This is a genomic window from Flavobacterium cryophilum (genome assembly GCF_048286555.1).
Classification (GTDB): Bacteria; Bacteroidota; Bacteroidia; order Flavobacteriales; family Flavobacteriaceae; genus Flavobacterium.
This window is the reverse complement of record NZ_JBLVPZ010000005.1, coordinates 173,015-230,685: the sequence shown is the minus strand read 5'-3', so window position 1 is coordinate 230,685 and position 57,671 is coordinate 173,015. Positions and strand designations below refer to the sequence as shown.

Sequence of the window (57,671 nt, the reverse complement as noted above, 5' to 3'; positions counted from 1 at the left end):
TTGCTTAACTAATACTGCGGGTTTTATTTGCATATCCAGTACTGCAATTTGTCATTACTAATATTGTTACAAAACATTCTGATATTCCTCAATCTTAACTACTATCACCTACCCTCCTCATTTATTGATTAGAAGTAAAAGGGTAAATTTTATTAAAATAAAAACATTTCGGATAATATAATTTAATACTGCACACTACCATAAAAGTGTGTTCGTTTAAAACAACAGGGGTAACTTTTTTATTAAAGTTAGACCCTTTTTTATTATTATTTTTTTAGGATCTGTAGGAAAGTTTTTTCATCACAATATTCCTGCTATAATGTTTTTTTTAATAACCTTTTTTTATTTATTCCTAACTTTCTGAATAAAAAAATTAGATAGCCTAACACGTCCTAAATTCGCATTACGAATTAACTTACTGATTATCAACCACAAACACAAGACCGCAAATTTAAAACAAGTGAATTTTGCAACATACATTTTTAATTATGTAACAGAAATCGGCGATAACAAAACCATCTTTGTTGAACAAAATATTTAAACCCCCTAAAATCAAAAAAATGAGAACTAAAAATCTACTATTAACCTTTGCAATACTATTTATTGCATTAATTTCTGGTTGCGCCGAAGATGATTTCGTAGAAACAGATGGCGTATGTCCTATGGTTGTAACTACCTTTCCAGTAAATGGAGCTACAAACGTTCCTCTTGATCAATTAATTAGCGTTACTTTTAATGAAGAAATGAATGCTGCGACAATAAATCAGTCTTCATTTACATTAAAAAATGGTACGTCAGAAATAACAGGTGCAGTTTCATACTCCGGTACAACAGCAATCTTTACGCCATCGGCTTTGCTAAAACCTAACACAACTTACAGTGCTAGAATAACACGAACAGTAACAGATCTTACAGGTAATGCATTGCAAACAGAAACTAATTGGACTTTTAGTACTGGTTTGACAATTACTCCTATGGTTACATCTACGGATCCAGCCAATGACGCCACTAATGTGTTTTTAAACAAAGTCGTAAGTGCAAACTTCAATATGGCAATGAAGTCTTCAACTATCACTACAAATTCGTATACAGTGAAACAAGGAACTACAGCTATTGCAGGAACTGTAACTTATAGCGGAACTACAGCTATTTTTACTTCTACACAACCTTTAACTCCAAATACGGTTTACACAGCAACAATTGCAAAATCAGTAACAAATTTAGACAACACCACATTAGTAAGTGATTATGTATGGAAATTTACAACAGGTGCTTTAGTAGCCCCAACTGTAACTTCTACAGATCCTATAAACAATTCAACAGGAATTAGCCTTACTAAAACGATTACTGCCAACTTTAGTATGGTCATGGATCGTACAACCATTATACCAAACTTTACCTTGAAACAAGGTACAACAATCATTGCTGGAGCAGTAACATATTCAGGGTCTACTGCCTCGTTCAAGCCTACTAATGCTTTATTAGAAGGTAAAATTTATACTGCTACCATTACAACTGGTGCAAAAAATGCTATCGGAACACCTTTAGCGAATGACTACGTATGGAACTTTACCACATTGGTTTTAAATACTCCCGCTCCAACCACAGGTTTATTCTTCGGAGTATTTGGTGGAAATGCAGGAATTACAAATCAAGGACTTAACACTAGGATTAATAATGGAGGAATAGGAACAACAGCTGCGTCCACATTAGTAACAGGGTTCACTGATAAATTGGCTACGCCTAACGATCCTTACACCGTTACAACACTTAATGAAGGACTAGTATTTGGTGGAATTTATACTGCTGCACCAATGCCAGGAAATGCTTTAAAAGCGCAAAAAGCACTTGAAGGATTAAATGAAGCAAGAGCGTTATGGAACAGTATTTCTCCAGCTGCAAAACCAGGTGGAAGTGATCAGGGATCCGGTGAGCTAGGTGGACTAACTTTAGCAGCAGGCGTTTATAAATCAGCCAGTGGTACATATAAAATCACAAACGGAGATTTGACTTTATCTGGAAGTGCAACTGATGTTTGGATTTTCCAAGCAGAATCTTCATTAACAGTAGGTTCACCAGCAGCTACCAGAAATGTTAAATTAACAGGTGGTGCCTTGGCTAAAAATGTATATTGGTACGTAGGTAGCCAAGCAGTTATTAACTACGCCGGTGGTGGTGTTATGACAGGAAATATACTCGCAGAAGAAGGTGTTACGTTATCTTCTCCAGGTAGTAGCACAACTTTACCAGGACAGGAAACAGTATTAAACGGAAGAGCAATTTCATTAATCTCTTCAGTAACTATGGTAAATACCATTATTAATATTCCTGCAAACTAAGCAATTAATATAAAATTTAAATATCCCGTCTTTGGGCGGGATTCATTTAAATAACATTCTAATAATAAATTATACCAAAATGATATCAAAAAATATTTATAAAGAGACATTGTTTATTTCATTGTCTCCTGCTAAACTAACCGTCAAAGGAGCTGCAATCATTGCTTTATCATGGTTAAGTTTACAAACAACGGTTCAAGCGCAAGAAGCTCAAGTAACAAAATATGCAAAACCTTCTTGGTACTTTGGACTTGGTGGTGGAGCTAATTTTAATTTTTACCGTGGTTCAACCAATCAGTTGAATGCTGGTTTTACACCACCTGCTACTTTTCACGATGGAGATGGTGTTGGGCTTTTTATTGCGCCACTTTTAGAATACCGTCCTGCTGATTCCAGATGGGGTGTAATGCTACAAGCGGGATATGATAGCCGTAAAGGTTCTTTTGATCAAGTGCTTACTGATTGTGACTGCCCTGCAGATTTATCTACTGATCTTAGTTATATCACTGTGGAACCAAGCGTACGTTTTGCTCCATTCAAATCTAATTTTTACTTGTATGGTGGTCCACGTTTGGCTTTCAACTTGGATAAATCATTTAACTATCAATTAGGCGTTAATCCGGCATTTCCTGATCAAAGCCCTTCTCCTGAAGTAACAGGTGAATTTAGTGAAATTGAAAAAACTATTTTGTCAATGCAAATTGGTGCTGGTTATGATATTCCGCTTTCTTCAGATAGTAACAAAACACAATTTGTATTGTCTCCTTTTGTTTCTTTCCAACCTTATTTTGGTCAAAATCCACGTGCAACAGAAACTTGGAATATAACTACTATAAGAGCAGGAGTTGCACTTAAATTTGGACAAGGAAAAAACATCCAACAGGCTACTGATATGGTTAATGACCGTGAGGTTGATTTCTCTGTAAATTCTCCTAGTAATGTTCCCGGAGAAAGTAGAATGACTGAAGTGTTCCCTCTTAGAAACTATGTTTTCTTTAATGAAGGATCAACAGAAATTCCAAATCGTTATGTTCTTTTGACAAAAAATCAAGTAAAAGACTTTAAAGAAGATCAATTAGAAACATTTGCTCCAAAAAATTTATCAGATCGTTCTAAACGTCAAATGACTGTTTATTATAATGTGTTGAACATCCTTGGAGATCGTATGCAAAAAAATCCTACTGCCACAATTACTTTGGTAGGTTCATCAAATAATGGCAATACAGATGGTCTTATTATGGCAGAATCTGTTAAAACATATTTGGTAAATGTATTTGCAATAAATCCAACTAGAATTACCACTAAAGGTCAAAACAAACCAAACATTCCATCAGAACAACCAGGCGGAACATTAGAATTAGTTTTGTTACGTGAGGGAGATCGTAGAGTTTCTATCGAAAGTAATTCTGCTGATTTATTGATGGAATTTCAAAGTGGTCCTAATGCGCCATTGAAACCTGTTCAAATTATGGCTTCACAAGAAGCGCCTTTGGAAAGCTACCTTACCTTTAATAATAAAGGAGCAAATGAGGCATTATCTTCTTGGTCATTACAAATAACAGATGAGCAAGGAAAAGTGCAGTCTTTTGGACCTTACGTTCAAGATGAGGTTAGCATTCCTGGAAAAACAATTTTAGGAAGTCGTCCAGAAGGAGATTACAAAGTAAAAATGATTGGACAAACTAAAAGTGGTAAAATTATTGAGAAAGAAACTCCGGTTCACATGGTGCTTTGGACTCCTGCAAAAACAGAAGAAGGTTTGAGATATAGTATCATCTACGAATTTAATACTTCTAAAGCAATTTCATTGTATGAAAAATATCTTACCGAAGTAGTTTCACCTAATATTCCTGCTGGAGCAACCGTAATTATCAAAGGTCACACCGATATTATTGGTGAAGAAGTGCACAATCAAGAATTGTCTTTAGCTCGTGCAAATGATGTGAAAAATATCCTTCAAAGCAGCTTAGCTAAAGCAGGCAGAAACGATGTTAAATTTGATGTGTCAGGTAATGGCGAAAATGAAAATAATTCTCCATTTGAAAATAAAACACCGGAAGAACGTTTTTACAATCGTACCGTAATAATTGATATTATTCCTGCCGTTAAATAAACCAATACAATATAATACCATTTAATGCTTTACTAAAGAGGATAGACACTTAAAACAGTCTATCCTCTTTTTTTTGTATAAATTGAAAAACATTCTTGAAGATACGCTGATGGGAATCAATCCGGAATTATTCAAAGTTTTTTTACAATGTCGAATATATTTTATATTCCTTTTTTAAAACCGAACTTTTAGCAAAAAAATTATTATTTTTACTAATTACTGTATGAAGACATGACCCCAAACGAAAAAACCATCATTAAGTTCTATACTGCTTTTGCCAACGCCGATGCTTCAACTATGTGTGAATGCTATCATTCTAAAATTGAGTTTCGTGACCCTGCTTTTGGATTATTAAAAGACAAGGATGTTTGCCAAATGTGGAAAATGCTCATTAAAAAAAGCAAAGGAAATATAAAAATTGAGTTCTCAGATGTAAAAGCCGATGAATATATTGGTTCTGCGCAATGGATTGCTACCTACAATTTTAGTGAAACGAATAGAAAAGTAGTAAATGTAATTCGAGCGCAATTTCAGTTTAAAGATGGGTTAATAAAAAAACACACTGATGATTTCGACATCTGGAATTGGTCCAAACAAGCTTTCGGAATTACAGGATATTTATTCGGTTGGACTGGATTTTTTCAGAAAAAAATACAAAAACAAGCACGGCTTTCATTAAAGAAATACATAGAAACTAAAAATGCTACTTGAATGTTTAAAAACACGATTCAACCGAGATTTAAATCAAAACCGTAATTGAGTCGTATTAAAATGAAATTGATGTTTGGAAAATCCATAAAGAAATAGTTGATGCAACATATGAAAACAGTAGTACATAAAAAACTAAATGAATTACAAGCCACTGCTATTTGCGGAAATGACATCAGTTCATCGTGTCTTTATGTATCTGCGCTTACCATTATGTATGCGGGCCAGTATGCTTGGATTTCGTTACTTTTTGTAGCAGTAGTCCTTTTTCTATTCAGAAAAATATATGGGGAAGTAGTTGGCGCTATTCCACTAAACGGTGGCGCGTATAACGTATTATTAAACACTTCGTCCAAAAGGATCGCATCGCTGGCAGCTACATTAACCGTTTTGTCTTATATGGCTACAGCGGTAATCTCAGCATCTGAAGGCATGCATTATCTCCATGGAATTGCACCAGGAATTGACATCACAATAGCTACAGTAATTGTTTTAGTGGCTTTTACCGGCTTGGCAATTTTAGGAATTGGAGAATCCGCTATTGTTGCTGTCTTTATATTCCTAATTCATTTAATCACACTTAGCGTATTGGTATTCGCATCTGGCTGGTTTCTTATTAATCATGGTTTACAAACTTTTCATATCAATTGGAATCTTCCAGTTACTTCAGGTGGGATTGTTAGAGCGCTTTTCTTAGGTTTTTCTGCAGCTATGTTAGGGATTTCGGGTTTTGAAAGTTCTGCTAATTTTGTTGAAGAACAAGAACACGGTGTGTTTCCAAAAACACTTCGTAATATGTGGGCTATAGTGAGTTTTTTCAACCCTTTATTAGCATTACTACTAATTTGCATCATTCCACTGGCTGAAGTCGGAGAACATAGAGAATCCTTACTTGCCTTTTTGGGACAAACAACTGGCGGATCGTGGCTTGCTTATCTTATTTCCATCGACGCTGTTTTAGTATTATGTGGCGCTGTATTAACTTCCTTTGTTGGGGTTTCCGGCTTGCTAAATCGAATGACTCTAGACAGAATACTACCCAATTACTTTTTAAAACAAAATAGACGAGGCTCTAATTACAGAATTATTATCAGTTTTCTAATATTATGTATTTCTGTATTATTTGTTACAGGCGGTCAACTTGTAGCGCTTGCAGGCGTTTACACGTTCTCGTTTCTGGCCGTAATGGGATTATTTGGTATCGGAAATTTATTACTGAAATTTAAACGAAAAAAACTGCCTAGACCGGAAAGAGCTCGTGGAATTTCGGTAGTTATTGCCGTATCATTAGTAATTGCTGCTTTTGTAGGAAATGTTCAATTAAATGTTGATTCCTTTTATACTTTCATCAAATACCTAAGTCCTGCATTGCTTTTTATTGCTATCATGTTAAACAGATCTTTTTTAATTCAGTTATCAATTGATGCCTTAGAATATTTTTCCAAACCTTTACGAAGATTCGTCGTATTCAGTAATCGTTATCTGGTACAAATGAATAAAAAAATTCACTCGCAGGAATTTGTTTTTTTTACAAAAGGAGATAATGTGGCAATTTTAAATAAGGTTATGCAATATGTAGAAAATAACGAAACGACAAAGAAATTAAAAATTGTTAATGTAAAGCGTGAAGGTGAAAATAATGATTTACTCATAATTGACCTAAAAGTTCTGGACCGTGCTTATCCTGATATTGACATTGAATTTATTGAATTAGAAGGTACTTTCGGCCCCGAAATCATTGACGAATTATCAAAAAAATGGAATATTCCAAAAAATTTCATGTTCATTGGTTCTCCTGGTAATCGTTTCTCTTACAGAGTTTCTGAATTAGGCGGAGTTAGGTTAATTATGTAATAATTTGTTTTCTTACAAAAAATAATTACTAACTTAAATAACTATAATTCAGACAAATAGGTGAGTTACTTTTAATCCGCTATCTTTGTTACACCATGAAAACGTCATTTTTTATTTTCAAAAAATATGATATTAATCAAAAATTTGAAAAAATAAATTTGAAATAACGGTGATAATACCTGTTTGTATGTTACAATCTAAGACATCCATTCCTTTTCAATCCACTAGGAGATTTTCTGTTTTAGAAATTCTGCAGTTAATTGTATTGGCCTCTTTAGTACTACACTTTGGCAAAACATTATTTATTCCGTTAAGCTTTTCACTACTTATCAGCTTTATTCTGTATCCCATCTGTAAATGGATGGAAACAAAAGGTGTACATGAAGGAATTGCAATTGTAATTTCTATTTTAGGAGTAACACTTTTGGTGGGAGCTGTCATATATCTATTGTTCGTGCAGCTTTCTGACTTTCTTCAAGAATGGCAATCGTTGCGAACCAAACTAACCGACACGATAAATCAATTGAGTATTTTTATTTCGGAACGATTTGACATTAGTTTGAAAAAACAAACCGAATTTATCAAAATTACGCTCAGCAATTCCGGTTCCCAAGCTTTTTCAATACTAAGAAACACCGTCTATTCGCTGTCTGAATCTGTATTTTTTTTATTTATGCTTCCTGTATTCTCCGCATTAATACTTTTCCATCGCCAAATGTTATCGAATGCCTTATATGAACTTTTTCCTCCCGAAAGAAAAAAAACTATTCATGAAATTCTCGTTGAAACCATTCATGCGTATTACAATTTTATCAAAGGAATGGTACTGGTATATTTAATAGTTGGACTATTAAACAGTATCGGTCTATTAATTATTGGAGTTCCACACCCCTTTTTATTCGGTTTTATAGCCTCAATCCTGACTTTTATTCCTTATGTAGGCATCATAATTTCCTCACTTTTGCCCATTGCAGTTTCTTGGATAACGTACAATTCGATTTGGTATCCGTTAGCCGTTATTACCGTTTTTTCTATTGTTCAAGCACTTGAAGCCTACATTATATTTCCTTTTGCTGTTGGAAGCCGTTTAAAAATAAATACACTTGTCATCATTATTGTGATAATTGTTGGAGGTATTGTGTGGGGTGCTGCAGGAATGATCCTGTTTATTCCCTTCTTAAGTATTATAAAATTGATTGCGGACCGTACACCAAGCTTAAAGTCGTTATCTGTTTTACTGGGAGATGGTGAACAAAAGAAAACTTCAAAATAATCTATTTAAACAGGTCAAAATCAAAGGCCCAGTCCAACTCTTTTTTATACCATAATTGTCCTTGTGAAACTTCCAACGGACAGTCAAAATTATTTATATAAAGCGCGCCGGTTCCTAATCCCTGAAACATCAAATTGTGTTGTAAAAACGTCCATTGTGCAATGGCATTCAATCCAATATTACTCTCCAAAGCGGAGGTAATCCACCACCGTATTTTATGCTTTTCAGCCAATGAAATCCATTCTTGCGTGCCTCGAAAACCACCTATAAAACTAGGTTTCAAAATAATGTATTGTGGCTTGATTTTCACCAATAACTGCTCTTTTTCTATCAAATTAAACACACCAATAAGCTCTTCATCCAAAGCAATTGGAAAAGGAGTTACTTTACACAGCTCTGCCATACTGTCAGTATGATTTTTTAGTATCGGCTGTTCAATGCTATGTAGTTTAAATTCAGATAATTGTATTAATTTATCTAAAGCTAAAGTTGTATCAAAAGCACCATTCGCATCAACCCTAATTTCGACTTGTTCCGGAGTAAAATGTTGCCGAATAAAACGTAATAATTGCAGTTCTTTATCGAAATTTATTGCTCCAATTTTAAGTTTGATGCATCGAAAACCTTGTGATAATTTTTCCTCGATTTGTTGCTTCATAAACGACTCCTCGCCCATCCAAACCAAACCGTTTATTAAGATGGATTTTGTACCGTTTATAAAGTCAGATGGAAAGAGCAAAAAAGGAGTTTCACTCTCCAAAGATTGGAACGCCATTTCCACTCCAAACTGTATCGAAGGAAACTCCAATAACGCTTCCCAAAGTTGGTCTTTTCCAAGGTGAATATTGTCACAAGTCCATTGCAATTTATCTTCGTAATCCGGACGATCGTCAATACTTAATCCGCGAAGAATTCCGCACTCTCCTATTCCTTTTTTACCGTCCTGTTCCAAGACAATAAACCAAGTTTCTTTTTCGGTCATAACGCCACGGGAAGTTCCTGATGGTCGCTTGAAATCCAGAATGTATTTGTGATTTGTTGCTTTCAAGAAAAATACGAGTTAAATGATTTTCTAAAAATTTTGATTATAAGCTTTATTTTTGCAACTAAACATAATAATTTTTAATGAAATTTACTAATAGCTTGACTGTTATTTCTTTTTCGCAATTAATCGTAATATTGTATGAATTGTAGCTAAGTAATAATAAAACATCCAGCTATACCAAATCGCTTTATCATAATCAACTTTTTGTTTAGAATTATGGTGTCTAATTCCAAAATTATTTGCGATATTAAACAAATCGCTCTCGTCTTTTGAATCTAAAACTTCTTTTATTTCAGGTTTTAAATATTCTAAAACATCTGCTAATTGACGAAGTGCATCTTTTCTATCATCTAATGTTGATTTGTGACGCCTAAACTTTAAAACTGCTAAATCAATTTTTTTATTTATATTATCAACATCCGTTGAAGGGATTTCTGCTTGTAATAACGGTAAAATATTGGAATCCGGAAGACTTAAAATCTCACCAGCATCTGAAATTTCAAATCCATCTTGAAAATCTCGCAATAATTTCGCGATATAATTTTTGACCTCCTTTATCATCAAAAGTATAATAGTGGTATCCACAATTATTAAAATTATGAAAATCTCCAGATAATGGTTTTGAACAATGATCGTACATAAATTCAATCATATCAAATAAGTCATCTTCTGAATATTCTTCTATTTTATTTTGAATTGGCCAAAGTCCTTCTTTTCTAATACTTAAAAAAATTTGAGAGTCTATATCAAATCCTAATTCACCTTTAACTTCGCCTTGATCAACACAGTAATAACCAAAATATTTTTGAAAAAAACCATCTTCATATAATTTATCAAAACTTATTATAAAAAGTTTCTTTAGAACCTTCAAAGTAATTTCAGGCGTTTCTGTAACTTTGCCTGTTCTCGTTGAATAATAATCTCTACGCTTCATTTTTTTAATTTTAGAGTTTTACAAAAAGGCTTTAGCCTTCTTCCCAACTTAAATTATCTATCAATCAACTTCAAAACTCTATCAAAATCATTGGAAGTTATTCCCGCTTTCTTGAAGGCAGCGAAATCTTGTTTTACTTTTTGAGTCCAACTCAAACTATCCGTTACATTTTGCGACTGATACTCTTTATAAATCGCTTTTGCATCCGCATAATTATCATTCAATAAATAGGCATGCGCTAAATTGAGTTGTATCAATAACTCTGTACGGTCTAGCTTCTCACCTTCTTTCAAAAATTTAATCGCTTTTCCGTATTGCTTTGTCAAAAGATAACTATTTCCTATCGCATTGTAATCTAAAGCGGTTCCTTTTCCGTCATTGATTATCGTTGTAAGTTTCTGGATCGCTTCGCCTTGCTTTCCTTGTTTTGTCAGTACAGTGGCTTGCATACGCAAATCATTATAAACACTTTTAGAAAGACTGCTTTCACCAAAACAACTAGTGCCAAAATCTTTGAACGCTTTGGCACGCTCTACAGCTAATAATTTCTGGAATTCCTTATGTTTGTACTTGGATTGAATTTTATCAAGAATACAAACACAAAAATCATCTGAATTAGTCATTTTTTGGGCCAAATTAGAGGTCTTGCAATGATCGATGATTGCTTTTCTGTTTTCAAGCGTCCAGCCACGGCTCAGTTTGTTATCGACCCACGGCACCACTTCGAGAATAATTTTTTGATTCATGATCCAGTTTTTGCTTTCGAAACCAAACCATAAATTCCCCATAAATGATTGCATACAAGGTGATTTCTCTGAAAGTCGCTTGGCATCTTTACTAACCGGAGTATCTTGTACCAAACACGCGTCATCCGTTTTGCCATTTTCTTTATATTTTGTAGCTAAGTCGGCGCTAGAAAAAACTGCATAATTGCATTTGTCATCTCCAGAGATTTTAGATAGGATAAAAACCGCTCCTGCTGAACCTTGACTGATTCCCGTTGGGTCCGGAATGGCTTTTAAAACCGAAACCAAACTACCCGCCATTTGCTGATTTTTATCTAAAAGCGTTATTCTATAGACGACTTCAGTTGTTCCTTCAGGAAAATCTTGGGTTTTTATAATGATTCTGTCTCTGGCGGAAACTGAAATTTCTTCAGTTGTAGCGCGCGCTTTATCCCAATACCCGTCTTTTTGAGAGAAAACAGATTGAAATGAAATAATTGTCAATACTATTAAAACTATTTTTTGAATGTTCATTTTCTTGATTAACGTTTTTTTAGCCCAGATAGCAGTGAAAATCCTTCATTTTTATAGAAGTTCAGTGAATTTCATTTGCAACGAATAGCTGGATTAGCTCCAAATAAAATTATAATTCGATAAAATCCCCTATTTTCAGTAGCATTAAATCTTTTCCTTTATCAAAGAATTTGCGAATGGATTCTTCATGATCGATTTCGATGTAACCAAAAGTGTCGTAATGATAGCCTAAAATTTTATCGCAATCCAAGAAATCAGAAGCTAGGATAGCATCCTCGACATCCATGGTAAAATTATCCCCTATTGGCAAAATTGCTAAGTCGAGTTTGGTGCGCATAGGAATAAGTTTCATATCCATTGTCAGCGCCGTATCCCCAGAAATATAGATGTTTTTATGTTCCCCTTCAATGACAAAACCGCCCGGATTTCCTCCGTAACTGCCGTCAGGAAAAGAACTGGAATGAATGGAATTTACGTATTTCAGTTTTCCAAAATCGAAATTCCAGCTTCCGCCGTGATTCATGGGATGCGATTGAAACCCTTTTGCGCCATAATAACCTGCAATTTCAGCATTGGAAACAATTACCGCTTTGGTTCTTTTGGCAATTGCCTCGACATCCAAAATATGATCTCCGTGCGCATGAGTAACTAAAATATAATCCGCTTTTAAAGTAGCAATGTCAATATGCGCAGCCTTTGGATTAGCCGAAATATAAGGATCTACTAATATGTGTTTGCCTCCAATTTCTATCCCTATTGACGCGTGACCGTAAAATGTTATTTTCATTTGAATCGAATTTTAAATTAGACTAGTTTGGGTTTAATAATTATTAACGATCAAATCCGAAAAGAAGAAAATCATGCACAATGCCAGCAACACAGAAAGTGCAAAAGTACTGAGTGCTAGTTTTTTTAATTCAGGATCTAATTCCTTAGGGTTCTTGTTTTTATAGACAGTAACTAAATGCTTACTTAAAGGAATATACGCCAATAAAAATAAGTATTGATCAAAGTGAAAATCGTCTATAATTGCAAAAATCAACACCAAAACCATTGCCGATATAATCAAAGTATAATGATATATTTTTGCTTTAGCTCCGCCAATTTTTACGACAATTGTATTTTTATTAGATTTTCTATCTGAAGCTTCGTCTCTCATATTATTCAAATTCAAAACACCAACGCTTAGTAAACCAATAGCAATAGCCGGTAAAACCAATTCGAAATCCAATTGTTTGGAATACAAAAAATTCACTCCTAAAGTACTTACCAAACCAAAAAACACAAAGACAAATACATCCCCAAATCCACGGTAGCCATAAGCGGTATTCCCCACCGTATAACGTATCGCAGACACAATTGAGAGAATTCCCAACACTAAATAAAACAAGGAATACCATAAATTAGTGTCGGTAAAGGCATAATAAATCAACAACATCGCAGACAGCAATGTCAATGCAGATGTGATTATAATGGCGCGTTTCATAGCTTGCGGAGTAATTAAACCGCTTTGTATAGCACGTTTTGGACCTACTCGATCCGCATTGTCCGTTCCTTTCAAGCCGTCGCCGTAATCATTAGCAAAATTAGAAAGTATTTGCAATCCTAATGTTGTCAATATTGCAAAACCAAACAATCGCCAGTTAAAGACTTCTGTTGGCGTTAATATAGTGTCTGTTGGGTGCGCTAAAGCATACATGCTTCCCACTATTATTCCAGAAACCGATAAGGGTAATGTACGTAATCGCGCGGCTTCAATCCAATGTTTCATGTTTTTTTATTTAAAAATTTTAACTATTTATTTGGTTCAATGCTTATTTGATAATTCGGTTAAACGATTAAACAAATACTCAAATAACCTCTTTGAACTACATCCAATTGCTATCGGAAGTTTCTATTTCGTACAACCAAAGGTTGACTTGTTGTTTTAGTATTGAATAATTCCCTAACTGAAAAGCTATATTTCCTCCCGCGGTATGCAATGTTATCGAACCTATGTTCACCTTTTTATGCCAAAAAAGCTGTGACGTTGTAATCGCTTGTATTTTACTGGGTTCAATAATATCATTACTCACATCCCAAGCCCCACTTTGCTTTATTATAAAATTATCGTGGATAAATAGTCGGTTATTTATAAATTTAAAATATTGGATTAATCCAACAATACCCACGTAAATCGGCACTACATAACTGTATTCGAAAAATACAGGTTCAAGCCAATGACCAATCCCCAAAAATCCCAACAAAGGTAATCCTATTGAAAGAAAAACAGAAAAAACAAGTTTACGAAAATTAGGTTGAAGCATTAATCCTTTTTCTGGAATTTTATGAAACAATAGTTTCAATATCGAATCTCTCTCGGTCTCACTGCATCCCGGAATTTCTATTACTGATTTTCGTTCGTCCTCTTCTCCGCCGGTTGCTTGTTTAATTTTTAATTCCAGAATTCCCATTTTCTTTTGGAAATAATTTCTGGTAACCGTCGTAATTTGAACTTTTTCAGGTTTAATGATGGTGCTTTTCGTATTTAACAACCCAAAAGACAATAGCAAAGACCCTTTTTGTCGGGTTATTTGATAATCATAATATTTAAAAACTATTCGGATTACATTAATAACTAGAACAATCCCAAACAAAAACGCGATCGATATTAAAATAGTTTGCAATACTAAATTTTTATCTATGTAGGACCCTACTTTCTCCTTGTAAGCATAGCTTTCGTCTCCAAAATTTTGAAAATTTTCGTAAATCGTACTAAAGAAAATCACCAATAAAGCGATACTTCTTCCATAATTAGACGTAACGCCAACTTTTAACAAACTCACAAAGCTGATTTTGATAAAAGGACGTGCCGCTTCAACTAGGTTTTGTCCGGTTTCCTCTAATGAAGTTTTTTCGGTTCCAAATTCACTCTTTTTTTCTTCATTTTCCAACAAACGAAATTTCAACTCCAAAGCTAATTCATGTGAAATTGCTTTTATGGCTCCCTCTTTTTTATTGCTTCCAGCTGTATCTACATCCAGTTCATAAACTCCAATTAACTTTTGAATAAAAGACTGATTGATATTTACTTGTTGAATTTTACGTAACTGAATTGCAGTTTTGGTTTTATTGAAAACGCCATCTGTAATTATAAATTCCTCGTTTTCAGAATCCAAAAAGAAAGTAAAATTCAGATATTTTAAATAGGAAACGACTCCAATACTTATAAAGACGGCAATCGTCCCAAGGGTAAGATACAATTTATTAATCTCTTCAAACTTGAAAATCCAAATCACAATCATAGGCCACAACGCTCTGGCATACTGCTGAAGCGTATAAAAAAACATCACCAAAATTCCTATTGAAGATTGCCGCTGTGGCTGACTAAAATCGGCTCCCATTACAATTGCTTTTGTATTTTACCCATCAACAATTGTTTGATATTTTCGGCTTGTTCTTTCTCGATTCCGGGAATTTCAATATCACTGGAACTTCCGCCGGCAGTAAAAATTTCTATTTTGGCCAGACCAAAATAACGTGAAATTAATCCTTCATGCAACGCCACATGTTGCACTCTGTTATAAGGAATTACGATAGTGTTTGTAGCAATAATTCCGTGTTTGAAAAGCACATCATGTTCCCGGAATGCAAATCCTTTTTTCTTGAATCCAATAATAGAAAACACAACTAACAAAATCGAAAATACAGGAATTAAAACCCCCAAAATCAGCCAGACTCTTCCCGAAAACAATTCGGGTTTAAACATGGAAAGTAGTATAGGGACTAGAACTACTATTACAATAATTCTAACTAAACTGATCAAAACTACTGTAATGTATTTGGGATGCAAATTCGTGAATGTGACTTCCTCAAATTTTGGAAGTTGGCTGGTATCAATCGTTTCGTTTGTGAAATTTTCCATTTATAAAATTTATTTTAGGGTAAGTTTAAAGTTCCTTTTCAAAACAACTTTAAACTTAAAATATCAAACTTTTTTCCCTGTTTGAGACTGAACACTAAAAACTGAACACTGATTACTCCATTACGGCAACCACTTTTTCTCAAAATTCGGTTTTCTTTTCTCCAGGAATGCGTTTCTGCCTTCTTTAGCTTCTTCGGTCATATACGCAAGCCTTGTGGCTTCACCTGCAAAAACCTGTTGTCCCACCATTCCATCATCAGTAAGATTCATGGCGAATTTTAGCATTTTAATAGCCATCGGAGATTTTTGTAAAATTTCCTGTGCCCATTCATAAGCCGTATCTTCTAATTCAGCATGCGGAATTACCGCATTGACCATTCCCATATCCATAGCATCTTGAGCCGAATAATTGCGTCCCAAAAAGAAAATTTCGCGTGCTTTTTTCTGTCCGACCATTTTAGCTAAATACGCTGAACCGTATCCACCGTCAAAACTGGTTACATCGGCATCAGTTTGTTTAAAAATAGCGTGCTCTTTACTTGCTAAAGTCAAGTCGCAAACCACATGCAAACTATGTCCGCCACCTACAGCCCAACCGGGAACTACAGCAATAACTACTTTTGGCATAAATCGGATTAAACGCTGCACTTCCAAGATGTTCAAACGGTGCTGTCCGTCATCGCCTACATATCCTTGATGTCCACGAGCGTTTTGATCGCCGCCGCTACAAAAAGAATACACACCATCTTTAGACGACGGCCCTTCGGCGGAAAGTAAAACCACACCAATAGAGGTATCTTCCTGCGCATCATAAAATGCATTATACAATTCGGCAGTTGTTTTTGGACGGAACGCATTGCGTACATCCGGCCTGTTGAAAGCAATTCTGGCAACGCCATTGCATTTCTTATAAGTGATATCTTCGTATTCTTTGGCAGTAATCCAATCCATTACAATTGATTTAAATTATTTTAGTGTAAAAATAAATCATTTTTTACAGTTTATCTATTCTATTTAGACAAGCTTATGGTAATCTTTCTCTGATTAAAGGCTTTAAAAAGTTAAAAAACAGTTGAAAAATTGTATTTTAACAGTATACAATTTAAATAATTTTTAATTTTAGTTCAAGCTAATCAGAGGGATACAAAATATCTATCATCTTTGATTATGGATTCTTAACTGATTTATTAACTTAAAAAAAGAATGTATTGAATGCAATTAAAATTATTGTCGCTCCTTTTTCTACGGTAATAACTTATAAAAATATTTTTAAAGCCCCCGATAAAGGAGCAAATGTTACCAATATTTGCCCCAGCAAAAAAAAATAAAATAACACCTACGGTTAAACTAAAGATTTATTTTCCTTGTTCTTGCGGAAGTGAGGCATTAATAAAAAATTGTTTTAGAAAATTATCTTCCAATATATAGAAAACCAACGGCCTTATCGTTACATTATTTCTTAACTTGTAAGCAAGTGATTGTACATTTAAAGACAAATTATTCTTTAAAGTAATTTACGCTTAAGTTAATAATTTTAAAATAGTATAGAGCATACTATTGTTCCTGTTAGGTAGATAAATATACTTTAAAAGTAAAATCAAATTAGTGCTGCTAGAATTTAATACTCTAGAACAGCATTAAAAAGAGAAAGACTAACCGTTTTCGATTAGTCTTTCTTTTTTTTTATTCCTTAACCAAGTAAATTCCGTCTTCCTTGATTTCAATTAATTTCTCTCGGTACAGAGCGCCAATGGCTTTCTTAAAGGTTTTTTTACTCATTTTCAAAACCGTTTTAATATCTTCCGGATGTGAATTATCAGTCAAACGCAAGAAACCCCTACTAGCCCTTAATTCGTCGAGAATTTTTTCTGCATTCGGTTCGATACTTTGATATCCCTGCACCTGCAATGCCACGTCAATTTTATTATCAGGACGAATCGTTTTAATGTATCCTCGCATGCGGTCTCCCGTTCGAATCGCGTCATCATAAACTTCATCTTTGTACATCAAACCTTTGTACTGCTCGTTTATGATTACGTTAATTCCTAATTCAGTGATATGAGAAACAATTAAATCTACCTCTTCACCCTTTTCAACCGTAAGGTGGTCATTTTTTAAAAATTGATTTAATTTACTGGAAGCGACTAAACGATTGGTTTTCTCGTCCATATAAAGGTACACCAGGTAGCGTTTCCCTTTTTCCATAGGACGCGCCTGCTCTTTAAACGGAACCAAAATATCTTTTTCCATTCCCCAATCCATAAAAGCACCAATCTGATTGGTATAATTCACACGTAAAAGCGCAAATTCATTCAATAATATATACGGCTCTAATGTCGTGGAAACGGGTCTTTCCTCGTGGTCTAAATATACAAAAACAATTAACTCCTCGCCTATTTCAAATTCGTTTGGTACGTATTTGTTAGGCAGCAGAATATCATGAATTCCTTCAGGATCTTCTGCTGGATTTCCCAGAAACAAACCCACTTTGGTGTCGCGTAAAATGGTAAGCGTATTGTATTTTCCTATTTCAATCATTTTCTTTCAATTTCTAAAGCGCAAATGTACGAAGTTTGAAAATAGTAAATTAAGAAACCGTCCACAAAAATATAAAGCCCAAATCAGACCATTATTTTCTTTTTTTGGAGCATAACTTTCCGTTCGTTCGTCACGAGTTGTCCCGCTGTACGCAGTATCTTTCCAGTCCTGAACTTGTTTCAGGATCCTGCAACAAGTTCAGGACTGGAAAGGATACTTGCTCCCATCGCGGCTAGATTAGGACGTTTTGTTTATTTAATTTAGCATAATCAAAGTTCAAAATTTCAATCCTTTCAATCCCTTTAAATCTGAAATGTCTTTCTTTCCCCTCTCTCTTAAAGCATTTAGCTTTGATATATTTATTTTTTTTAGAATCTGAATTTTCATCAATTAATCGATGATCAAGAAACTCACATTCAGAAATTGTTCTTGTAGATAAAATACCTTTTTTTGACTTGTATTTTATTCTGAATATTTTATTTGATTTTTTTTGAGTTTCAATTTCTTCCTTAAGAAACTGTTTTACTTTTTTTGCTGACTCCAAATTACCATAATAAGGAGCGTAATCTTCAGAATATAAGTCTAGAGGTTTTACTTTTTCAGATTTAAAATCCAATAACTTTAAAGTTTCATTCTTGTTTGTCAAAAAATCATAATATTCTAACTGATAATAACAATGATTGAAACTAATTTTAAGCGGTTGTCCAATTGTATTTCCATTATTATATGTTGTCAACTTAGGATTGTTAAATCTTATGAATTTATTCTCTTTTATAAAAAGTTGAATTTCATCAATTAATTCTAAATCATCATCTATAACTAAATCTAAAGATTCGGGTGTAAAAAACTCTTCTGAAAAGGCATGTGTCAAAGGATTAAACCATCTGCATTTAAGTAAAATTTTAGCAAATACTCTTTTTTTAGCTCCAGTTTTCTTATCAAAATTAGATTCCTTTAGTTCATTAACTCTTTGATAACCAATAATAACCATAACTGGCGGCAAAAAACTCAAACATGCAGTAATTTTATTATTACTCTTATCTGAATAACTGTCATAACTAAAACTAGATTTTTTTTTTCCTAATTCAATCTCCCAAGATTTTAGAATAACATTTTTACTAATAAGTCCATTTATATCACTTTCTTTATTTAATAAAATAATGTTTTCTAAAGACAAACTTTGCTCTTCCTCATTACTGTTTGTGTCATTTATCTTTTTAATTTGATCTATTAAAAACCAATTACTTTCGTACTTATGTGTTTTATTAGAATAAAAAACGCATTTTATTTTACTTGTATTTGATTCCTGAACACCCGATTTTTCATCAAAATCAAGTGTTTTTTTATAATCATTATACACTTCTGTAACGACCATTAATGGTGGAGTCATCGTTGCATCTGCTGTAATAAGTATTTTATTATTTGTAGAATAATAAGGATGATTTTTTAATGTGACTATTTCTCCAAGTGCAAAACTTTCCATAAACTATTTTTTTTTAGCCAATATAATAAAAAAATACTTACATTTGAAAGCCTTGTGAGATAAGCTGAAATTTACATTTGGATAGGACTATAAATTTCTAAAGTTTTTATGACTTTTGAAATTACTAAATGAAATTTATTTTATTTAGGAAGTGGATTTATCAATTCAGTTGCCTTTACCAGCAATTGGGAGAATTCCACGCAAGATACGAATAATTCTATTGAGAGCAATACTGTTGCTGAGATGTTTATCATTTGTCTTCTATTTACAAAAAACACAATGACTCATTAATTGGGTACTGGTCCGACTCGCAAGAGAAGTATGTAAAAACGAAATCACTATTGCTAGAGCAAAACACCACAAGGCATTTTTTATTATGAATTCTACAAATAAAGAAACCACAATTCCGATTTGGATAAAAGCAAAAGGGTACTTACATCTTACACCAAATATAAACGTTATCGGTAGTTGGCGTGAAATCAAATCTAAAATTGAAAACCCAAAGTTCATCGAAAAATATGCATTTTATCCACTTATTCATTCCATAATAAAAGAAAGAAAATACAAAAAAATTGACACCAAAAAGTTTGAGAAAAAGAACGATAAAATTCGTTCTCATAAATTAAAAAGCATAAAAACAGGAAAAACAGAAAGTGCTGCAAAAAACAGACCTTTACACTACGCCTCTCATTTCGACGCCCTGATTTACGCATATTATGCTTCACTACTTCAAAAAAAATATGAAGAAAAATTAGGCTCCTACTTTGGACTTTCAGAATGTGTTACAGCTTACAGAAAACTAAAAATCAATCCAAATTTGCCTGATGATGCAAAAGGAAATGGAAAAAGCACAATTCATTTTGCAAAAGAAATTTTTGATACGATTACTGAAAGGTCAAAAAAGGAAAATATCGCTGCTTTAGCATTTGATATTAAAAGTTTTTTTCCATCACTTGATCATAAAAGGCTAAAACTTATTTGGGAAACTATTATTGATGTTGAAGAACTGCCAAAACATCATCTTAATGTCTTTAAAGCATGTACTAAATTTAGTTACGTACTATTAGATGATTTAAGAATTTATCAAAAAAATAAAGGAAAAAAAGCAGGATTTGACGAAAAAAAATTGTCTCTTATCAGAAAAACAAAAGGTTTTAAATGTTTTTTTGAATCAAACCAAGATTTTAGAAATCATATAAAGTCAGGAAAACTAAAAATACATAAATTTCCATTTAGAAATAAAGAAACAAAAGAAATAATGGGTATTCCTCAAGGATTACCCATTAGTGCAATTTTGGCAAATATGTATCTCTACTATTTCGATTTAAGCATTCTTGAAAACTTAGTAAATAATAAAAATTGTTATTACCGTAGGTATTCCGATGATATCATTGTAGTTTGTAAAGTTGAACAAATAAATGAAGTAAAAGAATTTGTAGAATTACAAATGAAAGAAAATATAGTAGAAATTAGTATAGAAAAAACAGAAACTTTCATTTTTAAAAATATTGAATTTAATAAAGCTAAAGAAATAAGATTAACATCTATAAAAATAAATTCTGATGGTACAGAAACATTACAAAGCCCATTAACATACTTAGGATTTGAATTTAGAGGATACAATACTTTAATAAAGTCTACTAATATTGCTAAGTTTTATAGAAGAATTAAAAGCATAATACGTAGAAGATCTAGAAGAGCAATATTAGGAATTCAAAAAGATCCTTTTCAACAAAAAGCAATCTATATCAATCAAATAAAAAAATTATTCAAAACTATTCCGAAGAAAAAAGATAGTGATAATGAAAACTCACAGTTAATTCGTTCAAGAAAAATATTAGTACCTAATCATAAGGGAGAATTTAACTTTGAAGAAGGTCGGACAAGTCCTAAGAAACAGAGCAATTATTTTTCTTATTTAAAAAGAGCTTCAAAAATTATGAATGAAGATAAAATCGAAAAGCAATTAAGGAAATCTAAGCATATTTTACATAGTTCTATTGCTAAGTATTTAAATAAATAGCGTTTTTTTCAAAATAACTAATCCTTTAAAATCTAGACTTACACAAGAATAAACAAATCCTAAAATCCAATTTCCCCACAATTTCCTTTTCTTTTTTACTAACTTTGAAAAAACTAAAAAATCCTATTAATGAAACCAGCCTTAATTTTCTCTTTATTCCTACTACTATTCATTTCCCACACCAATTACGCACAAACCACAGTCGACGACCCAGAAATAAAAAAAATGGTAGCCGAGGTAAAATCGGAAAACATGGAAGCTACAGTTCGCAAACTCGTGTCTTTTGGAACCCGACATACCTTAAGCGACACTAAAAGTAACACACGCGGCATTGGAGCGGCGCAACGCTGGGTAAAATCAGAATTTGATAAATATTCTTTGGCATCAGGCGGAAGACTAACTTCTGTAATTGATTTTTTCACCATAAAAGCCGATGGAAGACGCATCGCTACTGACAGCCAGTTGGGCAATGTGATGGCAACTTTAAAAGGAACCGATCCTACAGATGATCGTGTATTAATTATAAGCGGCCATTTAGATTCCCGTGCTTCCGATGTTATGGATTCTAAATCAGATGCGCCAGGTGCTAATGATGATGCTTCAGGAGTAGCCGCGATGATGGAACTTGCCCGAATAATGAGCCAGAGAGAATTCCCTTTTACACTGATTTTTGTAGCTGTAGTTGGTGAAGAGCAAGGATTGTACGGAGCCAAACATTTAGCCGATGTTGCCAAAGACGGAAAATGGAATGTTATTGCCATGATCAATAATGATATGATTGGAAACAGCTTATCCAGCGGTACTTTACTAAGAGACAACACTAAAGTTCGTGTTTTCAGTGAAACAATTCCATTTTTAGAAACGGAAGCCGAATCAAAAATGCGTAAATCGACCAATCGTGATAATGACAGTCCATCCAGGCAATTAGCCCGATATATCAAAACGGTTACTAACCAATATGTAGAGCAACTGGACATTAATTTGGTGTATCGCAACGACCGTTTCTTGCGTGGTGGCGACCATACTCCTTTTAGTCAAAATGGGTTTACCGCCATTCGTTTTTGTGAAATGAATGAAAACTACGATCACCAACATCAAAACGTGAGAAAAGAAAATAACATCCAGTACGGTGATCTTGCTGAATTTATGGACTTTGAATACATGAAGAAAGTAACGTGTTCTAACTTGGCTACGTTCAGCAATTTGGCTTGGGCTCCAAAAGCACCAACAAACGTGGGAATTGAAGTAAAGGACCTGACTAATTTTTCTACTTTAGTTTGGACTGCTCCTGAAGGAAAATCGGTATACGGCTATAACATTGTGATCAGAGAAACGGCATCGCAACATTGGGAAAAAACAATTTTTGTAAAAGATACTAAAGCTGAAATTCCGTATTCTAAAGATAACTTTTTCTTCGCTGTTCAAGCCGTTGATGCATTAGGACATTCCAGTTTACCGGTTTTCCCTATTCCAATTCGTTAAACAATAAGAAGATTTTTAACCATTAAAGTAATTTTCATAGTTATGTTTTTATTAATGAATCTTACTTACTTGATGGTTCAACATAACATTAAACAAAAAAGCGTTTGCCTGAGCAAACGCTTTTTTTATGAGAACCATTTATAAATTAAGTATAGATCCTAAACATCAATGAACCGAAAATAATTAAATCAACTCTTTAAAATATTGCAGTAAAATGCTGTCATTTTTTAAGGTTGGTGTGAAAATTTCCAAAATACTTGGTTTTTCATTTTGACTATACAGAACGGCCAAACTTGTTGCTAAACTAGTTTCATCACTGGCGATACTATATTCAAATCCATACATTTTTGCCAAATGTTCTGCTGTTAAACAATGGGAAGTTTCAAAAAATGTATTAAAAACAGGCGTTTCTTCATGTCCGGGTAAAATTCTAAAAATTCCGCCGCCACCGTTATTGATTAGAATAATCTTGAAGTTTTTTGGAGTATAATTGTTCCATAACGCATTGCTGTCATACAAAAATCCAATGTCTCCCGTTATGAAAACGGTTTGTTTTTGATTGGCGACAGCAGCACCAATAGCAGTAGAAGTACTTCCATCGATTCCGCTGGTTCCGCGATTGCAATACACTTCAATTGAAGGATCAACAGCTATTAATTGCGCATACCGAATTGCGGAACTATTACTGATTTGTAATTGACTGTTTTTTGGTAAACACTGAATCACTTTTTCGAAAACTTTAAAATCCGAAAACGGAATTTTGTCTAAATAAATATTACTTTTTAGCTTTCGCAACGCTTTCACAGCTTCTAATTGCTGAAAATAATTGCTTTCTATTGCGTTTGTAAGTGGCAAGAAAGTATCAAAAAACACATTTGGATCTACTTCGAAATGTTTGGTCAAAGCACCAAAAGTGTCGTACGCTCGCAAAGAATCAATATGCCAATGGTGTTTGGGTTTGTATTTTCTTAAAAATGCTTTGATTCGTTTTGAAACGACCATTCCGCCAAAAGTGACTAAAATTTCCGGCCTAAAATTTTCAAAATCGGCATTCGTAAAAGGCGTAATTATCGTGTCGATTGTATTGATAAAAGTATCATGATGCAAATTAGAAGTTGTTTCGGTCAACACAACAACCGACTTGTCTTTGGCGAAAGCCTCAATCATTTTTTCGTTAATGGCATTTGGTTCATTCACTCCAACCAAAATCATTTTTTTTATGGAATTGTTCCAAATCGTTACAAATTCAGAAATGTCTTCGATGGAAATCGGCTGCGTCACATTTGCGGAAGCGACAATATTTACAGTAACGGATAGCTCCGAAACGGTTTCATACAACGGCTCTTCAAATGGCGCATTGATGTGAACAGGACCTTTTTGAGTGATAGCCGTATTGATGGCTTCGTTGATTTTTAAATCATTTTCGATCGAAACATCCTCATGCAAATTAGCGTTGTATACCGAATGGTTTTCGAACACATTTTCTTGCCGAATCGTTTGGCCGTCACCAATATCGATTTTGCTTTGCGGTCGATCCGCTGAAATCACTATTAAAGGAATCTGACTGTAAAATGCTTCTGCAAAAGCCGGATAATAATTCAATAACGCAGAACCGGAAGTACACACCAAAGCCACTGGTTGTTTGGTTTGTTGTGCAATTCCCAATGCAAAAAAACCAGCTGCACGTTCATCGGCAATACTGTAACACTGAAAGGCAGGATTATTCACAAAACCTATTGTTAGCGGTGCATTTCTAGAACCTGGAGAAATAATTATGGTGGTGATTCCTTTGGCCAGACAAATTTCAATAATGCTTTGTGCTAAAGGTATTTTGGGGTAAATCATTGTTTTAGTTTCAAAGAAACAAAGATACAAAGTTGTAAAGGTTTTTCTCTAATCTTAAATAGTTTTCTTAAATTTGAAGCAAAATATATTCTTTATGGAAATCAAAATAAGACCGGCTGTTTTTACCGATTTAGATACAATATTGGAAATCATCAATCACCAAATATTGAACAGTACTTCGATTTATGATTATGAGCCACGAGATTTTGAAACCCATAAATTGTGGTTTGAAGATAAACTAGCCCATGATCTACCTGTAATTGTTGCTGAAACTGAAAATGGCACGATTGGATACGCTACTTATGGAACTTTTCGTCATAAAATAGGCTACCGTTTTACGGTCGAACATTCTGTTTATGTAGCCGAAGAGTTTTTAGGAAAAGGGGTTGGTAAATTATTGTTGGCGGAACTTATCCAATTGGCAAAAAAACAAAAATACCATACTATGATTGGCGTTATTGACTCCGAAAATAAAGGCAGTATTGCTTTTCATAAAAAATATGGTTTTGAAACCGTTGGCGTTATTAAAGAATCTGGTTATAAATTTGATCGCTGGCTGAGTTCGGTTTTTATGCAATTGATTTTAGAATAATTGAATTTATATCACAATTTGATTCGTTTTCTACTATGTTTGACTTTAAAAAATTTAAGCTTTTAAGGCTTGAGACTTTATAGTATATTTGCACAACTAAAAATTTCATGGACTATACCTTACTATCATCGCCTTTACAAGGATTTACTGACTTTCGTTTTAGAAATGCCCAAAACAAAATTTTTGGAGGAATTGATACGTTTTACTCGCCTTACATTCGATTGAATGGAAAGATGGTTATCAAACCATCGTATGAACGAGACCTGCTTCCTGAAAACAATCTTGATTTAGAGGTAATTCCACAAGTTATCACCAACGATGCCGATGAATTTTTATTTGTGGCCAAGTATGTTCGGGAATTGGGTTATAAAGAGTTAAACTGGAATTTAGGATGTCCTTATCCTATGGTGACCAAATCTGGAATGGGTTCTGGTCTTATCGCTAATCCCGAAAAAATTAACAACATACTTCACAGAGCACACTCTGAATCTGACATTGTCGTGTCTATGAAGATGCGTTTGGGTTATGAAAATAGTGAAGAAATTCTGGATGTTTTGCCTATTTTAGATACCTATCCTATAAAAAATATTGCGATTCATGCTCGCATTGGAAAGCAATTGTATAAAGGTGGCGTAAATCTGGATGCGTTCCAGCATTGTGTAGACAACACAAAACATAAACTGTATTACAACGGCGACATTACGTCCGTGGCTAAATTTCATGAAATGCAGCAACGATTTCCATGCATTGATCACTGGATGATTGGTAGAGGATTAATTTCGGATCCTTTTTTACCCGGTATGATAAAAAACAATACCACAGAATATCCTGCAAACAAATTGGAGTTATTCAGTAATTTTCACGATACTTTGTATGCTATTTATAGTGAATCCCTTTCTGGATCAACTCATATTTTATTGAAAATGTACCATTTATGGGAATATTTTTCGGCTACGTTCTCGAATCCGCACAAGGTTTTGAAAAAAATAAAAAAAGCGCAAAGTATTCGGAATTATGAAGCAGCTGTTGCAGAAATTTTCAAAAACGAAAAGTTTTAAAGAAAAAAAAACCATTAAGAAATTAAGAAAAATTAAGCTCTGATTCTTAATGTAACTTAATTTCTTAATGGTTAAATTTTTTGAATATATTATATACTTATTCAAATCGCAAAAAAAATGAGATTCTCATTTGACTGAAAATCTCATTTAATGTATTTAATTTCGAAAAAATTATCGAATTAACTGTATTAATTATGCTTTGATCCAGTTCAATACTTCTGGATCTGTTACTAATGTTCTTGGAGCAATTACTTTTTCTAATTCTCCTTTTTCATTAATTAAGTATTTTTGAAAATTCCATTCCACAGCTGAATCTTGTAATCCATTTTTTGATTTTTGAGTCAAAAACTGATAAATAGCAGCCATATCATCGCCTTTTACAGAAACTTTGTCCATCATTGGAAAGGTCACTCCGTAATTTAATTGACAAAAAGTAGCAATTTCTTCATTTGTTCCCGGTTCTTGTGAAGCAAAATTATTAGCCGGGAAACCTACAATCACCAATCCTTTGTATTTGTATTCTTTATATATAGCTTCCAGATCTTTGTATTGCGGTGTCAATCCACATTTTGAAGCTGTATTTACTATCATGATTTTTTTTCCTTTCAAAGAAGCAAAATCGAAACTTTTTCCTGATAAATCTTCTACTTTGAACTGATAAATCGTTTCTTTAATTATTGTCGGAGTACTCATATTGTTTTCAGATTTTTTAGGTTGCGCCTGATTTTGGCAGCTAAATAAGATTAAAGCAAATGTGGCAATAAATACTAGATTTTTCATATTTAAAATTTTTTATAAAAATAAACAATTATAGGACTCCTTAAAATTTATTTTCGTTAAACAGACGTTAAAAACAAAGAAGCCTGACATTATGAAAATGCCAGACTTCCAAACAAATAAACAACAAATCTTTATGCGGTATTAAAAAGTATAAGTAATTTTTCCTTTCATAAAAAAAGGTGTTCCCGGAGTAAAATGAATCTCTTCTATACTTTCTGGTTCATTTTGCAACCTAGATTCAGTGGCGAACTGGGTTTCATTCCATTCCGTATCAAAAATATTCTCGACTGCTAGTCCGAAATTGATATTTTTATATTGATAATTAACATTTACATCCGAGATAAAATAGCCTTTGGCCACAATAGAATTATCTTCATTTGCGGGACGACTTTTTAAATATCGAGACCGAATTCCTCCTGAAAAACCATTCACTTTTTGAAAACTCAATCCAGCGGTTGTGGTCAAATCCGGGGCTAGTGGAATGTAATCCTGACCTTGTGGTTCATCAATACTTCTGGCATACGTATAATTTGCATCAGCATCAAAATACAACCAATCGTTCAATTGATAACGCAATCCAAGCTCTACTCCCATGCGTTTTGATTTTCCGCTTGGCTCAATGATTCCGGCATCACCCACGTAAACGAATTCCTGTTCTAAAAATAAATACCACAGGGATGAATTCACAATTAATTTAGGAAATGGTTTCCAGATGGTACCAACATCCGCACCAATAGCCGTTGGTAAAATTTGTTTGCCACCGTTTTGAACGACAACGCGGGCATCATTCGAATGAAATCCCATACCAGATTTTATAAAAAACTGTAAATTGTTATTTTGCGAATAAATGAAATTCAATTTTGGAGAAAACTTAATTTTCGATTCGGATTGCGTTTTGTAATTCGCAATCAATTTATCTTGGTAATTGAATTTGAAATAATCCAGTCGAATGGCGGGATTAATCATTAATTTTCCAAAATTAAATTCTGAATTCAAATACGAAAACAAATTAGATTCATCAATATCCCCTAACTTTATATTTTCTAAAACCGTTTTTCTATTTAAAGTATGCGAAAGCTCTGTATCTTTTGTGGCATCAGCACGAAAACCTCCACCAAATTGTACCAAAACATCCACATCATTTAATTTTATTTTCTTATTCAACTCCGCATTCATTCCATAAATATTTCGGTTCTCTTTCTGTTTAATTTGGTCCCCGTTGACAGGATCTTCCAAAAAGAAAGTAAAATTAGAATACAGTTCAAATTGATAATTCGAATAAAAAGCATTTGCTTTCAAAAATGTATTTTCATCTATGGGTTTGCTCAAACTCGCATTGAAGTTCGTTCTTGAAATATTTCCGCCTTCAGTATCATCAACAGAACCAAATCTGGTAATCGTCCCATTGTCAATTAGACGTTGCGGAATTTGTCCTGAAGCATCCCATTTGCTGGAAAATCGAGAGGCTAAGATTGAAAATTTGCTGTTGTCAGCTAAAATAGTTGAATATTTTCCCAGTATATTAATGCGGTTAAAATTCTGCGGCGAATTAAAGGGACCATCTGTTACAATATATTCGGTTGCAAGGTAGGCACTTTGCGTTTTTTGGTTGCCCAAAAGATTAAAAAGCCCTACCGTCCTCAGGGTGTTGAATTGTCCGATTTCAAGACCAATAGTACTTTTTTCAATTTTATCTTTAGTTTGGAAAGCAACGTATCCTGCCGTTGCAAAATCCCCCTTATTGGCATAATACGTTCCTTTACCAAAATCTATTTTCTCTACCGTTTCCGGAATTACAAAATGCAAATCGGCATAACCCTGACCGTGAGCATGAGAAACCATATTTACAGGCATTCCATCTACTGAAATGGCGATATCAGTTCCATGATCAATATCAAAACCTCTAAGGAATATTTGTTCCGCTTTTCCTCCACCGGCATGCTGCCCGATGAATAATCCGGGTACTTTTCGCAAAATTTCCTGTGACGAATTAACTGGCGTTGTTTGCAAATCTATTTTAGAAATAACATTCATTGCCGACAGTTTCGGTTGGATTACTATCTCATTTAATCTAAAAATATCATCTTCTAGAATAATTATGTCATCGGTAGAAAAAATAGTGAAATTTGACTTTTTGTATCCCAGCGCCGTTATCTTTATAACATCTCCCAGAACTGTTTTATCCAAACTAAACAATCCAAATTCATTCGTATGGGCGTGACTTTCAGAACTTGTATTCACTAAGTAGGCGTTTTCAACAGGATTTCCATCGCTATCCACTACTTTTCCTTTTTGGATTTGGCCATAGGAAGAAAACCCAAAAAGGGTAATTATCGTTAAAATAATAGATTTCATACCCTACAATTGATTTACCTTTTTGTCAAAATTTGGTCCTAATTCATACAAACTCGAAAGCAATTCTTCCTTAATAGATTTTGTTTTTAAAGCTAAATTATTCGATTTATAAATCATTGCCAAGTGGTATTGTACCTTTGGTTCGAAGGATTTTCCTTCCACATGATTCTGGGCGATTTCTAACGCTTTTTTATTTTCGCCTACATTTAAGTACGACCAGGCCAATAAATCATAGGAATCAGCAGTGGGTCTGTGCGCTACTTCAATTTTGGAAATTTCTAATGCTTTTAAAGCCGTTTGTTTATCGTCGGCGTAAATCAAAACATTGTATTTGTTATACATTGCGCCATAATTATTTTTCTCCATCATCGAAAAATAAGCGTTTCTGTTTTTTATTTCATTGGATTTATCTCCTTTGAATTGAGCAATTTGAGATTTCAACAGGTAAAAATCAGGTGTATTATGAGTTAACGCGATAGCATCAATAATTCTATTTGCCTCGTTTATATTTCGTTCTTTAGAGAATACGATCCAAGCAATTCCTTTCAAAGCATAGGAATAATTAGGATCAATTGCTAATGTTTTTAGAAAACTGTCATACGATTCCTGAATTCTTCCGGCATGACCATAAAAATCTCCCAGATTAGAATAGGACCAAATTTTAAGTCCTTTATTATCTTCTTTTTCAGCAATATCTCTCGCTTTTTCCATGAAAGTTATAGCGGTATTTAAATCGCCTTTGTGATCATTCCATTTTGCTAAGCGAATCAAATAATCAAAACTATTCATGTCTCTAATGGCATTCAAATTTTTTACCGCTTCAGGATAATTTCCCAATTCCATTTGAACGTCGAACAGTAGTTTTTGAGTTTCTTTTTTTCCCTCGCCTATTGCTAATGCTTTATTGGCTAGTACTAACGCTTCTTTGAAACGGTGTTGCGAAATATAATTTCTTGCCAAAGATCGAATTGTGGAAACTCTGGAATAATCGTAAGCTTCGTTTGATTTTGTCAATAATTCTTCCGTTTTGTATAGGTTTTTAACAGCTCCTGTATATTCAAAAAGCATGTTATAATTTGATGCTAATTGACTTAAATAACTAATTTGATTTGGCGCAGCATCAAATTTTTTCTGCCAAAAATCAATTTCTTTATTTGCGAAAGTCAATGATTTATTGTCTTTTAAAGTCAAATATTTATTGTAGTCTTCTTTATTTGTAATTTGTTCTGATTTCGTCTCGCAACCGAATATGAATAGGGTTGTGAAAACTAAAAATGTTATTGTTTTTAAAGTTTTCATACTCTAATTGTTTTGTTTGTTTGTTTGTTTGTTTGTTTGTTTGTTTGTTTAATAAAAAAAACAGAGCGAAAATTTTTGCAAGCGCTCTGTTTTTTTTTGAAATTTTACCAAGCAGTAGCTAAGTAAGGGAAAGTTGTGCCAAATGATTTATCATTAGCATTTACATTATCTTTAGTAAGAGCTGGGTTAGAAGCACCTGCCGAACCACCAAAAATCAATAATAATTCGACATCAATTACGTCATCGGCTAAAGCTCTTCCCGTCAAAACATTTTTTCCATCAAAGAAAGTTGTTGTAGCAGTTTTTGATACATTTAGTACATCCGTAGACAAAAGACCAGTAAGCTGCGCTGCTGTTTGTCCTAACGCGTTTGTGGTAAAGCCTGGATTTAGAGCTAATAATCTAGATTGAAAAATAGATTGGTATTTAGCTCCCATTGCGGAAGGAACGGCAGCATTAAAATCATCTTTCGGTTGTCCTGAAGCAATGAATACAGTATTAATTGCCGGTCTTGCCATTTGATCTTGCTGAACGTAAGTTCCTGAGAAATCAAGGCTTACATTTGCATCACCGTTTGAATCTTCATTATCACAACTTACTGAAACAACTGCAGCTACTAGTGCGATTGTTATAATTTTGAATTTATTTGTTTTACTCATGATCTTTGTATTTAAGTTTTTTGGAAATCGTGAATTTTCGATTTCATGTTTATACTTTTTTAAATAAAATTAATTATTGTTTTTTCTTAGTTTCAGCCCAAACATTTATTGTACTTGATGCACCTAACATTGTTTTTGGAACTTCTACTATAATAGACATTACATTAGTTCCTGCAAAGGTATCTGTACCTGGATTTTTAAATCCTGTAGCCGTTCCGCCAATGATTGCTTTAAATTGACCTAAATCAAAGAAGAAAGGATCATCTCTTGGTCCTGCAAAAAATTTCATTCCGTTTTGCTCAGCAGTTACAGCAGTCGCACCATAAGAAGATATTGCAACATTTCCTGAAGCAGCAGCTGTTTTAATTGTACTAGAGGTACCTGGAGTTCCTGGAGCAACTGGTCCAAAGAAATACATCTTACCGTCTCTTTTAATTGCTTGAATCACTAAATCTTCAACATTGTCACCTGTGTTATCAATATTGATTTCAACCATTACATTTTCTTTAAATGTAGCTGCTCCAGTTGCGTTAGGGCTTAGCAATCCTTGTGTGTTTACTGCTAATACTAAGTTGCTGGTATTTTGACCCTGAAATGCGTACACATCAGTAATATCTCCTGCATCGCCAGTTAATGTTGCCGGAGCATCTATGTGATCCGCCGCTACTAATATTAAGCCCGAAATCGCCACTAGCGATAGACCTAAAATCATTTTTGTTTTTTTCATTTTGTTATGAATTAAAAGTTATGTCAGCATTTACGGGATTGTTTTTCTTTTGGTTTTGAAAATCTTAATAAAAAATCAATTAAATTTTCAAACATTTGAAAATCAATTATTTAATTACTTAAATAAAACACAACTATTTTTGTTTTGATTTTTTTATTATCTAGATCTTTATAAAATCAATTATTTGTAGATAAGAATGTATAAGTTTGTAATAGTAAAATAGAAAATATGAGTCAAGAAGAGTTATTAGTATTAATTTATAAGAAAGACGAAAGAGCCTTTACACATCTATATGATATGTATTCCAAAAGTCTATTTTCGGTTATAAATGTTCTCGTAAAAAACAGAGAAGAAGCAGAAGACGTGCTCCAGGAAGTATTTGTAAAAATCTGGAAGAATATAGATTCCTACCATGAGAGCAAAGGAAGATTCTATACTTGGATTCTAAATATTGCCAGAAATACTTCTATAGATAAACTGCGTTCAAAAAACTTTAATAACAGTCAAAAAAACCTTTCTACAGATAATTTCGTAAATCACTTTGAAGACAGTTCTAAACTGGGTGACAAAATGGATACTATTGGACTGCAAGAGTTTGTAAAAAGACTAAAACCGAAATGTATTCAAATAATAGACTTACTGTTTTTTAAAGGGTATACCCAACAAGAAGCATCGGAGGAATTGGCAATTCCTTTGGGAACGGTAAAAACACAAAATAGAACTTGTATTAATGATCTAAGAAATTATTTGAAAGTATAATGGAAACAAGAGAATATATTGAATCAGGAATTCTGGAGCTCTATGTTTACGGTTTACTAAGTGAACCCGAAAATGAAGCAGTTACCAACATGGCAAAAAACAATCCGGAAATCAACACGGAAATTATCGCTATTGAAAAAGCAATTGTCGCTTTGTCATCCAGCTTTTCGCCGTTTCATTCTGTGGCTAATTATGAAAAAATTAAAGCTAAACTAGAACTTAAACATGCTAAAGTAATCGAATTAGAGCCTACAAGCAATTGGTCGCAATATATTGGTTGGGCAGCAGCTGTATTGTTGTTAGTGGGAATTGGCTACCAATACAATCAATTGGATCAAACCAATTCGCAGGTCGCCAATAGTGAAATTGAGAAAGCTAAATTAGAGAAAGAGTTTAATGTTTTAAAATTACAAAATACGGCAAACGAAACTAGTTTAGCGGTTGTACGAGATACTAAAAATACGGTAGTTGCACTGGGTGGTCAGGCCGTAGCGCCGGAATCTTTTGCAAAAGTATATTGGAATCAAGATAGTAAAGCAGTCTACATTGATGCCGCAGGTTTACCAGAACCGCCTACAGGAATGGTGTACCAAGTTTGGGCATTAAAATTAAACCCGCTGACTCCAACAAGTATTGGATTACTAGAAGACTTTAATGTAAATGAACAAAAATTATTTGCAATGAGTAATGCTAATGAAGCAGAAGCTTTTGGAATTACACTTGAACCAACAGGGGGAAGTTTAACTCCTACCATGGAACAATTATATACGTTAGGAAAAGTGTAAAACAATCTCTTTTCAGATAATCATAAAAAAAGGTTCAACTTTAAGTTGAACCTTTTTTTATGAAACACTACCAGCCTCTAGCAGTTGAAATATACGTATTAAGTTACTTTATCATGAAGACAGCCTTGAATTGACAAGTTTGATTTTAACTTTGTAAACCAATCCGAAAAATTGATACAGTTGTGATCCGAAAAAACAACCTACTCTTTAAGAGTGTAATAAACAACGACTTCCTATTTCTTGTAATACTTCTTGTATTTTGGATAAGAAATAGCTCCAAATAAAGTTATTACACCTAATGAATACCATATCCAGTTCAAAGAATGCGCTTCTCCACTAGCGTACGAATGCAATCCAACCAAATGAAAATTCACACCATAATACGTGAACAAAATAGATACAAAGGCAAACATACTCATTAAATTAAAAACCCATTTCCCGCGTAAAGAAGGTACAAATCGAGCATGAATTACAAATGCATACACCATTATACTGATTAATGCCCAGGTTTCTTTTGGATCCCATCCCCAGTACCGTCCCCAACTTTCATTGGCCCATTGTCCTCCAAGGAAATTTCCAATACTCAACATAATTAAACCTATAGTTAGCGCTAATTCGTTGATATATGTGATTTCCTGAATATTCAAATCCATTTTGGCTTTGTTTTTTTCATTGGTAAACATAATCAATATTAACGAAACAGTTCCTAAAATCATTCCTAATGCAAATGGTCCATAACTCGCCACAATCACCGCAACGTGAATCATTAACCAATACGAATTCAGAACTGGCTGCAAATTTGCAATTTCAGGATCAATCCAGTTCATGTAGGCTGCCGCCAAAATCATTGCAGTAACAAAAGCTGACGAAGCAACCGTAAGCTTTGATTTTCTATCGAAAGCAAGACCAAAAAACATGGTAGCCCAAGCTACATAAATGATCGATTCATATGCATTACTCCATGGCGCGTGACCAGAAATATACCACCTAGCGATTAATCCCAAAGTGTGTAACACAAATAATCCAATTACAACAATGTGCATGAAATTAACTAAATAATTCAAAGCCTTTCTTTCTTTGAAAATTTTCATAATCGTGAAGAACAACATCAAAATAGCTGCAAAAATGTACCAATACGGAAGTTTCTTGAATACATCATATTTATTATATAATACCTCAGATGTTATTTTTTCTTCACTTGGCCTCACTTTACTACCAAATCTTTTTTGGAAACCATTGATACTTTCCAGTAATTCATCAGCTGTTTTGTAGTCATTAGAAACGGAAGCATTAGCTAGTGAACCAAAATACAATGGCAGTACGTTTTTAGTATAGGTAGCTTCCATTCCTTTCAAACCTGATTCGTTCAATTCTAAGTATGAAATCCATTTGTTATTTTTATCCTCAGGGATGGGAAAAATTTTCAATATTCGGCCGCTTAAAGCTGATTCCATCAAGTTTACTTTTTTATCGGTTTCGATAAAGTCTTTTTCAAATTGATTTGGATTCGCTGATTTAAATGCTTCTTCTAAGTATTTAGAGAGCTTGTAATTTCCTTTTTCATCAAAAAAGGAAATAAAAGGAGCATATTTTGCCGCTTTATCGATCCCAATAATTTTACGAATGCTATCGTTTCCGCTTTTGATGTAGATAATGGGAATTTCAATCCAATAACTGGCATATTGTGTCATCGACAAAAATACCTGATCAGAATTCATTCCCTTATAAGAATCATCATGACTCACTTTACGCAATAATTCCGAAGAAAACGTATTGATAGGTTTCATTCTACCACCAGCATCTTGAATAACAATTCTACCAAATTTTGCTGCATGTACTTCTGGTACTTTATATTTAGTAATCAAAGCGTTTAGTTCGTCTTGACTCAATACTTTTTTAGTGTGATTTGCATGTGTTTCTGGCGTTGCTTCGGCTTCTGTATGAGCGTGTCCTTCATGATCTTCATGATTGTGTTCTTGTTCCTGTGCAAAACTATTGAAACTGAACAACAATATTAAAAGCGTCAAGAGTTTAGATTTTTTCATTTTTACAATTTCTAATTTGCGTTTTATATCGGCAAAACGGGAATATTTAGTAAACATAATCGCCATCATTGCAAAATACAACATAAAATAACCGCTATACGTGATCGCAGTTCCCCAGAAATCGTGGTTTACAGATAATATCGTTCCCTTTTCATCAGGATCAAAACCCGATTGAAAAAAGCGATATCCATCATGATCCAAAACGTTGTTCATATATATTCTGGCATTAAAAGATTTTTTATCTTGAACAGTCACTTTACTCTCAAACGAAGAATAACTTTTCTCGGTTCCCGGATATTTCTGAGCAATAAAATCATTCAATTTTATTTTGAAAGGCAAAACGTATGCTTTACTTCCGTAGAAAAAAGTATAATCAATTTTTCCGATTTTTACAGTTTTGGATTCTCCCATTTTACCTTTGGAACCTAAAACGGTTACTGTTTTCTCTTGACCTTCGGCAGTAATTTTGACTACTAAAGCGTCATCTTGATTGTTAGCTTTGAAATCATTTTCGGATTCATAATCAACAATTCCTTTTACCGCTGGATCGGGAAACACAAATCGCATTTCACCAATACTGTATAACGAGCGCATCATCAATGGTTGCGCAGCACCCTTAGTTACTTTTCCTTCTAATTTATCCGCCATTCGCATAAAGTTCCCTTCAAAAGGCGTTTGAATCGTATAGGCACTTCCTGTAGTATTGATATTTATGGCACCATCAGTATATTTATTTAAAGAAAATAATACATTATGAATATTTTGTACTTCGCCCTCTTGTAAAAAATGTTCGTGCCGACCACCATCACCTGCTTCTACAATTTTTAAATATACAATTCCCTTTGAATCAGGTCTAATATATTCTTTGGCTCCCATAATGAAATTTTCATATTCTACTTCAAATTGTGTATCAGCAAACTTATCAGAAATACTAAAATCATTATTGGTAGCTGGAGAAAACAATACTTGTTTTTCAAAAACCCTGCGTTTCATTTCCCCTTTATATTCACCATCTGCAAAAACAGTCAGGAACGTTTTATCTGAAAAAACTTGATTTTCAGCAGCGCCTTCGCGAATGGGCATCATCCCTTCATAACTTATGTACCGGGTAACAAAAGCACCCGCGATAATGAATATAAAAGACAAATGGAGTAATAACGTAGCCCATTTTTCTTTTTTTAGTAGCTGATACCGCTTAATATTACCAATGAAATTAATCATAAAAAACACATGTATAGCCTCAAACCACCATGCGTTATAAATTAAAATTTTTGCTGTGTCGGTATTATACTTGCTTTCGATAAAAGTTCCAGTAGCCATGGAAACTGCATATGCAATAAATAAGAAAGCCATTAATCGAGTAGAAAACAAAAAAGAAAATATTTTTTTATCCATTTTTAAGGGATTATGTTTTTATAAAAGTGCCACAAAAGTACTTAAAAATGTTGACTTTTATATTCGCACATTTGTTAATTTAATCCAAAATTAAGTAGCTCGGTTTTCCAGAATAAAAGTATATTTTAGGTGGAGTTGCTGATTGTTTGTCAATCAAAAATTGATTAAAACTCTTAATATTTTTTTGCTAATTTTGTCCCATGACTAAAGTAATTATTATTGGTTCAGGAAATGTAGCGCAACATCTAATTGCAGCATTTCAAAATTCTCAAAATCTGGGAGTTGAAATCGAACTGGTTCAAGTTTTTTCAAGACAAACTGGTAACGTTTCACACCTTCTCGATTTAAATCAAATTACAAATGAATTAGATGCTTTAGCCGAAGCCGATTTGTATATTATTGCAGTCTCTGATGATGCTATTGCAGCTATTTCTTCGCAACTTCCTTTCAAAAATCGCTTGGTGGTTCATACCTCGGGAAGTGTTTCTTTGAATGCTCTGGATGATAATAATCGAAAAGGAGTGTTCTATCCTTTGCAAACTTTTACTAAAAACAAGGCGGTTGATTTTAAAACAATTCCAATTTGCTTAGAAAGTGAAAACGCAACGGATTTTCAATTATTGGATAAAGTGGCCAAATCAATTTCGGATAAAATATTCGCTATTAATTCCCAACAAAGAAAAGCATTGCATGTTGCGGCTGTTTTTGTCAACAATTTCACGAATCATTTATATCAAATAGGTCAGGAAATTTGTCAGGAACACCAGGTTCCTTTTGAAATTTTAACGCCTTTAATTACAGAAACAGCTCAGAAAATAGTGTTACTTTCACCATCTGAAGCTCAAACCGGCCCGGCTAAACGCGAAGACAGTGCAACTATTGAGTCCCATGAGGCTTTTTTGAATAATGAAAATCACCTAAAAATTTATAAAACACTAACACAATCGATACAGCGTTATGGCAAAAAGTTATAAAGAAATAATGAATGATATTACTACGTTTATATTTGACGTAGACGGAGTACTTACTGACAGTTCTGTTTTTGTAACCAATGAAGGAGAAATTTTACGCACTATGAATATTCGTGATGGTTATGCTATGAAAGCTGCAGTAGAAAGCGGTTATAATGTTTGTATTATTTCGGGAGGAAGCAATGAAGGTGTTCGCGTTAGATTACGAAATCTGGGGATCACAGATATTCATTTGGGCACCTCAAATAAGGTTGAAACATTTGATGAATATACGGACGTTTACAATATAAATCCAGAACATGTTTTGTACATGGGCGATGATATTCCCGATTATCATGTTATGAAATTAGTGGGATTACCAACCTGTCCACAAGATGCAAGCCCAGAAATAAAAGCGATTTCCAAATATGTTTCACACAAAAACGGGGGAAAAGGAGCTGTACGTGATGTTATCGAGCAAGTAATGAAAGCACAAGGAAAATGGATGGCACATTTTGACGCAAAATACGATTAACCCTTTTTTTAAATATTAAATTTTAATTTTAAATACCGTCAATGTTTCCATTTTTAAAACTTATCCGGTTCCAGAATCTATTAATCCTTGCGTTAATGCAACTGCTCTTCCGGTATGTTTTTTTTAAATTTCAGAATATTTCTCTTGCATTAGCCGATTGGCAGTATGGATTATTAGTGTTATCAACTATTTTAATCGCTGCTGGTGGTTATGTTATCAATAATGTATTTGATCAAAATACAGATCTAATTAACAAACCAAACCATGTAATTGTAGGCAAAACCATTTCTGAAAATAATGCTTATAATGTATACCTTGCGCTAACTGCTTCTGGTGTGGCAATTGGCTTTTATTTGTCAAATGTTATCGAAAAACCTGGTTTTGCATCTATTTTTATTTTGGTTGCAGCCACACTTTATTTGTACGCCACAAGCCTGAAACAAATGTTAGTTATTGGTAATATTATTATCGCATTGTTGCTTTCTTTTAGTGTAGTTATCATTGGGATTTTTGATTTATTTCCAACGATTCATGAAGGAAACCAACAGCAAATGGGAGTTGTTTTTTCTATTCTTTTAGATTACGCACTGTTTACCTTCTTTCTAAATTTCATGAGGGAAATCGTTAAAGATTTAGAAGATGTTGATGGTGATTATAATGAAGGAATGAATACTTTGCCAATTGTTATAGGCAAATCGAGGACTGCAAAAATAGTTTTTGGAATTAGCTTCATTCCTATTATTTTTATGCTGTATTACATCAATAAATACCTTCTCGAATTAGTTTTTACAACTGTATATTTGTTGCTTTTTGTTGTAGGACCATTGTTGTACTTCGCCGTAAAAATTTGGACTGCAAAATCTAAAAAAGAGTTTCACATGCTAAGTTTGCTATTAAAATGTATCTTGCTGTTTGGCGTTCTGTCTATTGTTGTGATCAGTTTAAATATAAAATACAATGCTTAAAAATAAATTAAAAAAATATACTTTAATTCTGGCCTCGGGTTCACCAAGACGCCAGCAGTTCTTCAAGGATTTAGATTTAGATTTTAAAATTCAGATAAAAGAAACTGAAGAAGTTTATCCTTCGGAATTGAAAGCCGAGGAAATTACTAATTATCTGGCTGTATTAAAAGCAAGCGCTTTTGAAGGAGAATTAAAATCGAATGAAATTTTAGTGACTAGCGATACTATTGTTTGGCATAACAATAAAGCTTTGGGCAAACCAAAAGATGAGCAAGATGCCTTTGAAATCTTGAAGTCACTATCAAATACCACGCATGAAGTAATAACGTCAGTTTGTTTTAAAACCAATAAAAAAACGAATGTATTGCACGATGTTACCAAAGTTACATTTCATGAATTAAGCGACGAAGCAATTCGTTATTATTTAGAGCATTACAAACCTTACGATAAAGCTGGTGCTTACGGCATTCAGGAATGGATTGGTTTTATTGGCGTTTCAAAAATTGAAGGCTCCTACGCTAATGTGATGGGAATGCCTACCGATAAAGTGTATGAATATTTAAGTAAATTAGCTTAATTAAATTATGGATATGTTTTTTTTTCAACAATACACAAGAGAACTGATCGCAACTGGCATTTTGGGGATTTTGCTGATTTCGTTTCGTATACTTTCTACAAAACTTGTACGACGCTACGCAAAATCGAACCAAACACTGGAGCACAGAACTAATTTAGTGACCAAATACATTCACTTATTTATCAATATTTTAGTAATTATTTCTTTAATAATAATTTGGGGCGTCCAGGCCGAAGACATTTTTATTGCACTTTCTTCTATCACAACCGTTGTGGGCGTTGCGATGTTTGCTCAATGGTCAATTTTGAGTAACATCACTTCCGGTGTTATTTTGTTTTTTTCTTTCCCCTTTAAAATTGGTGACATCATTAAAATACATGATAAAGATTTTCCAATTGAAGCTGAGATTGAAGATATTGGTGCTTTTCATGTCTATTTAAAAACTGTTGATGGAGAGAAAATAATTTATCCTAATAATCTGCTTTTGCAGAAAGGAATTTCAGTATTAAAAAACCATTTTGACGATACAGAATTCGTGGATTAATTACGGTTTTATAAAAAAATAACAGTCAATTCCTTATTTTTTGTAAATAAATTGATTAGAAGTGATAATTTTACAACTCTTCATAAGAAATATATAATACTTTTATTTCTTTAAAACTTCATATTTGTCAATTAGAAACAGTACGATTAATAAATGAACAGCAAATACGTAATTTAACAATAAGAGCATATGAATGATATCTTAAAATTTCCATTTTACGCCAAACTAACCTTGGTTTTATTGGGCTTGATAGCTTTTGTTTTTATTTTTTACATTGGTCAAGATATTTTGGTTCCAATAATGATGTCGTTTTTATTTGCTATTTTATTGTATCCCATTGTTCAGTTTTTTAAGTTAAAATTTCATTTTCCACATGTTTTGGCGGTGATGCTGGCAGTGCTTTTATTCGTATTGGTTTTTATTGGACTTTTTGTTTTTCTATCTTTTCAAATCAGTGACTTTGCAGCTGATTTTGATAAAATTGAAAGAAACATCAACATTCATCTCCGAAATATTCAAGGATTTGTCCGAGAGAATTTTCATTTAAGTTCATGGGAACAGAAAAAATATATTGATACTGCTACTGAAGATTCAATGGAAAAAGGAAAAGAATTAATTGGTACTACTTTAATGTCGTTTACGGATACATTAGTAAATCTAACATTGATACCCATTTACACTTTTCTAATTCTTTTATATAGAACTCATTTTTTACTGTTTTTGTCCAAGCTAGTCGAAAAAAAGAATCATGAACAGTTAAAAGATATACTGACAAATATTAGGGTAGCCATCAATAGTTACATCGTAGGTTTAATTATTGAAATGCTTTTAGTATCAACAATGACAACGCTTGGATTTATGATTATTGGTGTTAAATATGCTGTTTTGCTCGGTATTATTACTGGAATTTTAAATCTGATTCCCTACATAGGAATACTTTTTGCAGGCGTGCTAAGTATTGTGGCTTCGCTTACAGGATCACCGGATTTATCAATAATTGTGGGGGTCATCGTGATTAGTATAATTGTTCAATTAATTGACAATAACATTTTAGTTCCTATGATTGTCAGTTCCAAAGTAGAGATAAACGCATTTGTATCAATTATTGGAATTATAACAGGTGGCGCAATAGCTGGCGTTTCTGGTATGTTTTTAGCACTTCCAATTCTGGCGGTCCTCAAAGTAATTTTTGATCGAGTTGAAACTTTAAAACCTTGGGGATATCTTATGGGAGATCATTTGCCAAAAACGTATACTTGGCGCAATATTAAATTACCGTTATTTGATTCTGAATCAACACCAAAAAAAATAGTTATTAAAACAGATATCATAGTTCCTGTTTTCACGGAAACTACAACAGAAAATGATACAAATAAAACCAATGAATAGTTTCTAAAATAGTATCTTCGACTATTCAAATTTAGAATTTTGTAGATTCGAACCAATACATAAAAAATTTTTTCTTTTGTTTCGTTAACAATGTTTAAAATTATTTTTTTATCATGTTTAAAAAACAAAGACTGGCTCTCTTTATTTCGATTTTCTGTTGCTATCAAATTTCCTTTTCTCAAGTAGAGAAAAAGGGAAAAGATTCTTCCGCAGTATATCAACAAATCCAAAACTATTCCAAGAAAAATAAATTTACCAAACTCCTTCACAAATTAGTTTTTAGACCCGTTAATGTAAAAAGCAAAAAACAAAAAGTAGTTCCGAAAAAATTTAAAAAATTTGAAGGGAAGATTATCCGAAACATCAATATTGTTACTTTAGACCCTTTTGGTTACTCAGAAATTGACACAACAAAAAAACCTAAAAATTGGGCTGAGCGAACAGGGAACAGGATTCACATTAAAACAAATAGACTTGCTATCAAGAACTTACTGCTTATTAAAAAAAACAAACCTTTAGATTCCTTATTGGTCAAAGAATCGGAACGTTTAATACGAACACAAAGATACATCAGCCGTGTTGATGTCACCCCGCAGCTAATTAAAAACAATAAAGATTCAGTAGATATTTATATTCGGGTTTTAGATACGTGGAGTATTGTTCCAAAAGGTTCCATATCAAGCTCTAGAAGTAATTTTGAATTAAATGATCGAAATATTTTGGGTTCCGGCCATGAGTTTAATACTGAATTCCGCAGTAGATTCAGTGATGGGAAAAATGCGTATCGAGTAGCGTACACCATTCCCAACTTCAAAAACACATACATTAAAACCTCTGTGAATTATCGTATCGATTTAGATGCTTATTATGGCAAAAGTATCAATATAGAACGCCTATTTTATTCTCAATTTACAAAATGGGCTGGCGGAATCTATTTTGACAAACAATTTAGAAAAGATACACTTCCTAATAGCACTGCAGCATTTGCGTACCAAAATTTTAAGTACAATTCACAAGATTTATGGTTTGGTCGCGCATTTCGGATTTTTAAAAGTAATTCGGAGAGTCACAGAACTACAAATTTCATCGTTGCCGGACGCCTTTTAAATGTAAAATATCTCGAGAGTCCCATAGTTGAATATGATCCAAATGATTTTTATTCCGATGAAAGATTTTCGCTAGTAGGAATTGGTATTACTTCCCGTAAGTTCGTTCAAGACAGTTATATTTTCAAAAATGGAATTATTGAAGACGTACCTATTGGAAAAATATTTGGAATAACGTCAGGCTATCAATATAAAAACACTCGTGGTCGCTACTATTTAGGAGCTCGGGCAGCATTTGGGAATTTTTATAAATGGGGCTTTTTAAGCGCCAATTTTGAATTAGGCACCTTCTTTAATAAATCAAATACCGAACAAAATGCTTTTTCTTTTCAAGCTAATTACTTTACTAATTTGATTAGTCTTGGCAAATGGAAATTGCGACAATTTATAAAACCACAACTAATTATTGGTTCCAATCGCGTAAATATCATTGGTGATCAGATAAATCTCAATGAAAATTACGGTATACAAGGATTTAACAGCGCTAATTTTGGAACCGAAAAAGCAATACTGACTTTGCAAACTCAAGCTTATGCACCTTGGAATCTTTGGGGATTTCGATTAAACCCCTATTTTAATTATTCAATTGCGATGCTGGGAAATGCAGAAAAGGGATTAGTAGAGAATAAAGCATATTCAAAAATTGGGATTGGATTCATAATAAATAATGATTTTTTAGTCTTCAGTGCGTTTCAAATTTCACTTTCGTATTATCCTTCAATACCCGGGAACGGCGAAAATATTTTTAAAACGAACTCATTTGAAACTACTGATTTTGGCTTTCAGGATTTTGAATTAGGCAAGCCACGCACAGTTATTTTTAAATAAAAAAGAGAAATTAAGCAACCTTTACTTTTCATTAAACCAATTTAAAATCTAATTTTAAAATCACTACAATTCCACTAATAATTCATCATGTAAATTATGTAATTTAATATTATAATTATATAAGAATTCATCACATAATATTGCTTACATTTATATTATGTTAAATTAATAACTAAAACCCAAAAAGAAATGAAAAAAGTTACAGTTTATTTAATGATGATGGTATTGTCATTAAGTTTTGTTCCAACTCAAATGTTAGCTGCTGAAAAAAATCCGACTTCGGTTTCCAACAACCCTAAAGAAGTTCCTGCAGAAGTTAAAGTGTTGCTTAATCGTCTTGATGAAATTAAAGCAATGGATAAATCTTCTTTAAATTCTTCAGAGAAAAAAGAGCTTCGTAAAGAAGTACGTGCTATTAAAGCAGAATTAAAATCTACAGGAAATGGTGTATATTTATCTGTAGGCGCAATTATAATAGTTATCCTTTTATTAATTCTATTATTGTAAAATAAATGTATAACGGTAAAAAAAGGAAACGAACATTCGTTTCCTTTTTTTTATGAAGTAAAATAACACAATCAAATGTTAATTATTTGATTATGGCACAATTGTTGGCTTCAATACCAAACGAGATACTATTAGTCGGAAATTACTATATATTAATTACTAATTAAAATTTTGAAAAATGAAAAAATTAAAATTAATCATTGCAGGTCTTATACTTTTTGCTTCGGCAAATACCATGCAAGCGCAAGTTTCAGTAAATGTAAATTTAGGTAGTCCTCCAGCTTGGGGTCCAGTAGGATACTCCGCTGTTGATTATTATTATCTACCAGATATTCAAGCTTATTATGATATCAGAGCAACGCAGTTTATTTATTTTGGTGGAGGTCAATGGATTCGTTCGAGAAACCTACCTAATCAATACCGAAACTATAATTTATACAATGGTTATAAAGTAGTTTTAAACGATTACCATGGCTCAAGCCCCTACAGAAACTTTAACAATCATAAAGTAAAATATTACAAAGGCTATAAAGGTAAACCTCAAAAATCAATAGGTTCGAATCGCAGTAATAGCAACAAAGTATATAAAAGTAATGGGAATAAAGGAAATCAAAATAAAGGTGGAAAAGGAAATGGTGGCCATGGCAACGGAAAACATTAATACTCCTTTCATATAATTAGAAAAAAGAGTCTCAAATTTGAGACTCTTTTTTTTTAGCCCGCTAATCCTTAATTAAAAGTTAACTTTTTCGTTTTGGCATAGTTGTTGAAATTATTTAAAAGTAGTCTTTTAACAGACTTATAATAAAATTATTACTAATTAAATATTTCAAAAATGAAAACAATAAAATTAATCGCCATAGGTATTATCCTTTTTGCCTCAACTACAATACATGCACAAATCTCAATAAACTTGAACATCGGCACTGCTCCAACATGGGGACCGGTAGGATATGCAGAAGCAGAATATTACTATTTGCCAGATGTAGAAGCATATTACGACGTGAGAGCCACACAATTCATTTATTTTGGTGGAGGAAGATGGATACGTTCAAGACATTTACCATATCAATATAGAAACTATGATTTATATGATGGCTATAAAGTTGTATTAAACGATTATCATGGCTCAAGACCGTATAGTAATTTTAAAAATCACAAAGTAAAATATTACAGAGGGTATCACGGAAGAGAACAAAGAAACATGGGGCACAACAATAATCGTCGAGTTTATGTAAACCAAAGAGGGGATGATGATGATGATAGAAGATATGATCATGATGATAGAAGATATGATAATGATGACCGAAGAGAATATAAAAAACATGATAACCGAAATAACGGTAATGGACATGGAAAAGGAAAAGGACATGATAGAGATTAATCACACCTTGATATAAAAAGAGAGAGAACCAATATTGGTTCTCTCTCTTTTTAATTATTAAAGAAAACCAAAAATATTTCAGAAGAAATTATTTAATTCCTACATTTGAAGTTACTGCAATTAAATTTTAAAAAATGCAAAAAAAACACGCATCAGCTATTCTAATATTTTTTTTATGTTGTCAAATAACAATTGCACAAGAACCCCAAAAACCAAATTCTGTTGAAATTTACAATCAAATCCAAAAGCTTAATTTTCTCGGATCGGTACTTTATATAGCAGCGCATCCTGATGATGAAAACACCCGATTAATCTCTTATTTATCCAATGAGCAAAAAGCGCGAACGGGCTACTTGTCTTTAACTCGCGGTGATGGAGGCCAAAACTTAATAGGCACACAATTACGAGAATTATTGGGAGTGATACGAACCCAAGAACTCATCGAAGCTCGAAAAATTGATGGAGGAGAGCAATTTTTTTCTCGTGCTAATGATTTTGGTTTTTCCAAAAACCCAACGGAAACATTAGAAATTTGGGATAAAGAAAAAGTGTTGTCTGATGTTGTTTGGGCCATCAGAAAATTTCAACCCGACGTAATTGTCAACCGTTTTGATCATCGATCTCCCGGAACAACACACGGACATCATACATCATCGGCAATGTTAAGTGTAGAAAGTTTTAAACTCGCCAATAATCCAACTATTTTTCCAGAACAACTACAATTTGTAAAACCTTGGCAAACTACACGGCAGTTTTTTAATACTTCTTGGTGGTTTTATGGAACTATCGAAAAATTTAATGCCGCAGATAAAACGAATTTAATTGCCCTGCAAACTGGGGTTTATTATGCTGGATTAGGGAAATCAAATCAAGAAATAGCAGCATTAAGTCGCAGTCGCCACCAGTCGCAAGGATTTGGAAGCACCGGTGCTCGTGGTGAAGAAACGGAATATTTAGAGTTGATAAATGGAGCTGATTTAAAAGAAAAAAAATCGCTTTTTGACGGAATTGATACCTCTTGGAACCGAGTAAAAGGAGGAAAAGCAATTGGAGAATTATTGGCAACCATAGCAACTGAATTCGATCACAATAATCCTTCGGCAAGTGTTCCAAATTTGGCGAAAGCTTATTCTATGATGAAAACATTGGATGAAAATCATTGGGCACCAATAAAATCTGCAGCTATTGCAGAAATTATAGCAGCTTGTTCCGGTTTGTATCTAGAAGCCGTAGCCCAAAATCAAGAAGCGACTCCCGGAAGCATTATTAAATTAAAACTCGAAGCCATTAACCGAAGCGCAACGCCAATACAATTAATAAGCGTGACAGCTTTGCCCGAACAAATCAAGACACCTCAAAATCGCGAATTAAAAAATAATATTTTAAATACTATCAACTTAGATTTAAAATTACCTGAATCAATCAACTACACGCAACCGTATTGGTTACGAGAAAATGAAACCATGGGAATGTATGCCGTAAATCAGCAGCAAAACATAGGAATTCCAGATATTATTCGCGAAGCTAAGCTGGTCTTTAACATTCAAATCAACGGGATCGAAATCCCATTTGAGCGAACCGTTGTTTACAAATACAATGATGATGTAAAAGGCGAAGTGTATAATTATCTAGACATTGTTCCTGAGGTAACCACTTCAATTATAGATAAAGTATTACTTTTTAAAGACACAAAAATTAAATACGTAGGTGTAAAAATCAAAGCCGGTAAAGATGCTGTGAAAGGAAATTTACAACTTGAACTGCCACAAAACTGGAGTGTTTCTCCAAAATCGATTCCTTTTAACATCGAAAAAAAGGGAATGGAGCAAATTGTTTATTTTGAAGTAACTGCGCCAAATAAATCTGAAGAATTTACAGCCAAAAGTGTTGCAATCATTGGCAATAAACGATTTGATAAAGAACAAATCATCATTAACTACAATCACATCACCAAACAGCAGGTTTTAAAAGTAGCGGAAGCGAAATGTATTAAAACAGATTTAAAAACAAATGATGAGAGAATTGCATACATTATGGGTGCCGGAGATGAAGTTCCAAGCAGCTTGACTCAATTGGGATACTCCGTTTCAATGCTAAAACCCGAAGAAATAACGCCTGAAAAATTAGAAAATTTTGATGTAGTTATGACCGGTGTTCGTGCCTATAATACCATTGCAGCATTAGCAAATAAGCAAACGATACTTTTTGACTTTGTAAAAGGAGGTAAAACAATGATCGTTCAATACAATACTGCCGGTGATCTTGTAACTGAAAATATAGCACCTTATCCATTAAAATTGTCCCGCGATCGTGTTACCGAAGAAGATGCCGAAGTTCGATTTTTAGCGCCAAATCATCCCGTTATGAATTTTCCAAATAAAATTACTGCCAAAGATTTTCAAGGTTGGAAACAAGAGCAAGGATTGTATTACCCGAGTGAATATGATAAAGCCTTCACTCCTATTCTATCTTCGAATGATAAAGGGGAAAGTCCTAAAAATGGTGCATTACTAATTGCCCCCTACGGTAAAGGACATTATATTTATACGGGTTTAAGCTTTTTTAGAGAATTACCCGAAGGCGTTACAGGTGCTTATAAATTAATTGCCAATATCATTTCGCTGCAATCATCCGAAAATATTCCCCTTCAAAAAATCAAGCCATAACCCAATCTAAAATGGAAACAAAAAAACTAAAAACCTGGAAGAAGAATTATACTTGGGTGCTTGTAGCCAATGCTATATACATCTTGATCTTTTGTCTTATCATGAAATTATACTCTTAACTTATGCAATTATTTGATTGGGTTATCCTTATTGTCACATTATTATTCATCGTAATTTATGGTGCGTGGAAAACTAAAGGAAGTAAAAATGTTGAAGACTTTATTCTGGGTAACAATGAAACGCCTTGGCACATAGTGGGACTCTCAGTTATGGCCACACAAGCCAGTGCGATTACATTTCTTTCAACTCCAGGTCAAGCCTATCATGACGGAATGGGATTTGTGCAATTTTATTTTGGATTGCCAATTGCCATGGTAGTAATTTGCGTCACATTTATCCCTTTGTACCATAAATACAAAGTATATACGGCTTATGAATACCTCGAAAAAAGATTTGATTTAAAAACGCGTTCTCTTGCAGCTATACTTTTCTTATTTCAAAGAGGTTTAGGAACTGGATTGACCATTTACGCGCCAGCGATTATTTTATCGGCACTATTGGGCTGGAATCTAACGTACATGAATATTATTATTGGTGTATTGGTGATCATTTATACCTTTTCGGGCGGTACAAAAGCGGTAAACGTAACTCAGAAACAACAAATGTTTGTGATTATGTCCGGAATGCTAATCACCTTTTTTCTGATATTACATTACTTACCTAATGATATGACATTTAGCAGTGCCTTGCATATTGCTGGTGCAAATGACAAAATGAATATTGTCAATTTTTCGTTTGACCCAGAAGAAAAATATACTTTTTGGAGCGGAATTACAGGAGGTTTTTTCCTGGCTTTGGCTTATTTTGGGACCGATCAGTCTCAGGTAGGGCGTTATTTATCGGGGAAATCAGTTCGAGAAAGTCAAATGGGATTGATTATGAATGGTCTTTTAAAAGTACCTATGCAATTCTTTATTTTACTCACTGGTGTTATGGTTTTTGTTTTTTTTCAATTTAATCCTGTTCCGTTAAATTTTAATCCAAACAACAAAGCCATGATAGAAAAATCGGCATACAAAGGCGAATACAACGCTTTGGAGAAAAAACTTGACGATTTATCGGAAGATAAAAAAGTTATCAATCTGTTGTACATCGATCAGCTTAACCAAGATTATGACAATCCAATCCTTCGAAAAGAATTAGTGGCTTTGTCAAATAAAGAAAAAGATTTAAGAGATCGAGCCAAAGAAATAATTCTGAAAGCCGACAGCAACAGCGAAACTAACGATAAAGATTATGTGTTTTTTCACTTTATTCTAAATTATTTACCTAAAGGCCTTATTGGTTTATTACTGGCAGTTATCATTTCAGCAGCAATGTCTTCTACCGCTTCAGGGCTGAATGCATTGGCATCTACCACCGCAATTGATATTTATAAACGTAATTTAAAAAAAGAAAAATCAGATAAACACTACCTTAATGCTACAAAATTCTTTACGTTACTGTGGGGAATTATTGCAATACTATTTGCTTGTATTGGAACGCTGTTTGAAAATTTAATTCAATTGGTAAACATCATTGGATCTATATTTTATGGCACTGTATTAGGAATTTTTCTCGTTGGTTTTTACATACACAAGGTGCAATCCAAAGCTATTTTTTACAGCGCTGTTGTAAGTCAAATTACTATTTTTATAATTTATTACTACGCCATTGCTATATTTCCAAGCGGAGAAGAAAAACTGGGTTATTTATGGCTTAATTTCATTGGAGCTATGTTAACAATTGTAATTTCCCTGCTACTGCAATGGACTATTTTCAGGAAACAGAAAGCGATTATACTCTAAATAAAAGTTGCACGCTTTTTTGTTTCGAAATCAGCTGATTGTTTCCAGTTTCTAAAATCTAATAATCGCAGATCCGCAGATTCTTACCAAATCTGCGATCCTGCGGTTCTTTTTTAACATTTCTGACTTTCATCAGCGGATTAATTGTTCCCACCATTTGTAAATCAAATAGTCCAACATTTCATAAAAACACCCTAGTTTCGGGTTTTTTGTTTTCAATCCCGCGCTAAAAGGTTTCCCCTTCTGGGATCAACGGAATTAATCCTGTGGAAAGTTTACTATTCAAAACACCACTAAAAGTGAAATTGAAAACAAAAAAACATAGAAAACCACAACAGAAATGGCTAGGTTGCGTTTTTTTGTTTTATAATGTTAGTGTGATCGCCATACTTATATAGTCGAGTTATTCTTTTAAAACTCACGACTGTTTTCAAAATTTTCTTTGTCGTATTTTTACTTATGTGCCGGTTGCAATAGTTCAATAAGATTTCCAGAAGGGTTAATTAGTAAGATTTGAGAATCATCCGATCCGGTAATAATATCATTACGAAAATGAAGCGCTTGTTGTTGAAGTTTATCAATTTCGGCATTTATATCTTCAAAAATAAGTTCAATACGATTCCATCCGCTTGGAAAAGGCAGACTACCAATAGACCTAACAACTGAACTTCTTCTTCCACTAAGTAATAGTCGTAAGTTTCCTTTAAAAACGTCTGCAAAAGCAAGTGCACTAATTGTTAAAAGAGAGAGAAACCAAGATATTTTGTATAAAAGGCAACAGCAGTATCAAAATTATCAACCATATACCTGACGTTTACAACATTACTATTTGTACTGTTTATTTTATTTTACTTTTTATTTATTGGATGCTTTTTGGACTTACAACAATTAATAATGTTATAAATTTACTCCCTAATAACCTACTCAACATAAAAACAACAAATGATTACTATTAAAGAATGCCAGAAGGACCAGCTTGATTTATTGTTTGAAACTGCCATACAAAGCTATAACGATACTTATCCATATCTATGGATGGATAAAGGAACTTGGTATCTTGATGAATTTTATAAAAAAGAAAATTTTACGAAAGAACTTTCACAGTCCAATACTTTTTACTTTTTGGTATATGATATACGCAAGACAATAGGATATATTAAACTAAATACCAGTACGTTAGACTCCTATCCTGCATCGTATTGTACAGAAATAGATAAACTTTACCTTCTTAAAGGTTATACCGGAAAAGGAATTGGAAATATCATCATGGAATTTATAATCTCTCTGTCTAGAAAACAGCACCGCCCAGTCTTGTGGCTTAAAGTTATGGAAAACAGCCTGGCCAAATATTTTTATGAAAAACAAGGATTTATACAAACAGATAAAAATTACCTGGATTACCCGGCAATGAAAGAGGAATACCGATCGATCTTAACAATGGTAAAAGAGATTTGATATTGATAAAATCCAGATATACAATATTTATCAATTATTCAGCAAAATAAGACGGAAAGTTTTTTTAGCGGATATTTAGCATTCTAAATAGTTTCATTACTGCGCGGTAAGAAGTTTGAATCATTGCTTTTATAGAATTAAAAACATTTTAAAGAGTATCAAAAAATATAACATAAAAGATAGATTACTTCCTAGTTCTTAACCTAGGCATTAATTTCAATTACCATAGAAACTACTTGTTCCGCTTTACTTTGTTTACTGATTTTTTTTTAATTTTTCGATAATAAAACTGTCTGTTTACCCCGAACAAATAACAGGCAAAAACTAGTGTTTGCTGTTCTTTTTGTCTAAAATGGTCGATTGTTCGGGTGGAGCGTTTTTTCGTATATCGATTTGATATTCTTTCTCGGCAATATCAATCATCATATCGAAAATAATTGCTTTCTTGTCCGCTACATAAGCTTGTTGTTCCAAGAAAGACTTCTGTTTCTCCAATAGTTTTACTTTAGCTTCAAGCTCCATAATCTTTTGTTCGGGTGTCTTAGGCATAGTTGAAGGAGTTTGGTTTTCCCAATCAAAGTTACCAAATTTTCTTAACCATTGAACTACTGTTGAACGAGCTTGAATACCGTATTGTTTTCTGGCCTGAGTAATGGTCAGGACTCCTCTTTCAATCTCACTAACGATTTGAAGTTTTAAAGACATACTGTAATCTCGCTGACTACGTTTACCATAATTTGAATGCTCTTCCATCACGATCTTTTTTGTGTATCGCTATTTCAGGACTAGACATTTTTTAGATTTTAAAACTCGCTACTTAGTAGCGAGTTTTTTTTTATCTTTATATCCTAAAATAGAGATATGATTACATCTAAAACCATTGCAAATGGCATTATAAGAGCACTATTAACAACGGTTTTCGTTGGTTTAATTTTATTCTTCTTCTATAAAATTCAATCTGTACTAATTTATTTAGTTGTAGCTTTTATACTTACATTAATTGGAAATCCAATTTTAGACTTTTTTACAAAGCGATTGAAGTTCAATCATATTTTTGCAACAATAACAACTTTGTTTATTTTTATACTAATCATATTCGGTTTTATAATGATGTTTATCCCTTTAATTTTGTCTCAGGGACAAAACCTGTCGCTTCTAAACACTGCTGAAATTGAAAAAAGCATAGTACAACTAATCAATCAAATCACATTGTTTTTAGACAACCACTACATCGATTCCGCACAAGTTTTAAAAGAAGCAAATATTACCTCCAAAATAAATTTCAATATTATCCCTAATTTTTTAAATGCAATTTTAGGAACAATCAGTAGTTTTGGAATGGGATTAGGTTCAGTGCTATTCATTACTTTTTTCTTTTTAAAAGATAGATCAATGTTCGTTTTAGGAGCAAAAAAATTAATTCCAGACGGTCATGAGGATCAAATTTTGCATTCAATGGAAAAAATAAATTATTTATTGTCGCGGTATTTTATTGGTTTACTGCTTCAATTATTTATTGTATTCCTTTTATACTTCATCGTTCTAATTATTTTTGGCGTTCCAAATGCTATTGTTATCGCTTTTTTATGTGCGGTACTGAACATCATTCCATATATTGGTCCGTTGATTGCCTCATTTTTAGCCGCAATTTTAACTATGATGAGTAATTTTGGAAGTGATTTCCAATCTGAAATTTTACCTACAACTATTTATGTTTTAATCGGTTTTTGGATTGTTCAAATAATTGATAATAATCTATCGCAACCTATGATCTTTTCCAAAAGCGTCAGCTCGCATCCCTTAGAAATATTTCTTGTAATCTTAATGGCAGGTTTCCTTTTTGGAATCTTAGGAATGATTGCAGCGGTTCCTTTGTACACCATAATAAAAGTGATTGGAAAAGAATTCTTTCCTGAAAACAAAATCATTCAACTATTAACTAAAGATATTTAATTTTGGATTTAAGAATTTTAAAGGCCGAAATACAGGCGTTTATCAATGCTAATATTGGCAAAAGCATTTCGAAGTTAGCATTGCAAAAGAATCCCTTTCCTGATCTGGAGTGGATTTCTTTATTGAACCAAATAGAAGCTAAAACAAAATCTAAAGACAAATTACCTAATTGGTTTTATACCAAAAATATTATTTATCCCAGCAAAATTTCAATAGAACAAACCTCCTCTGAAAAAACGGCTGCGTTTAAAGCTTCCATTATATGCGGCGAATCTTTAATCGATTTAACGGGAGGTTTTGGAGTTGATGATTATTATTTTGCAAAGAAAATAAAAAATGTTGCCCATTGTGAAATCAATCCAGAGCTGTCAAATCTGGTAAAACACAATTTTGAACAGTTAAACATTTCTAATGTACGCTGTTATACCGGAGACAGCTTAGTTACTTTGTCTTCTCTAAATACAAAGTGGGACTGGATTTACATTGATCCTTCCCGAAGAAATGAAGCTAAAGGCAAAGTATTTATGTTGAAAGACTGTTTACCAAATGTTCCTGAAAATCTTGATTTTTATTTTACCAACTCGCATGCAGTTCTAATAAAAACAGCGCCAATTCTGGATATCTCAGCGGGTTTAGCTGAATTAAAACACGTAAAAACGATACATATCATCGCCTTAGAGAATGAAGTAAAAGAATTATTATGGGAATTACACAAAGGATATTCTGGCCCTATAAGCATTAAAACTAGTAATATTCTAAAGGATAAAACAGAATCATTTGATTTTATCTTAAACGAAGATTCTACATTACCAAACTTTAGTGTGCCTCAAAAGTATTTATACGAACCCAATAGTGCTATTATGAAATCCGGTGGGTTTGATGAAGTAGGTTCCTTTTACAATCTAAATAAACTGCACAAACATTCTCATTTATATACTTCCTCGACTTTAATACCGTTCGCAGGACGCGTTTTTGAAATTCTGAACAGCTTTCAATATAACAAAACGGAAATGAAAAGCTATTTAGAAAAAAGTCAGGCGAATATAACAACACGTAATTTTCCTAACAGTGTAGAAACCATTCGAAAAAAATGGAAAATTAAAGATGGCGGAAATGTATATTGTTTTTTCACAACTGATGAAAACAACCATAAAATAGTTTTAATTTGCAACAAAATATCATAAAAATGAAATACATTATTACACTAACTTTATTGTTCTTCAGCCTGACTACATTTGCTCAAAAACCATGTGATTATAGCGCAAATGTTACCGATTCTTTAGGTACTTACAAATCGACAAAAGAATACCTGATTAGCGAGAAAAATTTTGCCGGAAATTCCAGTTATATTTTTTATTCTTTAGCGTTAACAGATGGATTACCAACACTAAACGTACAGCTCATCCAAAAAAGCAAAGACTTTTTGAAAGCGAATTGTTTTGATAAAAATTCAAAAATATTTTTACAGTTAAATAATGGAAAAATAATCACGCTGATACATATCGATCAAGAAAATTGTGGCACCATGATACGCGACGATAAAGGATTTGACAATAGAGTTAATTCCGGTATTTTTATGTTTATGAAAGATAGTTTTGAGGAATTAAAAAGCTCGCCTGTGTCAATGATGCGCATTAAATATTTGACAGATACCGAAGATTACGTTTTCAAAAAGGAGTTTAAATCCGAATTAACGAATGAAATCTACAATCCGGAAACCTACTTTATGGATTACTTAGGATGTATTGAATAAGTGACTATTTACAGTTCCATTTAGCATTGGAAACCTTATCATTCAAACCTGATTTCAAATTGTAGTGCCACCATTCTGAATCGAAAGAATTGAAACCGCTACTTATCATAATTGTCTTTAATACAATTCTATTTTGTTTCACTTCAGCTGAAACATCAGGAAAATTGTGGCTCGCTTTAATCCCGAAAAAATCGAAGGAAGTGCCCATATCTAGTTCTTTACCTTTGTTGTCAACTAAAGTGATATCCACAGCTCCACCTCTATTATGGATAGAACCTTTGGCAGGATTTGCCACATATTTTGGGTTTGATACGATTTTCCACATTTTTTTCTGAATGTCCAAAGGGCGGTAACAATCAAAAATTTTGATTTTATAGCCTTTTTTCATGAATTTTTTATTCGCTTCAACAAGTGCTGTAATGGTTTTTAGACGTAAAAAACATTCCGCACAATCATAGACTTTTGCTTTTAAAAAATTATCCTCCGTGGCATACTTCATATCATAGACAAACTCCTGACTATAGTCTTTTAAATTTACAAAGGTAGTATCACTGACAATTGAACTATTATTTTTTTGAGCGGCAAAAACGTTAATTTGCGATTTACAAGAAGCTAACCAGAAAACAGCGCAAAGAAGCATAAAAGATTTAAAAGAATAAATCATAAGTATTATTTTTTATAAAAATAGAACAAATAAAGGAAATTTCATGAAATAAAAAAACGGTACTATCTAGTATCGTTTTAAGTGAAGGCAGAAGTAAACTTGCTAAAAAACATTCTCGAAAGGTTCGAGATAACAAAGTTTATTTTTTTTGTTTGTTTTCAATATTGTTTTTATTTTCTGGCTTTTTTGATCGGTATAGTAACGACCGCGGTTTCTAGTAAGATTCGAGGTTCCATCCTCTACTTTCCAATCATAAAAACTTTTTATAACTATTTCATTCCTTTTTTCGCAAACCATAAAGTTGTTAAAAATTCTTTTTAAAATCCGAAGGTCTAAAATTAGTTAACTGATAAAAAGTATTGCTAAAAGCAGACAAACTACCATATCCTACGGCATATCCAATTTCGCTCATTGATAAATCTGTTTGTAACATTAATTCAATTGCCTTAACCATCCGCAATAATTTCAGATACTGCAAAAAGGATGTATTTAATGTAGATTGAAAAAGACGTGACAATGACCTTTCGCTTAAACCAAATCGACTGCCAATACTATGCAGCGTATGGGTATCAGCTATATTATTTTCAATCCATGATAAAATAGGTTTCATACGCTCATGGTCAGTAAATGGTAATGCAATAGGAAGTCTTTTATCGCTGATTTCAGGTAAAATATCTTTTATAACTGACAAAAACTTATACCGGCTTTCGTCTGGTAAGATATGACCATCCCATGTTTCCGAATATTTTATCATTTCCATTAACAGATCGTTAATAGGATAAATTCCGACCTCTGAATAAAAAGAATGTTTGTCATCGTCATGGGTATAAAAAAATAAGGAGCGTAAAACAGTGCCTGAATGTCCAATTTTTAAAATATGTGTTAACCCTTGCGGCACCCAAAAGTAATGCCTAGCAGGAATTACATAATGTTTATCATTAATCTGCAGGTAAGCCAAACCACCTTCTACATATGATAATTGTCCCTTCGTGTGGCTATGATATGGAATGAATTTTTCAAAACGTTCGTGCATTACAAAAACGGAAGATTCTAGGTTATCAATATCGGGCAAAGAAGCTATTAGACTCATGAACTAATTATTTATTCTGGGTGTTTTATCAAATATACAAAATGCTGTCAGCAATAGAATAGATTTAGAGACATATACTCATGCAGACAAAAATAACGCAACTTTTAAATCAAAAAAAAAGTCCTAACAAAATTGGCCGGAATCAATAAATTATAGGCTATTTTACATAAATAGCAAAGACTTTTTGGTCTATATATTTGCAAT

At 33.2% G+C, this 57,671-nt stretch carries 48 protein-coding genes; 27 read left to right on the top strand and 21 right to left on the bottom strand.

The annotated features are described in order from the left end of the window. The first annotated feature begins 560 nt into the window (after positions 1-560). The 5 genes from ACNQGJ_RS09850 (at position 561) to ACNQGJ_RS09830 (ending at position 8,287) form a co-directional block, all read left to right on the top strand. Positions 561-2,339, top strand: a complete 1,779-nt coding sequence (locus tag ACNQGJ_RS09850) for an Ig-like domain-containing protein (protein WP_417972376.1) — start codon at positions 561-563, stop codon at positions 2,337-2,339. A gap of 79 nt (positions 2,340-2,418) precedes the next feature. Next, positions 2,419-4,452, top strand: a complete 2,034-nt coding sequence (locus ACNQGJ_RS09845) for an OmpA family protein (protein WP_417972377.1) — start codon at positions 2,419-2,421, stop codon at positions 4,450-4,452. A 231-nt stretch (positions 4,453-4,683) separates the two neighbouring features. Beyond that, positions 4,684-5,163, top strand: a complete 480-nt coding sequence (locus tag ACNQGJ_RS09840; protein WP_417972378.1) for a nuclear transport factor 2 family protein — start codon at positions 4,684-4,686, stop codon at positions 5,161-5,163. A 108-nt stretch (positions 5,164-5,271) separates the two neighbouring features. After that, positions 5,272-7,014: an APC family permease gene (locus ACNQGJ_RS09835; protein WP_417972379.1), complete on the top strand. Its 1,743-nt coding sequence runs from the start codon at positions 5,272-5,274 to the stop codon at positions 7,012-7,014. A 187-nt stretch (positions 7,015-7,201) separates the two neighbouring features. Next, the gene (locus ACNQGJ_RS09830; RefSeq protein ID WP_417972380.1) at positions 7,202-8,287 is read left to right on the top strand and encodes an AI-2E family transporter; all 1,086 of its coding nucleotides are present in this window, start codon (positions 7,202-7,204) and stop codon (positions 8,285-8,287) included. 1 nt (position 8,288) lies between these two features. Here ACNQGJ_RS09830 and ACNQGJ_RS09825 read toward each other — a convergent pair whose 3' ends face one another. The 11 genes from ACNQGJ_RS09825 to ACNQGJ_RS09775 form a co-directional block, all read right to left on the bottom strand. Then, positions 8,289-9,335, bottom strand: coding sequence for an o-succinylbenzoate synthase (locus ACNQGJ_RS09825; protein WP_417972381.1), 1,047 nt, complete (start codon positions 9,333-9,335; stop codon positions 8,289-8,291). 102 nt (positions 9,336-9,437) lie between these two features. Further along, a complete protein-coding gene (locus ACNQGJ_RS09820; protein ID WP_417972382.1) occupies positions 9,438-9,857 on the bottom strand; it encodes a hypothetical protein in 420 nt (139 codons plus the stop codon). Beyond that, positions 9,832-10,266 carry a hypothetical protein gene (locus tag ACNQGJ_RS09815; RefSeq protein WP_417972383.1) on the bottom strand — a complete coding sequence of 145 codons (435 nt, stop codon included), beginning with the start codon at positions 10,264-10,266 and terminating at the stop codon, positions 9,832-9,834. The genes ACNQGJ_RS09820 and ACNQGJ_RS09815 overlap by 26 nt, the downstream gene beginning before the upstream one ends. Positions 10,267-10,319: 53 nt before the next feature. Next, positions 10,320-11,525 (bottom strand): tetratricopeptide repeat protein, encoded by a 1,206-nt coding sequence (locus ACNQGJ_RS09810; RefSeq protein ID WP_417972384.1) that lies wholly within the window; start codon positions 11,523-11,525, stop codon positions 10,320-10,322. 109 nt (positions 11,526-11,634) lie between these two features. Next, positions 11,635-12,312: a metal-dependent hydrolase gene (locus tag ACNQGJ_RS09805; RefSeq protein ID WP_417972385.1), complete on the bottom strand. Its 678-nt coding sequence runs from the start codon at positions 12,310-12,312 to the stop codon at positions 11,635-11,637. 33 nt (positions 12,313-12,345) lie between these two features. Continuing rightward, a complete protein-coding gene (menA, locus tag ACNQGJ_RS09800) occupies positions 12,346-13,296 on the bottom strand; it encodes a 1,4-dihydroxy-2-naphthoate octaprenyltransferase (protein WP_417972386.1) in 951 nt (316 codons plus the stop codon). 97 nt (positions 13,297-13,393) lie between these two features. Further along, complete coding sequence (locus tag ACNQGJ_RS09795; protein ID WP_417972387.1) at positions 13,394-14,908, bottom strand: PH domain-containing protein; 1,515 nt, start codon at positions 14,906-14,908, stop codon at positions 13,394-13,396. Beyond that, positions 14,908-15,429 (bottom strand): PH domain-containing protein, encoded by a 522-nt coding sequence (locus ACNQGJ_RS09790; protein WP_417972388.1) that lies wholly within the window; start codon positions 15,427-15,429, stop codon positions 14,908-14,910. Before ACNQGJ_RS09790 ends, ACNQGJ_RS09795 begins: the two co-directional genes overlap by 1 nt. A 120-nt stretch (positions 15,430-15,549) precedes the next feature. Beyond that, the gene (locus ACNQGJ_RS09785) at positions 15,550-16,380 is read right to left on the bottom strand and encodes a 1,4-dihydroxy-2-naphthoyl-CoA synthase (RefSeq protein ID WP_091170323.1); all 831 of its coding nucleotides are present in this window, start codon (positions 16,378-16,380) and stop codon (positions 15,550-15,552) included. Between the two features lie 732 nt (positions 16,381-17,112). After that, positions 17,113-17,967 carry a CvfB family protein gene (locus ACNQGJ_RS09780; RefSeq protein ID WP_417972389.1) on the bottom strand — a complete coding sequence of 285 codons (855 nt, stop codon included), beginning with the start codon at positions 17,965-17,967 and terminating at the stop codon, positions 17,113-17,115. Between the two features lie 232 nt (positions 17,968-18,199). Further along, a complete protein-coding gene (locus ACNQGJ_RS09775) occupies positions 18,200-19,450 on the bottom strand; it encodes a hypothetical protein (RefSeq protein ID WP_417972390.1) in 1,251 nt (416 codons plus the stop codon). Between the two features lie 376 nt (positions 19,451-19,826). On the opposite strand from ACNQGJ_RS09775, the gene ACNQGJ_RS09770 reads away from it, so the two are divergent. Together ACNQGJ_RS09770 and ACNQGJ_RS09765 are read left to right on the top strand one after the other, a co-directional pair. Beyond that, positions 19,827-21,473, top strand: a complete 1,647-nt coding sequence (locus ACNQGJ_RS09770; RefSeq protein WP_417972391.1) for a reverse transcriptase domain-containing protein — start codon at positions 19,827-19,829, stop codon at positions 21,471-21,473. Between the two features lie 129 nt (positions 21,474-21,602). Next, positions 21,603-22,955 (top strand): M28 family metallopeptidase, encoded by a 1,353-nt coding sequence (locus tag ACNQGJ_RS09765; RefSeq protein WP_417972392.1) that lies wholly within the window; start codon positions 21,603-21,605, stop codon positions 22,953-22,955. Positions 22,956-23,138: 183 nt separating this feature from the next. Here ACNQGJ_RS09765 and menD read toward each other — a convergent pair whose 3' ends face one another. After that, positions 23,139-24,800, bottom strand: coding sequence for a 2-succinyl-5-enolpyruvyl-6-hydroxy-3-cyclohexene-1-carboxylic-acid synthase (gene menD, locus ACNQGJ_RS09760; protein ID WP_417972393.1), 1,662 nt, complete (start codon positions 24,798-24,800; stop codon positions 23,139-23,141). Positions 24,801-24,894: 94 nt separating this feature from the next. Here menD and ACNQGJ_RS09755 point away from each other — a divergent pair, with 94 nt between their 5' ends. Continuing rightward, complete coding sequence (locus ACNQGJ_RS09755; RefSeq protein WP_417972394.1) at positions 24,895-25,392, top strand: GNAT family N-acetyltransferase; 498 nt, start codon at positions 24,895-24,897, stop codon at positions 25,390-25,392. Between the two features lie 107 nt (positions 25,393-25,499). Further along, positions 25,500-26,450 (top strand): tRNA dihydrouridine synthase, encoded by a 951-nt coding sequence (locus ACNQGJ_RS09750; protein WP_417972395.1) that lies wholly within the window; start codon positions 25,500-25,502, stop codon positions 26,448-26,450. 192 nt (positions 26,451-26,642) lie between these two features. Here the strand turns inward: ACNQGJ_RS09750 and ACNQGJ_RS09745 are convergent, their stop codons facing one another. The 5 genes from ACNQGJ_RS09745 to ACNQGJ_RS09725 all read right to left on the bottom strand — a co-directional run bounded on the left by ACNQGJ_RS09745 (position 26,643) and on the right by ACNQGJ_RS09725 (position 32,270). Then, positions 26,643-27,230, bottom strand: coding sequence for a glutathione peroxidase (locus ACNQGJ_RS09745; protein ID WP_417972396.1), 588 nt, complete (start codon positions 27,228-27,230; stop codon positions 26,643-26,645). A 141-nt stretch (positions 27,231-27,371) separates the two neighbouring features. After that, positions 27,372-29,585: a TonB-dependent receptor gene (locus ACNQGJ_RS09740; RefSeq protein WP_417972397.1), complete on the bottom strand. Its 2,214-nt coding sequence runs from the start codon at positions 29,583-29,585 to the stop codon at positions 27,372-27,374. Between the two features lie 3 nt (positions 29,586-29,588). Further along, positions 29,589-30,884 carry a tetratricopeptide repeat protein gene (locus tag ACNQGJ_RS09735; protein ID WP_417972398.1) on the bottom strand — a complete coding sequence of 432 codons (1,296 nt, stop codon included), beginning with the start codon at positions 30,882-30,884 and terminating at the stop codon, positions 29,589-29,591. Between the two features lie 104 nt (positions 30,885-30,988). Next, positions 30,989-31,543, bottom strand: a complete 555-nt coding sequence (locus ACNQGJ_RS09730; protein ID WP_417972399.1) for a DUF4331 family protein — start codon at positions 31,541-31,543, stop codon at positions 30,989-30,991. A 73-nt stretch (positions 31,544-31,616) separates the two neighbouring features. Further along, positions 31,617-32,270, bottom strand: coding sequence for a DUF4331 family protein (locus ACNQGJ_RS09725; protein ID WP_417972400.1), 654 nt, complete (start codon positions 32,268-32,270; stop codon positions 31,617-31,619). Positions 32,271-32,498: 228 nt separating this feature from the next. On the opposite strand from ACNQGJ_RS09725, the gene ACNQGJ_RS09720 reads away from it, so the two are divergent. Together ACNQGJ_RS09720 and ACNQGJ_RS09715 are read left to right on the top strand one after the other, a co-directional pair. Continuing rightward, positions 32,499-33,029: an RNA polymerase sigma factor gene (locus ACNQGJ_RS09720; protein ID WP_417972401.1), complete on the top strand. Its 531-nt coding sequence runs from the start codon at positions 32,499-32,501 to the stop codon at positions 33,027-33,029. After that, positions 33,029-33,814, top strand: coding sequence for an anti-sigma factor (locus ACNQGJ_RS09715; RefSeq protein WP_417972402.1), 786 nt, complete (start codon positions 33,029-33,031; stop codon positions 33,812-33,814). Before ACNQGJ_RS09720 ends, ACNQGJ_RS09715 begins: the two co-directional genes overlap by 1 nt. A gap of 233 nt (positions 33,815-34,047) precedes the next feature. On the opposite strand, the gene ACNQGJ_RS09710 is transcribed toward ACNQGJ_RS09715, so the two are convergent. Beyond that, on the bottom strand, positions 34,048-37,254 hold the full coding sequence (locus tag ACNQGJ_RS09710) for a cytochrome c biogenesis protein (protein ID WP_417972403.1): 3,207 nt from the start codon (positions 37,252-37,254) through the stop codon (positions 34,048-34,050). Between the two features lie 200 nt (positions 37,255-37,454). On the opposite strand from ACNQGJ_RS09710, the gene ACNQGJ_RS09705 reads away from it, so the two are divergent. From ACNQGJ_RS09705 to ACNQGJ_RS09645, 13 genes are all read left to right on the top strand, one after another. Then, positions 37,455-38,228: a Rossmann-like and DUF2520 domain-containing protein gene (locus ACNQGJ_RS09705; protein WP_417972404.1), complete on the top strand. Its 774-nt coding sequence runs from the start codon at positions 37,455-37,457 to the stop codon at positions 38,226-38,228. Next, the gene (locus tag ACNQGJ_RS09700; protein WP_417972405.1) at positions 38,212-38,739 is read left to right on the top strand and encodes a KdsC family phosphatase; all 528 of its coding nucleotides are present in this window, start codon (positions 38,212-38,214) and stop codon (positions 38,737-38,739) included. The genes ACNQGJ_RS09705 and ACNQGJ_RS09700 overlap by 17 nt, the downstream gene beginning before the upstream one ends. Positions 38,740-38,780: 41 nt before the next feature. Then, entirely contained in the window at positions 38,781-39,704 is a 924-nt protein-coding gene (locus tag ACNQGJ_RS09695) for a geranylgeranylglycerol-phosphate geranylgeranyltransferase (protein ID WP_417972406.1), read from the top strand. Beyond that, positions 39,697-40,281, top strand: coding sequence for a Maf-like protein (locus tag ACNQGJ_RS09690; protein ID WP_417972407.1), 585 nt, complete (start codon positions 39,697-39,699; stop codon positions 40,279-40,281). The genes ACNQGJ_RS09695 and ACNQGJ_RS09690 overlap by 8 nt, the downstream gene beginning before the upstream one ends. Positions 40,282-40,294: 13 nt before the next feature. Continuing rightward, positions 40,295-40,825: a mechanosensitive ion channel domain-containing protein gene (locus ACNQGJ_RS09685; RefSeq protein WP_417972547.1), complete on the top strand. Its 531-nt coding sequence runs from the start codon at positions 40,295-40,297 to the stop codon at positions 40,823-40,825. 189 nt (positions 40,826-41,014) lie between these two features. Further along, complete coding sequence (locus ACNQGJ_RS09680; RefSeq protein WP_417972408.1) at positions 41,015-42,214, top strand: AI-2E family transporter; 1,200 nt, start codon at positions 41,015-41,017, stop codon at positions 42,212-42,214. Positions 42,215-42,327: 113 nt separating this feature from the next. Further along, positions 42,328-44,148: a BamA/TamA family outer membrane protein gene (locus ACNQGJ_RS09675; RefSeq protein ID WP_417972409.1), complete on the top strand. Its 1,821-nt coding sequence runs from the start codon at positions 42,328-42,330 to the stop codon at positions 44,146-44,148. A 189-nt stretch (positions 44,149-44,337) separates the two neighbouring features. Next, positions 44,338-44,655 (top strand): hypothetical protein, encoded by a 318-nt coding sequence (locus tag ACNQGJ_RS09670; protein ID WP_417972410.1) that lies wholly within the window; start codon positions 44,338-44,340, stop codon positions 44,653-44,655. Between the two features lie 178 nt (positions 44,656-44,833). Continuing rightward, complete coding sequence (locus ACNQGJ_RS09665; RefSeq protein ID WP_417972411.1) at positions 44,834-45,316, top strand: hypothetical protein; 483 nt, start codon at positions 44,834-44,836, stop codon at positions 45,314-45,316. Between the two features lie 174 nt (positions 45,317-45,490). After that, a complete protein-coding gene (locus ACNQGJ_RS09660) occupies positions 45,491-46,039 on the top strand; it encodes a hypothetical protein (protein ID WP_417972412.1) in 549 nt (182 codons plus the stop codon). Positions 46,040-46,173: 134 nt separating this feature from the next. Beyond that, entirely contained in the window at positions 46,174-48,705 is a 2,532-nt protein-coding gene (locus ACNQGJ_RS09655; RefSeq protein ID WP_417972413.1) for a PIG-L family deacetylase, read from the top strand. Positions 48,706-48,827: 122 nt separating this feature from the next. After that, positions 48,828-50,552 carry a sodium:solute symporter family protein gene (locus ACNQGJ_RS09650; RefSeq protein WP_417972414.1) on the top strand — a complete coding sequence of 575 codons (1,725 nt, stop codon included), beginning with the start codon at positions 48,828-48,830 and terminating at the stop codon, positions 50,550-50,552. A 942-nt stretch (positions 50,553-51,494) separates the two neighbouring features. Continuing rightward, a complete protein-coding gene (locus ACNQGJ_RS09645) occupies positions 51,495-52,007 on the top strand; it encodes a GNAT family N-acetyltransferase (protein ID WP_417972415.1) in 513 nt (170 codons plus the stop codon). Between the two features lie 324 nt (positions 52,008-52,331). Here the strand turns inward: ACNQGJ_RS09645 and ACNQGJ_RS09640 are convergent, their stop codons facing one another. Further along, positions 52,332-52,760, bottom strand: coding sequence for a transposase (locus ACNQGJ_RS09640; RefSeq protein WP_417972416.1), 429 nt, complete (start codon positions 52,758-52,760; stop codon positions 52,332-52,334). A gap of 108 nt (positions 52,761-52,868) precedes the next feature. Here ACNQGJ_RS09640 and ACNQGJ_RS09635 point away from each other — a divergent pair, with 108 nt between their 5' ends. Genes ACNQGJ_RS09635 through ACNQGJ_RS09625 form a run of 3 tightly spaced genes read left to right on the top strand, consistent with a single transcriptional unit; the run spans position 52,869 to position 55,713 of the window. After that, a complete protein-coding gene (locus tag ACNQGJ_RS09635) occupies positions 52,869-53,960 on the top strand; it encodes an AI-2E family transporter (protein ID WP_417972417.1) in 1,092 nt (363 codons plus the stop codon). 2 nt (positions 53,961-53,962) lie between these two features. Further along, positions 53,963-55,144, top strand: coding sequence for a class I SAM-dependent methyltransferase (locus ACNQGJ_RS09630; protein WP_417972418.1), 1,182 nt, complete (start codon positions 53,963-53,965; stop codon positions 55,142-55,144). Positions 55,145-55,146: 2 nt separating this feature from the next. Then, the gene (locus ACNQGJ_RS09625) at positions 55,147-55,713 is read left to right on the top strand and encodes a hypothetical protein (RefSeq protein ID WP_417972419.1); all 567 of its coding nucleotides are present in this window, start codon (positions 55,147-55,149) and stop codon (positions 55,711-55,713) included. 4 nt (positions 55,714-55,717) lie between these two features. Here the strand turns inward: ACNQGJ_RS09625 and ddpX are convergent, their stop codons facing one another. Both ddpX and ACNQGJ_RS09615 read right to left on the bottom strand, forming a co-directional pair. After that, positions 55,718-56,377, bottom strand: a complete 660-nt coding sequence (gene ddpX / locus ACNQGJ_RS09620; protein WP_417972420.1) for a D-alanyl-D-alanine dipeptidase — start codon at positions 56,375-56,377, stop codon at positions 55,718-55,720. 304 nt (positions 56,378-56,681) lie between these two features. After that, on the bottom strand, positions 56,682-57,467 hold the full coding sequence (locus ACNQGJ_RS09615) for an AraC family transcriptional regulator (RefSeq protein WP_417972421.1): 786 nt from the start codon (positions 57,465-57,467) through the stop codon (positions 56,682-56,684). Between the last annotated feature and the right edge of the window lie 204 nt (positions 57,468-57,671).

Excerpts from the sequence above, each read along its gene's own strand:
- ACNQGJ_RS09850 (WP_417972376.1), top strand. The coding sequence starts at position 561 with ATGAGAACTAAAAATCTACTATTAACCTTTGCAATACTATTTATTGCA.
- ACNQGJ_RS09845 (WP_417972377.1), top strand. The coding sequence starts at position 2,419 with ATGATATCAAAAAATATTTATAAAGAGACATTGTTTATTTCATTGTCT.
- ACNQGJ_RS09840 (WP_417972378.1), top strand. The coding sequence starts at position 4,684 with ATGACCCCAAACGAAAAAACCATCATTAAGTTCTATACTGCTTTTGCC.
- ACNQGJ_RS09835 (WP_417972379.1), top strand. The coding sequence starts at position 5,272 with ATGAAAACAGTAGTACATAAAAAACTAAATGAATTACAAGCCACTGCT.
- ACNQGJ_RS09830 (WP_417972380.1), top strand. The coding sequence starts at position 7,202 with ATGTTACAATCTAAGACATCCATTCCTTTTCAATCCACTAGGAGATTT.
- ACNQGJ_RS09815 (WP_417972383.1), bottom strand. The coding sequence starts at position 10,266 with ATGAAGCGTAGAGATTATTATTCAACGAGAACAGGCAAAGTTACAGAA.
- ACNQGJ_RS09810 (WP_417972384.1), bottom strand. The coding sequence starts at position 11,525 with ATGAACATTCAAAAAATAGTTTTAATAGTATTGACAATTATTTCATTT.
- ACNQGJ_RS09805 (WP_417972385.1), bottom strand. The coding sequence starts at position 12,312 with ATGAAAATAACATTTTACGGTCACGCGTCAATAGGGATAGAAATTGGA.
- menA (WP_417972386.1), bottom strand. The coding sequence starts at position 13,296 with ATGAAACATTGGATTGAAGCCGCGCGATTACGTACATTACCCTTATCG.
- ACNQGJ_RS09795 (WP_417972387.1), bottom strand. The coding sequence starts at position 14,908 with ATGGGAGCCGATTTTAGTCAGCCACAGCGGCAATCTTCAATAGGAATT.
- ACNQGJ_RS09790 (WP_417972388.1), bottom strand. The coding sequence starts at position 15,429 with ATGGAAAATTTCACAAACGAAACGATTGATACCAGCCAACTTCCAAAA.
- ACNQGJ_RS09785 (WP_091170323.1), bottom strand. The coding sequence starts at position 16,380 with ATGGATTGGATTACTGCCAAAGAATACGAAGATATCACTTATAAGAAA.
- ACNQGJ_RS09780 (WP_417972389.1), bottom strand. The coding sequence starts at position 17,967 with ATGATTGAAATAGGAAAATACAATACGCTTACCATTTTACGCGACACC.
- ACNQGJ_RS09775 (WP_417972390.1), bottom strand. The coding sequence starts at position 19,450 with ATGGAAAGTTTTGCACTTGGAGAAATAGTCACATTAAAAAATCATCCT.
- ACNQGJ_RS09770 (WP_417972391.1), top strand. The coding sequence starts at position 19,827 with ATGAATTCTACAAATAAAGAAACCACAATTCCGATTTGGATAAAAGCA.
- ACNQGJ_RS09765 (WP_417972392.1), top strand. The coding sequence starts at position 21,603 with ATGAAACCAGCCTTAATTTTCTCTTTATTCCTACTACTATTCATTTCC.
- menD (WP_417972393.1), bottom strand. The coding sequence starts at position 24,800 with ATGATTTACCCCAAAATACCTTTAGCACAAAGCATTATTGAAATTTGT.
- ACNQGJ_RS09755 (WP_417972394.1), top strand. The coding sequence starts at position 24,895 with ATGGAAATCAAAATAAGACCGGCTGTTTTTACCGATTTAGATACAATA.
- ACNQGJ_RS09750 (WP_417972395.1), top strand. The coding sequence starts at position 25,500 with ATGGACTATACCTTACTATCATCGCCTTTACAAGGATTTACTGACTTT.
- ACNQGJ_RS09745 (WP_417972396.1), bottom strand. The coding sequence starts at position 27,230 with ATGAAAAATCTAGTATTTATTGCCACATTTGCTTTAATCTTATTTAGC.
- ACNQGJ_RS09740 (WP_417972397.1), bottom strand. The coding sequence starts at position 29,585 with ATGAAATCTATTATTTTAACGATAATTACCCTTTTTGGGTTTTCTTCC.
- ACNQGJ_RS09735 (WP_417972398.1), bottom strand. The coding sequence starts at position 30,884 with ATGAAAACTTTAAAAACAATAACATTTTTAGTTTTCACAACCCTATTC.
- ACNQGJ_RS09730 (WP_417972399.1), bottom strand. The coding sequence starts at position 31,543 with ATGAGTAAAACAAATAAATTCAAAATTATAACAATCGCACTAGTAGCT.
- ACNQGJ_RS09725 (WP_417972400.1), bottom strand. The coding sequence starts at position 32,270 with ATGAAAAAAACAAAAATGATTTTAGGTCTATCGCTAGTGGCGATTTCG.
- ACNQGJ_RS09720 (WP_417972401.1), top strand. The coding sequence starts at position 32,499 with ATGAGTCAAGAAGAGTTATTAGTATTAATTTATAAGAAAGACGAAAGA.
- ACNQGJ_RS09715 (WP_417972402.1), top strand. The coding sequence starts at position 33,029 with ATGGAAACAAGAGAATATATTGAATCAGGAATTCTGGAGCTCTATGTT.
- ACNQGJ_RS09710 (WP_417972403.1), bottom strand. The coding sequence starts at position 37,254 with ATGGATAAAAAAATATTTTCTTTTTTGTTTTCTACTCGATTAATGGCT.
- ACNQGJ_RS09705 (WP_417972404.1), top strand. The coding sequence starts at position 37,455 with ATGACTAAAGTAATTATTATTGGTTCAGGAAATGTAGCGCAACATCTA.
- ACNQGJ_RS09700 (WP_417972405.1), top strand. The coding sequence starts at position 38,212 with ATGGCAAAAAGTTATAAAGAAATAATGAATGATATTACTACGTTTATA.
- ACNQGJ_RS09695 (WP_417972406.1), top strand. The coding sequence starts at position 38,781 with ATGTTTCCATTTTTAAAACTTATCCGGTTCCAGAATCTATTAATCCTT.
- ACNQGJ_RS09690 (WP_417972407.1), top strand. The coding sequence starts at position 39,697 with ATGCTTAAAAATAAATTAAAAAAATATACTTTAATTCTGGCCTCGGGT.
- ACNQGJ_RS09685 (WP_417972547.1), top strand. The coding sequence starts at position 40,295 with ATGTTTTTTTTTCAACAATACACAAGAGAACTGATCGCAACTGGCATT.
- ACNQGJ_RS09680 (WP_417972408.1), top strand. The coding sequence starts at position 41,015 with ATGAATGATATCTTAAAATTTCCATTTTACGCCAAACTAACCTTGGTT.
- ACNQGJ_RS09675 (WP_417972409.1), top strand. The coding sequence starts at position 42,328 with ATGTTTAAAAAACAAAGACTGGCTCTCTTTATTTCGATTTTCTGTTGC.
- ACNQGJ_RS09670 (WP_417972410.1), top strand. The coding sequence starts at position 44,338 with ATGAAAAAAGTTACAGTTTATTTAATGATGATGGTATTGTCATTAAGT.
- ACNQGJ_RS09665 (WP_417972411.1), top strand. The coding sequence starts at position 44,834 with ATGAAAAAATTAAAATTAATCATTGCAGGTCTTATACTTTTTGCTTCG.
- ACNQGJ_RS09660 (WP_417972412.1), top strand. The coding sequence starts at position 45,491 with ATGAAAACAATAAAATTAATCGCCATAGGTATTATCCTTTTTGCCTCA.
- ACNQGJ_RS09655 (WP_417972413.1), top strand. The coding sequence starts at position 46,174 with ATGCAAAAAAAACACGCATCAGCTATTCTAATATTTTTTTTATGTTGT.
- ACNQGJ_RS09650 (WP_417972414.1), top strand. The coding sequence starts at position 48,828 with ATGCAATTATTTGATTGGGTTATCCTTATTGTCACATTATTATTCATC.
- ACNQGJ_RS09645 (WP_417972415.1), top strand. The coding sequence starts at position 51,495 with ATGATTACTATTAAAGAATGCCAGAAGGACCAGCTTGATTTATTGTTT.
- ACNQGJ_RS09640 (WP_417972416.1), bottom strand. The coding sequence starts at position 52,760 with ATGGAAGAGCATTCAAATTATGGTAAACGTAGTCAGCGAGATTACAGT.
- ACNQGJ_RS09635 (WP_417972417.1), top strand. The coding sequence starts at position 52,869 with ATGATTACATCTAAAACCATTGCAAATGGCATTATAAGAGCACTATTA.
- ACNQGJ_RS09625 (WP_417972419.1), top strand. The coding sequence starts at position 55,147 with ATGAAATACATTATTACACTAACTTTATTGTTCTTCAGCCTGACTACA.
- ddpX (WP_417972420.1), bottom strand. The coding sequence starts at position 56,377 with ATGATTTATTCTTTTAAATCTTTTATGCTTCTTTGCGCTGTTTTCTGG.
- ACNQGJ_RS09615 (WP_417972421.1), bottom strand. The coding sequence starts at position 57,467 with ATGAGTCTAATAGCTTCTTTGCCCGATATTGATAACCTAGAATCTTCC.